Origin of the sequence: Burkholderia sp. Bp8986 (genome assembly GCF_003854225.1) — a bacterium.
GTDB lineage: Bacteria > Pseudomonadota > Gammaproteobacteria > Burkholderiales > Burkholderiaceae > Burkholderia.
In genome coordinates this window covers 1-57,671 of sequence record NZ_QTQM01000031.1, presented here as the reverse complement: position 1 = coordinate 57,671, position 57,671 = coordinate 1, and the positions used below count along the sequence as shown (strand labels likewise).

Sequence of the window (57,671 nt, the reverse complement as noted above, 5' to 3'; positions counted from 1 at the left end):
GGACGACAACGGCCAGATCATCGAGACGCATTCGGTGTCGGCCGGCCTCGACTATCCGGGCGTCGGCCCCGAGCACGCATGGCTGAAGGACAGCGGCCGCGCGCAGTACGTGCCGATCACCGACGACGAGGCGCTGAAGGCGTTCCACGACTGCTGCCGGATCGAGGGGATCATCCCCGCGCTCGAGTCGAGCCACGCGATCGCGTACGGCGTGAAGCTCGCGCCGACGTTGCCGAAGGACAAGATCCTGCTCGTCAACCTGTCGGGCCGCGGCGACAAGGACATGCACACGGTCGCCGAGCGATCGGGCATCGCGCTCTGACCCCGACCGATGCGTGACCTGATCGAACAACCGGGCGGCGGCGCCGCGAGCGAAGCGGAGGCGGTGCAGCCTGCCGTCGCCGTGCCGCGCGCACGGCCGTCCGGGATCGAGCTGCACAACCGCGATTTCATGACCGAAGCCGCGCGCCTGCCGGATGCGTCGATCGACCTGATCGTCGCCGATCCGCCGTACGGGCTCGGCAAGGACTACGGCAACGACTCGGACAAGCGTTCGGGCGACGATTTCCTCGCGTGGACGCGCGAGTGGCTCGAGCTCGCGATTCCGAAGCTCAAGCCGAGCGGGTCGATGTACATCTTCTGCACGTGGCAGTACGCGCCGGAAATCTTCAGCTTCCTGAAGACGAAGCTCACGATGGTCAACGAGATCATCTGGGACCGGCGCGTGCCGAGCATGGGCGGCACGACGCGCCGTTTCACGTCGGTGCACGACAACATCGGCTTTTTCGCGGTTTCCAAAGCGTATTACTTCGATCTCGATCCGGTCCGCATCCCGTACGACGCCGACACGAAGAAGGCCCGCTCGCGCAAGCTGTTCGAAGGCAGCAAGTGGCTGGAGATGGGCTACAACCCGAAGGACGTCTGGTCGGTCTCGCGCCTGCATCGGCAGCACGCGGAGCGCGTCGATCATCCGACCCAGAAGCCGCTGGAAATCATCGAGCGGATGGTGCTCGCAAGCTGCCCGCCGGGCGGCCGCGTGCTCGATCCGTTCATGGGCAGCGGCACGACCGCGGTGGCCTGCGCACGGCAGGGGCGCGACTTCGTCGGCTACGAGATCAACGAAAGTTATTGCGCGATCGCGCATGAGCGCGTGAGCGCGCTCGTCGCGCCGGCGTGCGCGTGAGTCGCGCCGCCGAGTCGCCGATCGCATCAAGGAAAATTGCCATGTCCTCCCGTATCCAGCAGACCTTCGCCGCACTCGCCGAACAAGGCCGCAAGGGCCTGATCCCGTTCATCACGGCCGGCGACCCCGATCCCGCGAAGACCGTCGAATTCATGCACGCGCTCGCCGAAGGCGGCGCCGACGTGATCGAGCTCGGCGTGCCGTTCTCGGACCCGATGGCCGACGGCCCCGTGATCCAGCGCTCGTCGGAACGCGCGCTCGCGCGCGGCGTCACGCTGAAGAGCGTGCTCGCCGACGTGAAGCGCTTCCGCGAGACCGACCAGAAAACCCCCGTCGTGCTGATGGGCTATGCGAACCCGATCGAGCGGATGGGCGTCGACGCGTTCGCGGCCGAAGCGCAGGCGGCCGGCGTCGACGGCGTGCTCGTCGTCGACTATCCGCCCGAGGAAGCGGGCGTGTTCGCCGAGAAAATGCGTGCCGCGCAGATCGATCCGATCTTCCTGCTCGCGCCGACGTCGACCGACGAACGCATCGCCGACGTGGGCAAGATCGCGAGCGGCTACGTGTACTACGTGTCGCTCAAGGGCGTGACCGGCGCCGGAAATCTGGATGTTTCGAGCATTGCGGGTAAAATCCCGGCCATCAAGTCGCGCGTGCCGGTTCCGGTGGGCGTCGGCTTCGGCATCCGCGACGCCGAAACGGCGCGCGCGGTGGCCGAAGTGTCGGACGCCGTCGTGATCGGCAGCCGCCTGGTGCAGCTGCTCGAGAGCGCCGCGCCGGAGGGCGCCGCCGCCGCGCTGAAGACTTTCATCGCCGAGCTGCGCGCCGCCCTGGACGGCGCCGGCAACACGGCGCGATAAACACAACACAGGAAGCGGGAACGGGCCGGTCGGCCCGCCCCGCCACGGAACAGGAAACCATACGATGAGCTGGCTCGACAAACTGTTGCCGCCGAAGATCAAGCAGACCGACCCGAAAAGCCGCAAGGGCATTCCGGAAGGCCTGTGGGTCAAGTGCCCGTCCTGCGAGGCCGTGCTGTACCGCAACGACGTGGACGCGAACCTGCACGTGTGCCCGAAGTGCGATCACCACATGCGCATCGGCGCGCGCGAGCGCCTCGACGGGCTGCTGGATCCGGAAGGCCGCTATGAAATCGGCCAGGAAATCGTGCCGGTCGACTCGCTGAAGTTCAAGGACAGCCGCAAGTACCCCGATCGTCTGAAGGAAGCGATGGACGAGACGGGCGAGACCGACGCGATGGTCGTGATGGGCGGTGCGATCCACACGCTGCCCGTCGTCGCGGCCTGCTTCGAGTTCTCGTTCATGGGCGGCTCGATGGGCTCGGTCGTCGGCGAGCGCTTCGCGCGCGGCGCGCAGAACGCGCTGGAGCAGCAGGTGCCGTTCATCTGCTTTACCGCTTCGGGTGGCGCCCGGATGCAGGAAAGCCTGCTGTCGCTGATGCAGATGGCCAAGACCACCGCGATGCTGACCAAGCTGGCCGAAGCCAAGCTGCCGTTCATTTCGGTGCTGACCGACCCGACGATGGGCGGCGTGTCGGCGAGCTTCGCGTTCCTCGGCGACGTCGTGATCGCCGAGCCGAAGGCGCTGATCGGCTTCGCCGGCCCGCGCGTGATCGAGCAGACGGTTCGCGAAAAGCTGCCGGAAGGCTTCCAGCGCGCGGAATTCCTGCTGAAGACGGGCGCGATCGACATGATCGTCGACCGCCGCAAGATGCGCGACGAGATCGCGCAACTGCTCGCGCTGCTGCAGCGACAGCCGGCCGACGCGCTGGCCTGATTGGCGCGGCGTTGTGAACTGCGCGCGTCGCCCGGCTGAACCGCCGGGCGGCGCGTTTCGTTTTTTGGCGTAGTGGCGGTACCGATTCAGATTTGATCCGATGAGCACTTTTCCCACTCTCGACGCGTGGCTTTCGCATCTCGAACGCGCGCACCCGGTCGGCATCGACATGGGCCTCACCCGCATCGGGCAGGTCAAGGCGGCGCTGCAGCTCGAATTCACGTGCCCCGTGATCACGGTCGGCGGCACGAACGGCAAGGGTTCGACCTGCGCGTTCCTCGAGGCGATCCTCGTTCACGCGGGCTACAAGGTCGGCTGCCACACGTCGCCGCACCTGCTCGAATTCGGCGAGCGAGCGCGCGTGAACGGCCAGCAGGTCAGCGACGCCGAGCTGCTGCCGCACTTCGAAGCCGTCGAAGCGGCGCGCACGTCGCTGCCGGAGCCGGTGTCGCTCACGTACTTCGAATTCACGACGCTCGCGATCCTGCACCTGTTCGCGTCGCGCGGGCTCGATGCGGTGATCCTCGAAGTCGGCCTCGGCGGCCGGCTCGATGCGGTCAACATCATCGATACCGATTGCGCGATCGTCACGAGCATCGACATCGACCATACCGAATACCTCGGCGACACGCGCGAGAAGATCGCGTTCGAGAAGGCGGGGATCTTCCGCGCGGGCAAGCCGGCGATCTGCGGCGATCCCGCGGTGCCGAACACGCTGGTCGAGCATGCCGAAGCGATCGGCGCCGACCTGTGGCTGGTCGGCCGCGATTTTCGCTACGAAGCGCAGCCGGGCGCGGAGCGCCAGCAATGGAGCTACCTCGGCCGCGAGAAGCGCTATCCGGCGCTCGCTTACCCGGCGCTGCGCGGTGCGAACCAGCTGATCAATGCATCGGCCGCGCTGGCCGCGCTCGAGGCGCTGCGCCCGGTGCTGCCGGTGTCCGCGCAGGACATCCGGCTCGGGCTCGCGAACGTCGAGCTGCCGGGGCGCTTCCAGGTGCTGCCGGGCAAGCCGGCGATCGTGCTGGACGTCGCGCACAACCCGCATGCGGCGGCCGTGCTCGAGCAGAATCTGGGCAACATGGGCTTCTTCCCGTACACGTACGCGGTGTTCGGCGCGATGCACGATAAGGACATCGACGGCGTGCTGCGGCACCTGAAGGGCGAGATCGACCACTGGTGCGTGACCGACCTGCCGCTGCCGCGCGCGGCGAGCGCGGAGCAGCTCGAAGCCGCGCTGCGCAAGGCCGGCGTGGAGGACGGGGCCGATTCGAGCGTGACGCGCTTCGCGTCGCCCGCCGAAGCGTTTCGCGATGCACTAAAAAGAGCATCCGAGAATGATAGAATCGTGGTTTTCGGCAGTTTCCATACGGTGGCGGGTGTGATGGCCTACCGGAAATCGCAGCAACACTGACTGAAGGGCAGTTTCGGACTCAGCCATTCATGGGAATTTTCTCGTTCGGCAAGAAAGACGACGACGCGCCCCCGCGGCGCGGCGGTCGTACCGGGGCCTCCCGGAACGTGCGCACGGAGCGCACTGAACGCGTCGAGCGGCGCACGCGCCGCACCGAGCGTCCGGAATCGGACGCGCTGCTCCTCGATCCGACCCTTCCTGAAAAGCAACGCGCCCGCCGGCGCCTCGTCGGCGCGATCGCGCTCGTCGTCGCCGCGGTGATCGTGCTGCCGATGGTGCTCGATTCGCACCCGAAGCCGGTGACGGACGACATCGCGATCGACATTCCGAACCGGCCCGCACATCAGGCGGTCGCGCCGCGTGACGACGACGCGTCCGACGTGCAGGCGGGCGTCGCGCACGACGAGCCGCCGGCCTCCGACGCCGCGGTGGCGGCCGTTCCGGCCCCCGCGGAGAAGGACACGGCCAAGCCGGCCGCGAAGCCCGAACCCTCGACGACCACGGCGAGCGTGACGCCGCCGAAGCCCGCTGCGAAGCCGGCCGCGGCCGCACCCGCGCCGAAGCCGGCCGCGCCGAAGCCGGCGCCCGCGGCGGTCGCGAACGCCGACGCCGCGGCCGACAGCGGCGACGCATCGTCGCCGGCCTCGCCGGCCGGTGCGCGTTTCGCGGTGCAGCTCGGCTCGTTCAAGGACGACGCAACGGCCCGTTCGTGGGCCACCAAGTTGAAATCGGCGGGCGTGCCCGCATATGTCGAGCATCGCAAGCAGGCGGACGGCAGCACGGCTAGCCAGCTGCGTGCCGGACCGTTTGCGGATCGCGCGGCGGCGTCCGCCGCGATCGCGAAGGTGCGCGAAGCCGGACTCACGCAGTAACGTGCGATGCTGACGGCTTTCGACTACGCTGTATTGGCGGTGATCGCGTTGTCTGCGCTGCGTGGCGCGTGGCGCGGTTTCGTCTCCGAGATTTTCGGGCTGATCGGCTGGATCGCGGCGATCGCGATCGCCGCCCGCTATGTCGGACTGGTGGTGCCGTATATCCCGGCGAACTGGCCGGGCGGCGCGCTGACGCAGTGGGTGATCGCGTTCGCGCTGATCGTGATCGGCGTCGTGTTCGTCGCGGGTGTCGCGAACGCGCTGTTGTCGCGGATCGCGCAGGCGACGGGCCTCGGCGGGGTCGATCGCTCGCTGGGCATGATGTTCGGGCTCGTCCGCGGCTGCGTGCTGGTGGTGCTGCTGGTCGCGGCGGCCGGGCTGACCGAATTGCCCAAACAGGATTTCTGGCGCAATGCGCTATTGCGTCCTTTCGCCGAACAGGGCGTGCACGAGCTGAAGCAGCTCCTGCCCGACGGCATGGCCCAGTATGTACGCGTGTGACGACGCGGCCGGGCAGGACGGAACCGATTTTGTCATCTTGAAGGACATGCCATGTGCGGCATCGTAGGTGTTATCTCCCAAGCCCCCGTCAATCAGCTGATCTATGACAGCCTGCTGCTGCTGCAGCATCGCGGTCAGGACGCAGCGGGCATCGCGACGGCGGACGGCAGCAATTTCCACATGTACAAGGCTAACGGCATGGTGCGCGACGTGTTCCGCACGCGCAACATGCGCAGCCTGCCCGGCACCTTCGGCATCGGCCAGGTCCGCTATCCGACGGCCGGTTCGGCGTCGAGCGAAGCCGAGGCGCAGCCGTTCTACGTGAACGCGCCGTTCGGGATCATCCTCGCGCACAACGGCAACCTGACGAACTGGGAACAGCTGAAGGACGAGATGTTCCGGATCGACCGCCGGCACATCAATACCAATTCCGACAGCGAAGTGCTGCTCAACGTGTTCGCGCACGAGCTGCAGCTGTCGACGACGGGCCTCGAACTCGATCCGGCCGCGCTGTTCAAGGCGGTCGAGGGCGTGCATCGCCGCCTGCAGGGCTCGTACGCGATCGTGTCGCTGATCGCCGGATACGGCCTGGTCGCGTTCCGCGATCCGTTCGGCATCCGCCCGCTCTGCATCGGCAAGCTCGAGACGGAGCACGGCACCGAATGGATGGTCGCGTCGGAGTCGGTGGCGGTCGAAGGCATCGGCTTCGAATTCGTGCGCGACGTGCAGCCGGGCGAAGCGATCTTCATCGACAAGGCCGGCAACTTCCACAGCCAGCAGTGCGCGGAGAACCCGACGCTGAATCCGTGCATGTTCGAATACGTGTATCTTGCGCGTCCGGATTCGTGCCTCGACGGCGTGCCCGTCTACAACGTGCGCCTGCGCATGGGCGACTACCTTGCCGAGAAGATCAAGCGCGAGCTGCCGAACGTGCCGATCGACGTCGTGATGCCGATTCCCGATTCGTCGCGTCCGGCTGCGATGCAGGTCGCCGCGAAGCTCGGCGTCGAGTATCGCGAAGGCTTCTTCAAGAACCGCTACGTCGGCCGTACCTTCATCATGCCGGGCCAGGCCGTGCGCAAGAAGTCGGTGCGCCAGAAGCTCAATGCGATGAGCATCGAGTTCAAGGACAAGCACGTGCTGATCGTCGACGACTCGATCGTGCGCGGCACGACCTCGCACGAAATCGTGCAGATGGCGCGCGATGCGGGCGCGAAGTCGGTGATCTTCGCGTCGGCGGCGCCGCCCGTGAAGTTCCCGAACGTGTACGGCATCGACATGCCGACGCGCGGCGAGCTGGTTGCACACGGCCGCACCGACGAGGAAGTCGCGAAGATCATCGGTGCCGACCACCTGATCTATCAGGACGTCGACGACCTGCGCCGCGCGGTGCGCGACATCAACCCGAAGCTCGAGGGCTTCGAGGCGTCGTGCTTCGACGGCAACTACATCACCGGCGCCGTGACGCCCGAGTACCTCGACGCGATCGAGCGCGCCCGTCTCGCACCGGCGTCGCAGGCCGATCGCGACACGGCAGGCGACACCGCGCGTTCGCAGATGAACCTGCAGCTGTCGGTCGAGTGATACCGGCGCACGCTTCGGATGAAGCGTGATAGGATGTGGCCTTGCGTCGATTTGATTCAGCTTGCGGACGCGGGGCGACTTCCCAAAACAGCTAAAGCGAAGGCCGGCGGCAGCCGGCCCGAGTCGATCGCTGTCGTACCGCACCGAAGCCCGCTGATGCCGACGCATAGCGGGCTTTTTGTTTTGGCCTGATTTTTGTGGCTGGGCGCGCGCCCCGATGCACGACCCTCGGCGCGACCCCTCGAATACGGATAACGGAACATGGACGACTCCCTCAACTTCGACACGCTCGCCGTGCGCGCGGGCACGCTGCGCAGCAGCGACTTCAACGAGCACTCGGAAGCGCTGTTCCTCACGTCGAGCTTCTGCTTCACGAGCGCGGCCGAGGCAGCCGAGCGCTTCGCGAATTCGGAAGACTATTTCACCTATTCGCGCTTCACGAACCCGACCGTCACCATGTTCCAGGATCGTCTCGCCGCGCTCGAAGGCGGCGAGGCCTGCATCGCGACGGCGTCGGGCATGGCCGCGATCATGTCGGTCGTGATGTCCGCGCTGCAGGCGGGCGATCACCTCGTCAGCTCGCGCAGCCTGTTCGGCTCGACGCTCGGGATGTTCTCGCAGATCTTCAGCAAGTTCGGCATCACGACGACCTTCGTCGATCCGACCGACCTGAACGCCTGGCAGGAAGCGGTGCGGCCCGAGACGAAGATGTTCTTCCTCGAAACGCCGTCGAACCCGCTGACCGAACTCGCCGACATCGAGGCGATCGGCAAGATCGCGAAGGCCGCGAACGCGCTGTTCGTCGTCGACAACTGTTTCTGCAGCCCGGTGCTGCAGCAGCCGCTGAAGCTCGGCGCGGACGTCGTGATGCACTCGGCGACGAAGTTCCTCGACGGCCAGGGCCGCGTGCTCGGCGGCGCGCTGGTCGGCTCGAAGGAGTTCATCATGGGCAAGGTGTTCCCGTTCGTGCGCAGCGCGGGCCCGACGCTGTCGGCGTTCAACGCGTGGGTGCTGCTGAAGGGGATGGAGACGCTGTCGTTGCGCGTCGAGAAGCAGTCGGCGAACGCGCTGGAAATCGCGCGCTGGCTCGATTCGCATCCTGCGGTCAAGCGCGTGTTCTATCCGGGGCTCGAATCGCATCCGCAGCATGAGCTGGCGAAGCGCCAGCAGAAGGCGGGCGGCGCGATCGTATCGTTCGAGCTGAAGGGCGACACGCCGGAGCAGCAGCGCGCGAACGCGTGGCGCGTGATCGACAGCACGAAGCTGGTCTCGATCACCGGCAACCTCGGCGACACGCGCACGACGATCACGCATCCGGCGACGACGACACACGCGCGCATCACGCCGGAAGCGCGTGCGGCCGCGGGGATCACCGAAGGGCTGATCCGCCTCGCGGTCGGCCTGGAAAACGCGGGCGACCTGCGCAACGATCTCGCGCGCGGCCTCGAGGGCTGAGCGCGGCGACGCCGGTTTCAGGGCCGGCATGACGACGGGCCGCTCAGACAGGGCGGCCCGTTTTCTTTTCAGTCGGCGACGAACGCGTGTTGCGTTGCCGGAATCAGCCGGCCCGCGCGTCGCGCATCGCGTCCATCATCCAGCGCAAGGTTTCGTCGAGCGGCGTCACGGGCAGCTCGCCCACCGCGCGCCGCAGCTTGTCGCGCGACCCGCTCAGGCTCTTTACTTCGTTATGCCGAACGAAGCGCGGATCGATCGTCACGTCGATCACGTAACCGGCGATTCGCGACAGCATCGCCAGCACTTCCTTCAGCGAATACGCGCGCTCCGAGCAGATGTTGAACGTCTCGCCGGCCGGCGCGGCTTCGAGCAGCTTCAGATAGGCGGCCGTCACGTCGCGCACGTCGGAGAAATCGCGGCTCACGTCGAGATTGCCGAGCGAGATGCGCGGCGCGTTGCGCGCATAGTGCGATACCAGCTTCGGCAGCAGATAGGCATCGTCCTGGCCGACGCCCGTGTAATTGAACGGCCGTGCGATCACGATCGGCAGGCGGTCGGCCCACAGCTTCGCCGCGTATTCCATAGCGAGCTTGCTGACCGCGTAGTCGTTCGCGGGCGCGGGCGCGACGCTTTCGTCGAGCACGCCGGCCGTCGAATTGCCGTAGATGTTCGCGCTGCTGGCGAGCAGCACCGCCGACGGGCGGCGGTCGAGGCCCGCGAGCGCGGCCAGCAGGTTGCGCGTGCCGACGATGTTGACCGCGTAGGTCTGCGACGGCTCGTCCTGCGCGACGTGCGCGCGCGCGGCGAGGTGCACGACCGCATCGGGCCGCGCATCGGCGAGCGCTGCACGGGTCGCGTCCGCATCGAGCAGGTCGACCGGCAGCAGCGTGCAGTGGGCGAGCGCCGGATCGTCGGGCCGCGCCGCGCCGGGCGCCACGGTGCCCCACACGTCGTAGCCGGCCGCAGCGAGCCGCTGCGCCATGTAGCGGCCGGTGAAGCCCGCCAGGCCCGTGACGAACGCCCGGCGCGACGGGCGCCTGGCTTCAGTACGTGTCATGGTGCCGGTTCCGCGTCAGGTCCGCTTCGACCATCATCTGGCAGAGCTGTTCGAGCGTCGTCTCCGGCGCCCAGCCCAGCTTGGCTTTCGCTTTGTCGGCGGAGCCGATCAGCAGGTCGACTTCGGCAGGGCGGTAGAACTTCGGATTCACTTCGACGAGCACGTCGCCGTTCGACGCGTCGAGGCCGCGTTCCTGCTCGCCCTTGCCGGTCCATTCGATCTGATAGCCGGCGGCCGCGAACGCCATCTGCACGAAGTCGCGCACGGTCTCGGTGCGGTTGGTCGCGAGCACGTAGGTGTCGGGCTCGTCGGCCTGCAGCATCCGCCACATCCCTTCGACGTATTCGAGCGCGAAGCCCCAGTCGCGCTTCGCGTCGAGGTTGCCGAGCTCGAGCCGGGTCGCCTTGCCGAGCTTGATCTTCGCGACGGTGTCGGTGATCTTGCGCGTGACGAACTCGCGGCCGCGCAGCGGCGATTCGTGGTTGAACAGGATGCCGCTGCAGCCGAACAGGCCGTAGGACTCGCGGTAGTTCACGGTCATCCAGTGCGCGTACAGCTTCGCGACGCCGTACGGGCTGCGCGGGTAGAACGCGGTGGTTTCCGTCTGCGGGATCGCCTGCACCTTGCCGAACATCTCGGACGTCGACGCCTGGTAGAAGCGCGTCTTCGGGCTCACCACGCGGATCGCCTCGAGCAGGTTCAGCGGGCCGACGGCCGTGACCTCGGCGGTCGTCGCCGGCTGGTCGAACGACACGCCGACGAAGCTCTGCGCGGCCAGGTTGTACAGCTCGTCGGGCTGCGTGCGTTCGAGCAGCCGCAGGCTGGAGCCGGCATCCGTCAGGTCGTGCTCGACGAGCGACAGGTTCGGGTGCGTGTCGACGCCGAGCTCGGCGATGCGCCAGAAGTTGACCGAACTGGTGCGGCGGTAGGTGCCCGTGACTTCGTAGCCCTTGTCGAGCAGCAGCTTGGTCAGGTAGGCGCCGTCCTGCCCGGTGATCCCCGTGATGATGGCCTTCTTGCGAGTTTGGCTCATGGCAATGTCCTGGTCGAAACGATGGATTGAGAAAGTCAGGCGGTCGTGCGCGCGGCGGCGGGTATCGTGCTGCGCGCGGGGCCGCGGGTCAGGCGCCGCTCGAAGCCGTACCAGCTCACGGTGGCGTACACGAGCGTGATGGCCAGCGCGAGCGCGGCCGTGACGAAGCGGTTCAGGTGCAGCGGCCACAGCGCGTACAGCACGCTCAGGTGAATCAGGTAGACGGTGTAGCTGACGGTGCCGACGTACACGAGCAGCGGGTTCGTCAGCACGCGCTGCACGACGCCGCGTCCGCGCAGCGCGATCACGACGATCGACGTGCACAGCAGCAGCGAGATGCTGTAGAGCGCGGCGTTCGACAGCGGCGTGTTCGCGGCGCGGAAACGCGGGAACGACAGGTGCAGCCAGCCGAGGATCGCGAGCGACACGAGCGCGCCGACGATCGCGAGCGGATAGAACGGCTCCAGCGCGCGCCGGTCGCGGCGCAGCACGATCGCGAGCAGCGCGCCAGCGGCGAGCAGGTCCATCCGGAACGGCGTCAGGTAGTAGATCGGCCAGAACGAATCGAACCACGGCGTCGCGATCGCGCGCAGCACGGGCGCCGCGACGATCAGCGCGGCGGCGATCCACAGCAGCGCGCGCTCCGAACACCACAGCACGACGAACGGCCAGAAGATGTAGAACTGCTCCTCGACGGCGAGCGACCACAGCACGTTCAGGCTGTCGTGGCCGATGCTGCCGAGCGACAGCCCGATGTTGGTCGAGAAGAACGCGAACCACGGCCAGTGCGGCAGCCAGCTCGCGCCGAACAGCAGCGTCGACACGACCAGCAGCAACACGTACGGCGGCAGGATCCGGCGCACGCGGCGCGCGTAGAAGTGGCTGAAGTACGACTGTCCGCGCGCCTTGCGCTCGAGCAGGATGCCGGTGATCAGCAGGCCGCTCAGCACGAAGAACAGGTCGACGCCCATCCACAGCGGCGCCTTCAGCGCGTGTTGCAGGAACACGGCGCCGACGGCGATCGCGCGCAGCCCGTCGAGCTGCACGATGCGGCCGTGTTGCGGCGGGGCGAGGTCGGCGGTGCGCGAGATGCCCGTCATCGCGCCGCTCCTTCGCGACGCGCGGCCGATGCCGACGCGCGCCGCGTATTCGATGCGTGAACGTAATGCATGCGTTTAAAGGAAATATTGATTCGAAATCGATTCTAGGGAAAAGAAATCGGCAAAAAAACGCATGTCATTTATTCGGCTGAAAACATTCAAATGCCGGTCGTTTCAATCACGAGATGAAAGATTTGCAGGCCAGGTAGCCCGTCGGACGGGCCGGAGCGGAATTTTCTACGGATCGTCGCGTGAAAGGCGGTCGTTATTTCCGCTTCGCCGGGGCTATTCCGCACGATTCCGGTTCAATATTTCAGGCGGAAACATCCCCAAATATTTCCAAATTTCTTGTGATTATTTTTGCTTGTAACCTGCATCGCGACGTTTGAAACCCACACGCGACAGGTCATCCAGGCAGACAGCACGCCACGGCGCCGGTCGCTTTTGCATCGAGTCTGGAGAGCGCATTGCGACGTCTGATTCTGGTTGGCATGACGGTATGCGCGGCGCTGTCCGCGAGCGCCGCACCGGCTGAAACCGTGTTGCCCGCGACCACGTCGTGGATCGGCAACACGTTCGGCTATGGCGACGGCAGCTGGACGCAGATCGACATTCGCGCGATCGCGGTGACGCCCGACGGCAAGGTGTATACGAACGCGCCGTGGGACGAGAGCGGCGCCGAGGCGAGCGTCTACCAGGACGGGAAGATGCTCGGCTTCGCCGGCGGCACGCATGGCTGGGGCAACCTCGGCGGCAACGCGGTCGCGGTGAACGGCAAGTATGCGTACGTCGCGATCGGCGTCGGCAACGAGCGCGGCCATCTGCAGTCGCCCGGCATCTGGCCGGACAAGGGCAAGCAGTGGTACGGCATTTCGCGGCGCACGATCGGCGACATGAAGCAGCCCGCGCCGTTCCGCGCGGCGCCGCAGGTCGCGCCCGGCGGGCGCGCCGATGCCGGCCGTGCGCGAATGGCCGCGAGCTTCATGGTGATGAACGAAGTGGCGGCACCCGCGCGGTCGGAGGTCGGTGAGCTGAAGGCGGAAGTGGGCGGCCTCGCGGCCGACGACAAGACGTTGTTCGCGACGAATCCTTCGCATGACGAAGTCGACGTGTACGACGCCGAAACGATGCAGAAGAAGGGCACGTGGAGTGCGCACGAGCCGGGCCGCATCGCGCTCGCCGGCGACGGCACGCTGTGGCTGCTCACCGATACGCTCAACGGGCCCGCGCACCTCGTGCACGTGCGCGCGGACGGCCGCAAGCTCGACGACGCGCCCGCGCTGCCCGAGGGGACCGATGCGGTGGACGTGGCGGTCGACGCGAAAGGGCGCGTGCTGGTCGCGGACAACGGCCCGCGCCAGCAGGTGCTGATTTTCTCGAAAGGCGGCAACGGCTATGCGCCGTCCGGCACGCTCGGCGAGCGCGGCGGGATCTTCGCGGGCCCGGTGCCGGGTCGCCCCGGGCCGCAACGTTTCAACGGGCTGACGGGCGTGGGCGTCGATCGCGCGGGCAACGTGTACGTGTCGATGAACGGCATCGGGCCGCGCCACGACACGATCGGTGCGGGGCTCGGCGCGGTGCTCGAGAGCTACACGCCGGACGGCAAGCTGCGCTGGCAGGTGCAGGGGCTGCTGTTCGTCGACGGTGCGTGGCTCGATCCCGCACGGCCGAACAGCGTGTACACGGGCAACAAGCGCTTCGAGCTCGACCTGTCGAAGCCGCACGGCCAGGACTGGAAATACGCCGGCTTCCTGTCGAACCGCTTCAAGTATCCGGACGATCCCGTGTTCCACACGGACCAGTACCCCGGCATGCCGTTCGCGCGGCGCATCGACGGGCGCACGTTCCTGTACCTGACCGACATGTACGCCGATCACCTGAAGATCTACCGCTTCGACGCGAAGCGCGACGGCGAGGTCGCGATTCCGTCGGGCCTGATCGCGGGCCGTGCGCGGCCGGTCGACAAGGTGCCGAACAAGCCGCCGGGCGGCGACTGGATCTGGCGCGACGCGAACGGCAACGGCCGGCTCGACGAGGACGAGTTCACGACCAACACGACCGGCAAGGTGAAGGCGGGCGGCTGGGGCTGGTGGGTCGACACGAAGGGCGACATCTGGCGCACGAGCGACGTGCGCGGGATTCATCGCTTCGGCTACGGCGGCGTCGACAAGGCCGGCAACCCGATCTATTCGTACGACAAGGTCACGACCTATCCGATGCCGCAGCCGTTCACGCAGCTGCGCCGCGCGATCTACGAGCCGCAGACGGACACGCTGTACGTGACGGGCTACACGGCCGACGCGCCGCCGCAGCCCGGCATCAACAAGGAAGTCGGCCGCGTGCTGGTGCGCTTCGACAAGTGGTCGAGCGGCTCGCCGGTGGTGCGCTATACGGTCGCGCTGCCGTGGCAGCTCGACGCGAAGCCGATCCTCGACCTGATCGGGATCACGGTCGAGGGCCGCTACATCTTCACGGTGGAGCCGGTCGGGAAGATCCACGTGTACGACAAGGAAACCGGCAAGGAGGTCGGCGTGATGAGCCCGGGCGCCGAGGTCGGCAAGGCGTCGGGCTGGGTCGACGTGCCGTTCGGCATCAGCGCGTTCCGGCGCGAGAACGGCGAATACCTGGTGTTCGTCGAGGAAGACGCGCGCGGCAAGGTGCTGATGTATCGCTGGAAACCGTGACGGGCGGCGCACCGTCGTTGCAGTCGCCGTCACACAAGGCAGAAGCATGGACAAAGGCATACTCAAGAACGTTTCGATCAACTTCATCGGGCTGATCCTGCCGACCTTCGTGTCGCTGGTGACGGTGCCCGCCTATATCCACGCGCTGGGCGTCGAGCGCTACGGCGTCGTCAGCCTCGTGTGGACGCTGATCGGTTATTTCGGGATCCTCGATCTCGGGATGAGCATGGCCGCGCAGAACCACATCTCCAAGGCGCTCGCGAGCGGCGACGCCGACGAAAGCGCGCGCGTGTTCTGGAGCGCGTTCTGGCTGAATCTCGGCACCGGCATCGTCGGCGGGCTGCTGATCTATTTCGGCGCGTTCATCTACACCGAGTACTTCACGAAGGTGTCGGCGGCGATGCAGCACGAGGTGTATCTCGCGCTGCCGTGGCTCGCGCTCGCGATTCCGCTCGCGAACGTGTCGTGGGTGTTCGCCGGCGCGATCAACGGCGCCGAACGGTTCGGCGTGTTCAACACGAACCAGACGATCGGCACCTTCCTGTTCCAGCTGCTGCCGCTCGGCGCCGCGTGGTGGATTGCGCCGAACCTGCAGACGGTGCTCGCCGCCGCGGTCGTCGCGCGGCTGATCGCGGCGGTGATGCTCGGTCACGCGAGCATCAAGGTGCTCGGGATCCGGCGCATCGACCCGCCGCAGTGGGGCACCGCGAAAGGGCTGTTCAACTTCGGCGGCTGGATGCTGATCGCGAGCATGGCGAGCATGATCGCCGACACGCTCGATCGCGTGATGCTCGGCGCCGGCATGGGCGCGAAGTTCGTCACCTACTACACGGTTCCGCAGAACCTCGTCACGCGGCTGAACATGCTGCCGAACGCGCTGGTGCGCACGCTGTTCCCGCGCCTGTCGGCGGTCGGCCGCGATCACGCGGACACGCTCGCGCGCCAGTCGCTCGAATTCCTGAACGGCGTGTTCACGCCGGTCGGCATCGTCGCGATCTTCGCGCTCGCGCCGTTCCTCACGCTGTGGGTCGGCGCCGATCTCGCCGCGCATTCGGCGCCGGTCGGGCGCGTGCTGGTGATCAGCGTGTGGCTCGTCGGCCAGGCGAGCGTCACGCGGATCCTGATCCAGTCGCAGGTCAACCCGGCGCGGGCCGCGTTCGCAGGGCTCATCGAGATGCCGTTCTTCGTCGGCGGCCTGTGGTTCGGTATTCATCACTTCGGGCTGATCGGCGCGGCGGTGGTCGTCGCGACCCGCGCGCTGGTCGACTACGGCGTGCTGCTTTACCTGTCGGCGATCCGGATGCGCGCGATCGTGCTCGACATGCTCGCGCATCTCGCCTTCCTGCTCGCGAGCCTGTTTCTCGCGCAAGCGTGGTCGGGGCTCGGCGAGTCGATCGGCCTCTGCGCGGTCGTGCTGGTGCTGAACCTGGCGTGGTCGTTCACGATGACGCCGGCCTTGCGCGCGCTGGTGCGTGACTTGTTCGTCCGTCTCAATGCGAGGAAAACCGTATGAATCGCGATCTGGCGGAACACGCCATCCTGAACCTCGCCACGGCCGATGCCGCCGCGGCCGAAGCCGGCGACGCCGCTACGCTGCGCCGGGGCAAACCGGCCGGGCAGGCGAGCGCACGCGATGCGTCGCGCCCGCTGCGCGTGGCGATCGTCCACGACTGGCTCGTCACGTACGCCGGCGCCGAGCGCGTGCTCGAACAGATCGTCGCGTGCTTTCCCGACGCGGACCTGTTCAGCCTCGTCGATTTTCTCGACGACCGCGCGTTCGTGCGCGGCAAGCCGGTGACGACCTCGTTCATCCAGAAGCTGCCGTTCGCACGCACCAAGTACCGCAGCTACCTGCCGCTGATGCCGCTCGCGATCGAGCAGCTCGACGTGTCGGACTACGACCTCGTGATCTCCAGCAGCCACGCGGTCGCGAAGGGCGTGCTGACCGGGCCGGACCAGATGCACATCAGCTACGTGCATTCGCCGATCCGCTACGCGTGGGACCTGCAGCACCAGTATCTGGAACAGTCGAACCTGACGCACGGGCCGAAGTCGCTGCTCGCGCGGATGATCCTGCATTACATCCGCAACTGGGACACGCGCACCGCGAACGCGGTGGACGGCTTCGTCGCGAATTCCGCGTTCATCGCGCGCCGCATCCGCAAGGTGTATCACCGCGACGCGGCGGTGATCTTCCCGCCGGTCGACGTGGACGGCTTCTCGCTGAACGAGGTGAAGGACGATTTCTACCTGACCGCGTCGCGGATGGTGCCGTACAAGAAGATCGACCTGATCGTCGAAGCGTTCTCGCGCACGCCGGAGCGCAAGCTCGTCGTGATCGGCGACGGCCCGGAGATGCAGAAGATCCGCGCGAAGGCCGGCCCCAACGTCGAGATCATGGGCTACCAGCCGTTCGCGGTGCTGCACGACCGGATGCGGCGCGCGAAGGCGTTCGTGTTCGCGGCCGAGGAAGATTTCGGGATTTCGGTGGTCGAGGCGCAGGCGTGCGGCACGCCCGTGATCGCGTACGGCAAGGGCGGCGCGCTCGAGACCGTGCTCGAGCCGCGCTCGCACGCGCAGCCGACCGGGCTGTTCTTCGACGAACAGACGCCGCATGCGATCGTCGCGGCGGTCGACGATTTCGAGCGCGCACCGCAGCGCTTCACGGCGCACGCGTGCCGCGCGAATGCGGAGCGCTTTTCGGCGGACACCTTTCGGCGGCGCTTTCTCGATTACGTGGAGACGGCGCTGCCCGGCTCGACCGCGCAGCGCGGCACGGCCGTCGCGCCGATGCCGGCCGCGCGCGGCCCGGCGACGCTCGTGCTGGATCAGAGCGGCGTTCTCGGCGGTGCGGAGCTGTCGCTGCTGGAGATCATGAAGCACATGCGCGCGAACGCCGATGTGCTGCTGTTCGACGACGGCCCGTTCCGCGCGGCGCTCGACGAGATCGGCGCGCGCGTCGACGTGCTCGACCAGGGCGCGCTCGCCGGGGTGCGCAAGCAGGGCGGCGTGTCGGCCGGCGCGTTGAAGCAGCTGGTCGCGCTCGTACGCGACGTCGCACGGCGCGCGCGCCGCGCCGAGGTGATCTACGCGAACACGCAGCGCGCGATGGTGGTCGCCGCGCTGGCCGGGCGGCTCGCGCGCAAGCCGGTGGTCTGGCACCTGCGCGACATCGTCAGCGGCGACCATTTCGGCAGCAAGCAGCTGATGGCGATCAAGTACTGCGCGCGGTTCGGCGTCACGCGCGTGATCGCGAACTCCGACGCGTCCGCGCAGGCATTTCGTGCGCTGACGGGCTTCACGCCGCAGCACGTCGACGTCGTGTTCAACGGCATTTCGGCCGAACCGTTCGACGCGCTGGACCATGCGAGCCAGGCCGCGCTGCGCGCGCGCTTCGGGCTGCCCGAGCACGCATGGCTGGTCGGCTCGTTCAGCCGCCTCGCGCACTGGAAGGGGCAGCACCTGCTGCTGGAGGCCGCGGCTCGCCATCCCGGCATGCACGTGGTGCTGGTCGGCGCGCCGCTGTTCGGCGAGGACGAATACGCGGCGCAGCTGCACGAGATCGTCGCGCGTCACGGGATGGACGACCGTGTCCATTTCCTCGGCTTCCAGCGCGACGTGGCCGCGTGCATGAAGGCGGTCGACGTGGTCGCGCATACGTCGATCACGCCGGAGCCGTTCGGGCGCGTGATCGTCGAGGGCATGCTCGCGCGGCGGCCGGTGGTCGCGGCCCGCGCGGGCGGGGTCGTCGAGATCATCGAGGACGGCGAAAACGGGCTGCTCTGCGAGCCGGGCAACGCGGCCGCGCTGGCCGACGCGCTGGGCAGGCTGCAGCGCGACGCCGCGCTGCGCGAGCGGCTCGTCGTGAGCGGGCGGGCGACCGCGGTGCGCCGGTTCGGCACCGAAACCTATGTGGCGCGGGTCGAGAAGATCCTCGCGGATACGGCGAAGGCCGCGAAGGCCGCGAAGGCGAAGAAGCGGTAGGTGGCGGCTTGCGGCGGCATGTGAAGCGTGTCGTCGTGAACCGGCGGAACCGGGCCCCCATGCGGCGTTGCGCTGCATGGGGGCTTTGCGCTTTGAGCGCTGTCGCGCACCGGGCACGCCGCACGTGACGAATCCGTAATCTGCGCAAGCCGAGCGATTGCGTAAGCGCGAGCGGCGCAATGCGGGGCCGGCCCGGGTCGCGGGATGCGGGCTGCAACGACGATGCGCTCGGGCGGCGGAGCGATGCGTTGCAGCGGGCGTGAATCCGGCCGCCGCCCGGTTCGGAATCGCTGCGCGGGACGCCAGGAGCGGCGCCGTGCGGTCCTGCCGCGGATCGCGTGAGGGGTCGGGCGACGCGACCGCCGTGCAGCCGCCCAGGCGGCGCATGACGCCGCGGCTTGCGTACTTCGGTACGTCGTGCCCGCCGCGTCGCGACGCGCAAATGCATCCTCGCGCCGTCCTGCCCGTAGAAAAGCCCTCGCCCAGCCTGACGCCGGGCGGGGGCCGGGCGGGGGCCGCGAGCGCGCCAACGGCGCCGTTCAGGCGGCCCGTTCGGGGGCCGGTGCGACGACGCGGGCGGTGCGGGTCGGCTTCAGGCTGGCCGCCCACATCATCGCCGGGCGTTCGAACAGCCGGTAGAACACGTAGGCGACCGGAATCGCGGCGGCCATGAACGCGATCGACGGCCAGATCGACAGTTGCAGTTCGGAGTGGAACAGCACCGAGCCGAGGCAGACGAACAGCGGCAGATGGATCAGGTACAGCGAGTAGCTGAAGTCGCCGAACCAGCCGAGCACGCGCAGCAGCGGCGTCGGGCGCGGCGGGCAGGCGAGCGCGCGGTACAGGAAGCACGCGAAGCCGGCCGCCCACAGCTGGAACGCGCCGTACTGGCCGAAATGGAACGCGCCGCAGCCCGCGGCCAGCAGCACGGCCGCCGCGAGGTACCACGCGCGCGACGGCACGGCGGCCGTGCCGCGCACCGGCTGCGCGCGCACGTCGGCGATCCACGCGCCGACGGTCCAGGACAGCCAGTACGACGTGAAGAACTGCAGGTCGTGCCGTTCGAGCAGCCACGCCGACGCGACGTTGACGAGCGCGACGGCCGCGACGATGGCCGGCATGCCGATGCGCCGGCGCAGCGCGAACAGGAGCGGGTAGATCGCGTAGAACTGCACTTCGAGCGACAGCGTCCACAGCGCGCCGTTCGACCCGTACGTGTAGCCGGCGACGCCTTGCAGCGAGAACAGGTTCACGAGGAACGCAGTGATGCCGACGTCGCGGATCTTGTGGCTGACCGGCGCGATCTGCAGGCTGACCGCGTCCATCGCGAGCGTGAACAGCAGCGCGGCGAGCAGCACCGGGTAGATGCGCGCGAAGCGGCGCGCCCAGAAGTTCGGCGCGTCGAGCCGGTACGCGGGGTTGGCCGCGAGCTTGAGCGCTGCATTGCGGTGGATGCAGTAGCCGCTGATCACGAAGAAGATCGGCACGCCGGCGGAGCCCCATGCGAACGGGAAGGTCAGGTAGCCGGCGATCGCGCTCGGGTTCAGCGCATGACCGTAAGCGTGATGGAAGCTCTGCATGCCGACCCAGACGACCTGGCGGCAGTGGAAATAGGCGACGAGCAGCGCCGCGAACCCGCGCATCGCGTCGATCACGTGTTCCTTGTGGTCGGCGACGGGCGGCGCAGTCAAAGACGATCCGCTGAAAGCTTGCATGCGATTCGATTCCTTGCGACGGATGAAGGGGATGGTCCAATCGTAATGCGCAAGAATTCGCTCGAATGAATAAAAAAATCGCGTCGGGAAATAGTGGTATTTCAGATGGTGGTGTTATTCCGGTCTGAAAGCGGTTTCGCCGCCGCCACAATTATTTGCCGATTTTTTTCTGATAGTTTGAAGCTCCAGTTGATTGATGCAAGGAGCGGCAAGATGGACATGCATTGGATCGCGAGCGCGGCAGTACTGCTGGTCATGGCCGTGCTGTCGGCGTACCGCGAGGCGCTGAAGAACGAGCCGATTCGCCCGGGTCTCGAGCGGGGCGGCGTCCCGTATATCGAGGAATTCGAATCGTAAGAATTTGTATCCGGAAAATCGGTAATTTGTTTCTGTATCGGCGCCGGGTTCGGCAATATCGACCGGATTTGCAGATTATCTCTTTTCCGGAAACATGGGCAATCGGTTCATATCGAAAATGAGTGGAGTGGAATTGGCCGTGCCGCCGGTTCTCGATATGCCGTTCGGAAAACAATCGCGCCGGGTCGTCCAGCGACGCGGCGCAGTCAACGCAATCAGGATGCGAACATGTTGAAAGTCACCAAGGCCGTGTTCCCCGTCGCCGGTCTCGGCACGCGGTTCCTCCCGGCAACGAAGGCGAGCCCGAAGGAAATGCTGCCCGTCGTCGACAAGCCGCTGATCCAGTACGCGGTCGAGGAAGCGATCAACGCCGGTATCACCGAGATGATCTTCGTGACCGGGCGCAGCAAGCGCGCGATCGAGGATCACTTCGACAAGTCGTACGAGATCGAGGCCGAACTCGAGGCGCGCGGCAAGGAAAAGCTGCTCGAACTCGTGCGCGGCATCAAGCCGAGCCACGTGAACTGCTTCTACGTGCGCCAGCCGGAAGCACTCGGCCTCGGCCATGCGGTGCTGTGCGCGGAGAAGCTCGTGCACGGCGAGCCGTTCGCGGTGATTCTCGCCGACGACCTGCTGCATGGCGAACAGCCGGTGCTCAAGCAGCTCGTCGACGTGTTCGATCACTATCACAGCTCGGTGATCGGGGTCGAGACGATTCCGCGCGAGGACAGCCGCTCGTACGGCGTCATCGAAGGCCGCGAGTGGGAAGAGGACATCATCAAGCTGTCGGGCATCATCGAGAAGCCGGCGCCGGAAGACGCGCCGTCGAACCTCGGCGTGGTCGGCCGCTACGTGTTCATGCCGACGATCTTCGATCACCTGCGCAAGCTCAAGCCGGGCGCGGGCGGCGAACTGCAGCTCACCGACGCCGTCCAGTCGCTGCTCGCGAACGAACAGGTGCTCGCGTATCGCTACTACGGCACGCGTTTCGATTGCGGCAGCAAGATCGGCTACCTCAAGGCGACCGTCGAACTCGCGCTCCAGCATCCGGAAGTGAGCCGCGAATTCGAGGCGTACCTGCGTACCTGCCTGCCCGCGCTGGCTGCTGTCGCATAAGCAGCCGCGCTGCTCCGCTGTTTCAGGTGGTGGTTGTTCCGTTGGCCCCGGCGGCCTTGTGCGCCGGGGCTTTTTTGCGTGCATTCGCCGCGCAGGCGTGGGGCGGCGGCTGATCCGCGGTGCTGAATCCGGGCTGCGTCGAACGGGTGCGTGCGCGACGATTCCGGTGCGCCGCTCAGCGCGGCGACGTGCCCGGCCGTGCGACGAAGTACCGGGCCAGCATCGCGGCGATCGGCTTCTTGAAGTCGAGCAGGCGTTTTTCCAGATAGCGCCACGACAGATGCGCGAGCAGCACGGCGAGTGCGAACTGCAGCAGTTCCGGCAGCACGTCCCGGGCGATTGCGGGCATCGGCACGCGCGCGAACAGCGTGGGCATCTCGCCGAGACGTGCCGGAATCAGGTTGTGGAACAGGTAGAAGCCGTAGCTGATCGTGCCGAGATAGACGAGCGGCGCCCAGTCGAGCAGTGCCACGGCCGGGTGGTCGGGTTCGGTGACGATCCACAGCATCAGCGCGCCGAGCGACGCGGACAGGCCGAGATCCGTGAGCCCCGTGACGACGTCCGGTAGCGTCGTGAGCGCGGGCAGCGCGAGGAAGAACGCGACGCCGGCGGCGCCGAGCCAGCCGGGCGGAATGCGGCGGACGACGTCCTGGCCGCGATCGGCGAGCGCCATTGCGCCGACGCCGCCCAGCGCGATCAGCGCGAAATTCCACGGGGAAAACGCGTAGATCAGCACCGGCGATGCGTCGAGCGCGTAGAGCGCGAGATGCGCGAGCGCGCACAGCGCGACGGCCGCGACGCCGAGCGCGACGTGGCGCGCGGCCGGCACCGCGAGCAGCGTGAGCGGCGCGATCAGATAGAACTGCTGCTCGACCGCGAGGCTCCAGAAGTGCGACGTGGAGCCTGGCCAGCCGTCCTTGACGACGCCGATCCAGTAGTTCGACAGGAACGTGGCGTGCCACGCGAGCCCGAGATTGACGCCGCGCTGGTAGAACAGCGCGTGCGCGATCGCGAGCGCGGCGAGCAGCAGGTAGTAGACGGGAAAGATCCGCAGCGCGCGCTTCGCGAGGAACAGCGCCAGCGCATGGCGGCGCGTCATCGTGCCGCTCTCGATTGCCTGACGGTTGCGATGCAGTTCGCCGACGATCAGGAATCCGCTGATGAAGAAGAACGTCCACACACCGAGCTTGCCCACGTCGACAGCGAGGACGTGGCCCTTGTGGGACAGGAAAACGAGGATGACGGCGAGGGCTCGCAGGCCGTCGAGTCCTTTGACGTATCTGACTTCGCGCATGAAGGCATCCGGGGCACTGAGCGAGGTCAGTATAGGCGCGCAAATATCGAACGTAATTCGCGTTCGGACGCGTTTCGACGTATACGTGAAGGCGTTTTTCGTTGCTCGAGCGTCGGCGAAGTCGGTCGCGCGCAACAAAACCTGCGGGAAACCCCGCGAAAACGCATAAAAGTACTGCACGAAGCGTCACCGCGCTTGTAGAATCCGGCGTTGAAGCGCGCGCGTTGCACGCTTCGTGTATCCAACGACCACACCTGGTAGGAGAAACATGGCGACTTCCGCAAAAAAGGTGGCCAAGAAGGCTGCCGCACCGGCCACCAAGAAAGTGGCTGCCAAAAAGGCTGCGCCCGCGAAGAAAGTAGTGGCCAAGAAGGCTGTCGCGAAGGCAGCACCGGCCGCTCCGACGCCGCTGAAGGACAAGTTCACGAAGGCATCGCTCGCAACGCACATCGCTGAGCGTGCAGCTGTCGAAGTGAAGGCGGTCAAGGCAGTGCTCGTCGCGCTCGAGAACGTCGTGCTGGGCTCGGTCCACAAGAAGGGCGCAGGCGAGTTCACGCTGCCGGGTCTGCTGAAGATCACGGCGCAAGTCGTGCCGGCGAAGAAGAAGCGCTTCGGCAAGGATCCGTTCACGGGCGAAGAGCGCTGGTTCCCGGCAAAGCCGGCCAGCGTGCGCGTGAAGGCACGTGCGCTGAAGAAGCTGAAGGACGCGGCTGCGTAATGCCGCGTAACGGTCGCCGATTGCAGGTCGGCGGCCGTTGCGATGTCCGACGATCCCCGTACGCGAAAGCGTACGGGGATTTTTATTGCGCCGCGCAAATCGCGCGGCCGCGTCGGCATCGCACAGCGCGGATACGGCATGACGTGACGCGCATCCGGTGTCGCGGGCCGCTTGCGCGGATGGCCGGATCGTCGTGTTCGTGCCGGCGCGCGGTCTTGTATCGCTGCGCATTGCGCGGGTGTCGCGCGAGTCTCGCGTGATGAACGCAGCGATCGTTCGCGTCGGGATCGCCGACCAGGCGACTGCCGCGTGTGCGGCGATCGAGCGCCATCCCGGCGCGATGCCGCAGGCGATGCATCCGTTCGGATTCGGCTCGGCACGCGACGGCGGGCCGACACCGCGCAGCGACATCGACCTGCGGGTGACGGTCGCCGCGTTCGCGCGCTACGCGCGGTGGATCGTCGAAGCGATGCTGTCGACGTAGCGGTGCGCGCGCGACCGCTTCCTGCGATTGCGTCGCGGCGCGATGCAATCCGGTGGACGACCGCGGTCGTGCGCGAACCGCGCGCGCTGCACATGCGTGCTGCTGCCCGCGCGAAGGGCACGCAGCGTCCGTGACTTCGTCAGCCCGCCGTGCCGGCGTATGCGGCCTTCAGCGCGGCGACGTCGAACTTCGTCATCTGCATCATGGCAGCGGCCACGCGCGCCGCCTTGACCTCGTCGCGGTCGGCCATCATCGGAATCAATGCGTCGGGCACGATCTGCCACGAGACGCCGAAGCGGTCACGCAGCCAGCCGCAGCCGTCGGCCGTGCCGCCGTTGTCGAGCAGCGCGCTCCAGTAGCGGTCGAGTTCCGCCTGGTCGGCGCAACTGATCATCAGCGAGATCGCATGGTTGAACGTCTCGGTGCGCGGGTGGCTCATCGCGATGAACGGCTGCCCGAACAGCTCGAACTCGACCATCCGGGTGCCGCTGGTGCCGGCGACCGCCGTGACGCGCACGACGCGCGAGTCCGGAAAAATGCCCGCATAGAAGGCCGCGGCTTCTTCGGCTTCCGTCGAGTACCAGAGGAACGGCGTGATCTTCTGAATCGTCATAGAGCGTCTCCTGTCGGGTGTGTCGGTGAGGAACGGGGCAATCTGCGTGCCGCCATCGATACGACGGACGAAGGCCGTCGAAATCGACACGTCGAAGCATAGTGCTTTGCGTCGCGGTATCGAAATCGGCAGGGTGGACACACATGCGTCCGTTGCGACGCCGGATCCTCCAGGCGCGCGTCAGGAGGAATATGGGAGCGCGGTGGCAGCCAGCGCGGCATGCGCCTGACCGGCCGTATGCCACGGTCCGACCGTGCAGGGTATCCGGATGCCTCCGGACACGCTTCCGGCGCGCGACAGGCGGCCCAGGCGCCGCTCCCGGCCGTTTGCCGTACCCACGGTGCCGGCCACGATCGCCGCTCGCCACGGCGGCGCCGGCAACGGACGAAAAAAAACCAGCCACGGCCGAAACCGGTGACTGGTTTTGCAGTTCGGCGGCACGGCGTCGGAGACGCCATGCACACCGGAAACGTACTTCTTAGAACTTGTGGCGAATGCCGAGTGCGACCAGTTCGGCCGAGCTCTTGCCAGCGAAGCCGTACGAAGCAATCGACGCTTGCGCGCTTTGCGTCGTCGTCGCGTTCACGCGCTGGGTGCCGCTCGCGTGCTGGTATGCGCCGACCAGGTAGATGTCCGTGCGCTTCGACAGCGAGTAGTCCGCGCCGATACCGACCTGGTGGTACTTCGCGTCCGTATCGCCGCTCGCCTTCGTGTACGAGTAGCCGAGGCCCAGCAGCAGCGGCGGCGTGACCTGGTACGTCACGAACGCGCGGCCCGTGTTGTACTTTTCGGTCGAGCCGAAGCCCGAGAATGCGTCCGGCTTGTACTGTGCGTTGCTGTAGCCGAGGCCGAACGTCACCGGGCCGAGTGCGTACTGGCCTGCGACTTGTGCGATCGCGATCGACTTCGCCGTTGCGTAACCCGAGTTGATCGGGCCGTCGATGATGTTGTCCGAGGTCGTCGAACCCCAGCCGCCGCGTGCAATCGCCGTCGTCGGCGACGGGTTGGCTGCGTAGAAGTAGCCTGCTGCAACGCCGACCGGGCCGTTGTTGTAGGCAGCTGCGACCGACCACGTCTGGCCTGCGCCCGTCTTGCCTGCGACGCCGCCGAGGGCGTACATGCCTTCGACCTGGAAGCCTGCCCAGACCGGCGACGTGTACTTGATTGCGTTGCTGACGCGCAGCGAGTTGTCGTTGTTGTCGACGTCGCCCGGCGTTGCCATCACGCTGCCGAAGTAGTTGTCAGCCGTGACTGCCTGGACCAGGTCGACCAGCGGGTCGTACTGGCGGCCGAGCGTCAGCGTACCGTACTGGGCGCTCTCGAGGCCGACGTATGCCTGACGACCGAACATGCGACCGCCCTGGTTCAGGTGGCCCGTGCCCGGATCAAAACCGTTTTCCAACTGGAAGATCGCCTTCAGGCCACCGCCGAGGTCTTCAGCACCTTTCAGGCCCCAACGGCTGCCTTGCAGGTTGCCCGACAGCATTTGCCACGAGTTGTTGGCTTGGCCGTCGTTGCCGTGGACCCATGCGATCGACGTATCGATCACGCCGTACAGCGTCACGCTCGACTGAGCGTGAGCAGCGCCAGCGGCGCCCAGCAGGGCGAGCGAGAGGGTCGAGAGTGCGAGTTTCTTCATCGTTGAGTATCTCCACGCAAATGATTCGTCATTCATTATTTGTTGCGGATTGGAGAATAGCTCAGTGCCATCCCTGCAAGAAAGCTTAAAAAATAAAGTGTCTCGAAAAGGTAACAGCGAGAAAAAGTCTATATATATCAAGCACATCAAGGACTGTTCCTCTTTTTGAAATAGTTGACAATTGCTGCGCCGCGATTGTTGCAGCGGTTGGTGTGTTCGGCGGCGGAGGGGCGGGTTTGGCCGGTTGGCGCACGGAAATTGACGCGTGCAAACGTTTGCTGTTGCAGGCTGCATCGCGCGCTGATGCAAAGAGCGCATCAACGCGCGGCGGCCGGGTGGGTTGCGCAAGCGAAGGCAGTCGCGTAGGGCGACGATGCGGCGCGCGCGACGCGCGGCCGCGCGGGAAAAAATACGTGGGGATTCAGTTGCCGCCTGAGCGATCGGCGGTGCGATCCGTCGGCGCGGCCGCGGCCGGGACGTTGCCGTTGCGGCGATGCGCATCGCCGCGCGCGGCCGCGAATTCCGCGCCGAGCAGCAGCACGGCCGCCGAGAAGTACAGCCACATCAGCAGGACCGCGAACGATCCGGCCGCGCCGAACGCACTGGCCGTGCCCGCGTGCGCGAGATACAGCGCGAACAGCTTCTTGCCGCCGGAGAACAGGATCGCGGACACGATCCCGCCGATCGTCGCGTCGTGCCATGCGACGCGCGCATCGGGCAGGAACTTCATCAGCGCGGCGAACGCGCCCGCGAGCACCGCGATGCCGACGAAGAACTGCAACAGGTTGGTGATCGCGACATACGGTGAATCGCCGAGCAGCCAGGTGCCGATGAACGTGATCGCGGTATCGAGCACGAGCGACACGATCAGCAGGAACGCGACGCCGAGCACGAGCCCGAACGAAATGAGCCGCACGCGCACGAGCCCGAGCATGCTCGACCAGCGGCTTTCCGTACTCGGCCAGATCACGGAAAGCGCGGTGTTCAGCGACGCGAACGTCGCCGACGCGCCGATCGCGAGCGCGGCGAACGAGATCAGCGTCGCGATGCCGCCGCGCTGGCCCGCGCGATGCGCGTTCTGCACGATCGTCTGGATGCTGGCCGCCGCATCGTCGCCGATCAACTGGTGGGCCTGCTCGAACACCTGGCCGCGCGCGGCGTCGTCGCCGTAGAACCAGCCGGCCACGGCGATCACCATCACGAGCGTCGGCGCGAGCGAGAACGCCGAGAAGAACGCGATGCTCGCGGCCATCGCCGAGCAGCGGTCGGAAGAGAAGCGCCTGAACGCGTTGAGTGCCCAGTTGGCCTGTTGTTGCGCGAGGCGGGTCGCCTCGGACGTGATCTGTCGTTTCATGACGGTTCGGTTGTGCGTTGAACGCAGGACATCGGTGGATCGGCAAATCGGTATTGATCCGACGAATCGATCATAGTTGCCTGAACTGTCTATAATTCCTTTCAGTTTCACCCCACCCCACAAAAACGCCGAGACCATCATGCTACAAATGTCCCGGCGCCAGTTCCTGAAGGTGACGGCCACGTCGCTTGCCGGATCGAGTCTTGCCCTGCTGGGCTTTTCTCCGACGGAAGCGCTCGCCGAGGTCCGACAGTACAAGCTGGCGCGCACAGTCGAAACGCGCAACACCTGTCCTTATTGTTCAGTGGGTTGCGGCATCCTGATGTACAGCCTCGGTGACGGCGCGAAGAATGCGCAGCCGAGCATCATCCATATCGAAGGCGATCCCGACCATCCCGTCAATCGCGGCACGCTGTGCCCGAAGGGTGCGAGCCTGATCGATTTCATCCACAGCCCGAACCGCCTGACGCACCCCGAGTATCGTGCGCCCGGCTCGGACAAGTGGGAACCCATCTCTTGGAACGACGCGCTCGACCGGATCGCGAAGCTGATGAAGGCCGACCGCGACGCGAACTTCGTCGAGACGGCGGAAGACGGCGCGAAGGTCAACCGCTGGCTGACCACCGGCATGCTGGCCGCATCGGCGGGCAGTAACGAAGTCGGTTACCTCACGCACAAGACCATCCGCAGTCTGGGGATGCTCGCATTCGACAATCAGGCGCGTGTCTGACATGGCCCGACGGTGGCAGGTCTTGCCCCGACGTTTGGCCGTGGAGCGATGACGAACCATTGGGTCGACATCAAGAACGCGGACGTGATTCTCGTGATGGGCGGCAATGCAGCCGAGGCCCATCCGTGCGGTTTCAAGTGGGTGACGGAGGCGAAGGCGCACCGCAAGGCGCGGCTGATCGTCGTCGACCCGCGCTTCACGCGTACGGCCTCGGTGGCCGACTACTACGCGCCGATCCGCACCGGCACCGACATCGTCTTCCTGGGCGGTGTGATCAACTATCTGCTGACGAACGACAAGATCCAGCATGAGTACGTGAAGAACTACACGGACTTCTCGTTCATCGTGCGCGAGGATTTCGCGTTCAACGACGGCATCTATTCCGGCTACGACGCCGAGAAGCACGCGTATCCGGACAAATCGAGCTGGGACTACGAGCGGGGCGACGACGGCTTCGCGAAGGTCGACCCGACGCTGCAGCATCCGCGCTGCGTCTACAACCTGCTGAAGCAGCACTACGCGCGCTATACGCCGGACATGGTCCAGCAGACCTGCGGCACGCCGAAGGAGAAATTCCTGAAGGTGTGCGAGATGCTCGCGACGACGGCCGTGCCAGGCCGCGCCGGCACGATCCTGTACGCGCTCGGCTGGACGCACCATTCGGTCGGCGCGCAGATGATCCGCACCGGCGCGATGGTGCAGCTGCTGCTCGGCAACATCGGCATCGCCGGCGGCGGGATGAACGCGCTGCGCGGCCACTCGAACATCCAGGGCTTGACCGACCTCGGGCTGATGTCGAACCTGCTGCCGGGCTACATGACGCTGCCGATGCAGGCCGAGCAGGATTTCGACGCCTACATCAAGAAGCGCGTGCAGCTGCCACTGCGGCCGAACCAGCTGAGCTACTGGAAGAACTACAAGGCGTTCCACGTCAGCTTCATGAAGTCGTGGTGGGGCGACGCCGCGACCGCCGAGAACAACTGGGCCTACGACTACCTGCCGAAGCTCGACAAGCAGTACGACCTGCTGCAGGCGATCGAGCTGATGAATGCCGGCAAGATGAACGGCTACATCTGCCAGGGCTTCAACCCGCTCGCGGCGGCGCCGTCGAAGGTGAAGACGGCGGCCGGCCTCGCGAAGCTGAAGTGGCTCGTGATCATGGATCCGCTCGCGACCGAGACGTCCGAGTTCTGGAAGCATCACGGCGACTACAACGACGTCGATGCGTCGAAGATCCAGACCGAGGTGTTCCGGCTGCCGACCACGTGCTTCGCGGAGGAAAACGGCTCGCTCGTCAGTTCGAGCCGCGTGCTGCAATGGCACTGGAAGGGCGCGGAGCCGCCGGGCGACGCGAAGAGCGACCTCGAGATCATGGCGGGGCTGTTCCTGCGCATGCGCAAGATGTACCAGACGGACGGCGGCAAGTATCCGGACCCGATCGTGAACCTGACCTGGCCGTACGCGAACCCGGAAAGCCCGACGCCCGAAGAGCTCGCGATGGAGTTCAACGGCCGTGCGCTCGCCGACCTGCCCGACCCGAAGGATCCGGCCAAGACGCTCGTGAAGAAGGGCGAGCAGCTCGCCGCGTTCGCGCAGCTGAAGGACGACGGCACGACCGCGAGCGGCTGCTGGATCTTCTGCGGCGCCTGGACGCAGGCCGGCAACCAGATGGGGCGGCGCGACAACTCGGACCCGACCGGCATCGGCCAGACGCTGAACTGGGCGTGGGCCTGGCCGGCCAACCGGCGGATCCTGTACAACCGCGCATCGTGCGACGTCGCCGGCAAGCCGTTCGACCCGACCCGCAAGCTGATCGGCTGGAACGGCAGCGCGTGGAAGGGCCCCGACATTCCAGACTTCAAGGCGGACGAACCGCCCGAGAACGGGATGGGGCCGTTCATCATGAACCCGGAAGGCGTCGCGCGCTTCTTCGCCCGCGCGGGGATGAACGAAGGTCCGTTCCCCGAGCACTACGAGCCGTTCGAGACGCCGCTCGCGGCGAACCCGCTGCACCCTGACAACCCGCAGGCGCTGAACAACCCGGCTGCCCGCGTGTTCCCGGACGACCGCGCGTCGTTCGGCAAGGCATCGGAGTTCCCGCACGTCGCGACGACGTACCGGCTGACCGAGCATTTCCACTACTGGACCAAGCATGCGCGGCTGAACTCGATCATCCAGCCCGAGCAATTCGTCGAGATCGGCGAAGACCTCGCGAAGGAAGTCGGCGTCGCGCACGGCGATCGCGTGAAGGTGTCGTCCAAGCGCGGCTACATCGTCGCGGTCGCGCTCGTCACGAAGCGGATCAAGCCGCTGACGATCGAGGGCAAGAAGGTCCAGACGGTCGGCGTCCCGTTGCACTGGGGCTTCAAGGGTCTGACGAAGCCCGGCTATCTCGCCAATACCCTGACTCCGTCCGTAGGCGACGGCAACTCGTACACACCGGAATTCAAGTCGTTCCTGGTGAAGGTCGAAAAGGCGTAAGGGGGAAGAGATGGCATTGCAATCGCTGGATATCAAGCGCGTCTCGGCCACCACGACGCCGCCGCCCACGGCGCGCGAACCGGTGACCGGGAGCGTCGCGAAGCTGATCGACGTATCGAAGTGCATCGGCTGCAAGGCATGCCAGACGGCATGCATGGAGTGGAACGACCTGCGCGACGAAGTCGGCACCAACGTCGGCGTGTACGACAACCCGGCCGACCTGTCGGAGCACTCGTGGACGGTGATGCGGTTCGCCGAATACGAGAACCCGGCGGGCGACCTCGAGTGGCTGATCCGCAAGGACGGCTGCATGCACTGCGAGGATCCGGGCTGCCTGAAGGCGTGTCCGTCGCCGGGCGCGATCGTGCAGTACAACAACGGGATCGTCGATTTCCACGAGGAGAACTGCATCGGTTGCGGCTATTGCGTGACCGGCTGCCCGTTCAACGTGCCGCGGATCTCGAAGAAGGATCATCGCGCGTACAAGTGCACGCTCTGTTCCGACCGCGTCGCGGTCGGCCAGGAACCGGCCTGCGTGAAGACCTGCCCGACCGGCGCGATCGTGTTCGGCACCAAGGAGGACATGAAGCAGCACGCGGCCGAGCGGATCGAGGACCTGAAGGAGCGCGGCTTCGAGCATGCGGGGCTGTACGACCCGCAGGGCGTCGGCGGCACGCACGTGATGTACGTGCTGCACCACGCCGACAAACCGTCGCTGTACCACGGGCTGCCCGACAATCCGTCGATCAGCCCGATGGTGAGGCTGTGGAAGGGCATCGCGAAGCCGCTCGCGGTCGCCGGCCTCGCGCTGACCGCGCTGGCCGGGTTCTTCCACTACACCCGGGTCGGTCCGAACGAGGTCAGCGAGGAAGAGGAAGCCGCCGCCCGCGACGAGGCGCGACGCATCAAGGAGGACGCAAAATGAAGCACGACGACCCCAACCTGATCGTCCGCTACACGCCGAACGAGCGCACGAACCACTGGATCACCGCGATCACGTTCGTGCTGCTCGCGCTGTCCGGGCTCGCGCTGTTCCATCCGTCGATGTTCTGGCTCACCGCGCTGTTCGGCGGCGGCCAGTGGACGCGGATCCTGCATCCGTTCGTCGGTCTCGTGATGTTCGTGTCGTTCGCGATTCTCGTGGTGCGCTTCTGGCATCACAACACGCTCGACGCGGACGACCGCCAATGGCTGAAGCAGATCGGCGACGTGCTGACCAACCAGGAAGACAGGCTGCCGCCCGTCGGGCGCTATAACGCCGGACAGAAGCTGCTATTCTTCACGTTGGTGGCGTGCCTGCTGCTGCTCCTGCTGTCGGGGATCGTGATCTGGCGGCGCTACTTCTCGTTCTACTTCCCGATCGGGGTGATCCGCGCGGCGGCCGTCGTGCATGCCGTGGCGGCCTTCGTGCTGATCGCGAGCATCATCGTGCACATTTACGCGGCGTTGTGGGTGAAGGGCTCGATCGGGGCGATGGTGCGCGGCACCGTCACGCTGGGCTGGGCCCGCAAGCATCACCCGAAGTGGTTCCGTGAAAGCGTGAAATAACGCACTGGAGCGGGGCGGCTCGCCGATCGCGGCGGGCCGTTCCGTCAGCCGTCGGAATCGCCTGAAGCGCCGACCTGTCGGCGCTTGTTTATTTGGAAGACATTTTCGTGACACAACGCATTCTCGAACCGACCGAGATTTCGGCGCTCGATCACTCGGCCATTCCGCGCTTTCGCCTGCCGGAGCGCGGCACCGCGTTCGCCGCGCGTGCCGCCCGGCTGCGCAAGCTTGCCGACCTGAACCCGATCAGCGGCTACCTGCGGCTGATGGCGACCGTTGCCGACGCGCAGCACGCGACGCTGCAGGCGCTGGAACTGCCGCTGCCGTCGCCCGAAGCGATCGCACGCGCGCAACAGCATTCGATGCCCCTCGTGCCGGCGCTCGACGGCGAGCGCAACCCGCAGTGGCGGGCCGTGCTGTACGAACTGCTCGACCGCGTCGAAAGCGCCGGGCTCGTCAATCCGTCGCTCGCGAAGCTGCTCGACCGGCTGCGCCTGATGGCGCCCGCCGAACTCGACGCGCAGGCCGACGCGATCCTCGCGTTGCGCTTCGCCGAAGTCGACCCGGCCACCGCGCCGTTCCTGATGGCCGCGCTGCAGGTCGTCTGGACCGATCTCGCGAGCCGCGTGGCACCGGCCGACGTCCCGTATCTCGACCAGCCGGGGCTGTGCCCCGTGTGCGGCACGCATCCGGTCGCGAGCGTCGTGCGCGTCGGCGGCCAGTACCAGGGCTACCGTTTCCTGCAGTGCGGCCTGTGCACGACCGAGTGGCACATGGTGCGCACGAAATGTTCGCACTGCGACTCGACCAAGGGCATCGCTTACCACGGGATCGAAGGCGGCAGCGAAGCCGTCAAGGCCGAGTCCTGTGACGAATGCAAGACCTATCGCAAGATCGGCTACCAGGAGAAGGACTACGAGTTCGAGCCGCTGGCGGACGATCTCGCGAGCCTCACGCTCGACCTGCTGATGAACGAAGCCGGCTACCAGCGCAGTTCGCCGAACCCGCTGCTGTGGCCGGACATGTCGCGCGAAGCGGAATGACGGTACGGAGCCGGGGCGCGCGCGAGCGCCTGCGCCGGCTGCCTGCCGCGCATGGAATTGGAGCCACCATTACGTGACCGAACCGGGTTTGAATGAACTGAATGCCGTCCTCGCACGCGTGCCGTCGGTGGAGCGCGTGCTGACGTCGGCGCCGCTGCAGCCGCTGCTCGCCGACTATGGACGTACGCGCGTGCTGAACGCGGTGCGCGCCGAACTCGAACGCTGGCGCACCGCCGCGCAGCAGGATCCGCCGGCGGCCGGGCCGCTCGACGAGCCGCGCATCGCGGCGGCCGTCGCCCGCACGCTGGCCGAGCAGAGCGCGGGCACCGTGCGCGCGGTGTTCAACCTGACCGGCACCGTGCTGCACACGAATCTCGGGCGCGCGCTGTTGCCCGACGACGCGGTGCGCGCGGTGGTCGACGCGCTCACGCAGCCCGTCAACCTCGAATTCGACCTCGCCACGGGCCGCCGCGGCGACCGCGACGACCTGATCGACGATCTGCTGTGCGAACTGACCGGCGCGGAAGCCGCGACCGTCGTCAACAACAATGCCGCGGCCGTGTTGCTCGTGTTGTCGGCGCTTGCGCCGAAACGCGAAGTGATCGTGTCGCGCGGCGAACTGGTCGAGATCGGCGGCGCGTTCCGCATTCCCGACATCATGAGCCGTGCGGGTGCGAAACTGCGCGAGGTCGGCACCACCAACCGCACCCATCTGCGCGACTACGCGGACGCGATCGGTCCGCGCACGGCGATCCTGATGAAGGTGCACTGCAGCAACTACGCGATCAGCGGCTTCACCAAGGAGGTGACGCTGGCCGAACTCGCGCCGCTCGCGCGCGAGCACGGCCTGCCGGTGGCGGTCGACCTCGGCAGCGGCACGCTCGCCGATCTGTCGCAATGGGGCCTGCCGCACGAGACGACCGTGCAGGAAACCGTCGCGGCCGGCGCGAACCTCGTCACGTTCAGCGGCGACAAGCTGCTCGGCGGGCCGCAGGCCGGGCTGATCGTCGGCGATCGCGCGCTCGTCGCGAAGATCAAGAAACATCCGCTCAAGCGCGCGCTGCGCGTCGGCAAGCTGACGCTCGCCGCGCTCGAGCCCGTGCTGCGGCTGTACCAGGCGCCGGAATTCCTGCGTGAGCGGCTCACGACGCTGCGTCTGCTGACGCGGCCGCAGCGCGAGATCGCCGAGGCCGCCGAGCGCGTGCGTCCGGCGTTGCAGGCCGCGCTCGGCGGCGGCTTCGACGTGCAGGTCGAGCCGATGTTCAGCCAGATCGGCAGCGGCGCGCTGCCGGTCGACCAGTTGCCGAGCGCCGGGCTCGTCGTGCGCACGCCGGACGGCAAGCGCGGCGGCCGTGCGCTCGCGCAGCTCGAGAAACGGTTGCGCGAATGGCCGCGCCCGGTGATCGGCCGCATCGCCGACAATGCGCTGCGGCTCGACCTGCGCTGCCTCGAAGCGGCGGACGAAGCGGCATTCGTCGCGCAATGCGTGCAGGCCGCGGGGCCGGCTGCGTGATCGTCGGTACCGCGGGACATATCGATCACGGCAAGACGACGCTCGTGCGCGCGCTGACCGGCGTCGACACCGACCGCTTGAAGGAAGAGAAGGCGCGCGGCATCTCGATCGAGCTCGGCTATGCGTATACGCCGCTCGAGAACGGCGACGTGCTCGGCCTGATCGACGTGCCGGGCCACGAGAAGCTGATTCATACGATGGCGGCCGGTGCGAGCGGGATCGACTTCGCGCTGCTCGTGATCGCCGCGGACGACGGCGTGATGCCGCAGACCCGCGAGCACCTCGCGATCCTGCAACTGCTCGGCGTCGCGCATGGTGCTGTCGCGCTGACGAAGTGCGATCGGGTCGACGCCGCGCGCCTGTCGGCGGTGCGCGACGAGATCGCCACGTGGCTGCACGGCTCGGCGCTCGATGGCGCGCCGATCTTCGAAACTTGCGCGACGCGCGACGACGATCCGGGCGTCGCCGCATTGAAGCGTCATCTCGCCGATGCGGCACTCGCATGGCGTGCGCGCCGCGACGACGGCCTGTTCCGGCTCGCGGTCGATCGCGTGTTCACGCTCGCCGGGCAGGGGACCATCGTGACGGGCACCGCGTTCGCGGGCCGCGTGGCGACCGGCGACACGCTCGCGGTCGTGCGCACCGGCAGTGCTGCGCGCGTGCGCAGCATCCATGCGCAGAACCGGCCGGTCGACGCGGGCCGCGCGGGCGAGCGCTGCGCGCTGAACCTGGCTGGCGTCGACCGTGCGGACGTCGAGCGTGGCGATACCGTCGCGGATGCGCGGCTCGTCGCGACGTCGCCGCGTCTCGACGTCGAACTGACGCTGCTGGCCGATGCGGGGCTCACGCTGACGCACTGGGCGCCGCTGCACGTGCATCTCGGCACGCTGCATCGCGTCGCGCACGTCGCGCTGCTCGACGGCGATACGCTCGCGGCGGGCCAGATGATGCGCGTGCAACTGGTGTTCGACGAACCCGTGTTCGCGCTGCCGGGCGATCGCTTCATCGTCCGCAATCCGCAGGCGACGCGCACCGTCGGCGGCGGTCGCGTGCTCGATCCGTTCGGTCCCGCACGCAAGCGTCGCACGCCTGCGCGCCGCGCATGGCTCGACGCACTGGCGGCGTGGCTCGACGAAGGGCGGCTCGATGCGCTGCTCGCGCAGGCGCCGCTCGGGATCGCAAGCGCGATGCTCACGCACCTGACGGGCTTCGCGCCCGACGTGCTGGCGTTGCCGGACGACGCGCTGGCGATCGGCCAGCGCGAGCGCGCGTCGAACGACGGCACGGTGATCGCGCGAGTGCATTGGGACGCGCTGCAGGCGCGGGCGATCGATACGCTGCGCGCGTATCACGAACGCGTGCCGGACGAGCAGGGGCTCGATGCGGCGCGCCTGCGGCGGATGGCGGCGCCGCTCGTCGGCGATGCGCTGTGGCGTGCGTTGGTCGATGCGCTGGTGGACGGCGGTGAGGTGGGGCGAAGCGGGCCGTGGCTGCATCTGCCGTCGCATTCGGTGAGTTTCGATGCGCGCGAGGAAGCGCTGGCGCGGCAACTGCTGCCGCTGATTCATGCGGGGCGCTTCGATCCGCCGTGGGTCCGCGATCTGGCGCGCGACACGGGCGCGCAGGAGGAGGCCGTGCGCACGCTGCTGCGCAAGCTCGCGCGGCGCGGCGACGTGCATCAGGTCGTGCGCGACCTGTTCTATCACGCGGATGTCGTGCGCGAGCTGGCCGGGCTGGTCGCGCATCTCGCGCCGACGCGCGGCGGCGGGCTCGACGCGGCGACGTTTCGCGACGCGACGGGGCTCGGCCGCAAGCGCGCGATCCAGATTCTCGAGTTCTTCGATCGGGTTGGGTATACTCGCTTCCACCGCGATCTTCACTTCCTGCGGCCTGACAGCGGTTGGGTGGGTGTACAGGCGTAGGCGCTCGTCGTTCTTTGGTTTTTTTCCCCACGGAAGGCATTCGTATCCGGTGGTACGGCCGGGCTTCAAACCCGGTTGGGGGTGTCAGACACTCCCGGGTCGGTTCGACTCCGGCTGCCTTCCGCCACGGCTCTGCACAATCTCCCCATGAAACATGGGTAGCGGGTTGGGTTTTGTGGGTAGGAAAGGAGGACAACATGGCGGGACGACACTTGCATCGGCTTAGCGCACTGCGCGTCGCGAAGGTGGCCGATCCAGGCCATTACGCAGACGGCGGTGGCCTCTACCTGCAGATCGCCGATAGCGGCGCACGCTCATGGGTGTTTCGCTTCACGATCGATGGGCGCGTGCGCGAAATGGGCCTCGGACCGCTGTCGCGGGTTTCGCTTGGGGAAGCCCGGAAGCTGGTCAGCGGATATCGCGAGATGGTCGAAAACCATATCGATCCCATCCTCGCACGGCGTGAAGAGCAGCGTCGCCACCGGCTCGATATCTCGACCGATGCCAATGTGACGTTCCGTGACGCGGCTGAATCGTTCATCCGTGCGCGTGAGCCGGAATGGCGAAACCGCAAGCATGTCCAGCAATGGGGCAACACACTGGAGACGTACGCCTATCCCATCATCGGCGATGTGCGTGTGCGCGACATCGACACCGCGATGATTCTCCGCCGTATCCGGTACGACAGTGTTTGAGGTGGACCAGCATAAGGAGGGCGAAAAGATGGGCAACGTCAAGGAAAAGCTATTAACCGACGACGAAGGGACGCCGCGTCGCCGGTCCTCGAAGCGCAGTACGCGAAAACAGGATGCACCAGATGTGCCGGCCGCGGATGGCGCGTCCGGTTCGGCACCACCATCGACGGATTCTTCCGCTGCTGTATCGCCGGCTGTTGCCCCTCCGGTTGCCGATCCGCCGAGGTTTGCATCGTCGCGACCGCCGGTAGGCGAACCGCTGTTCGAGGTGGGCGACGTTCCGAACGAGGTCAGGGCGTTGGCTGAACACCGGTTCGGTTCGCCGCTCAGGATGGCCACGCCGCGCGAGAACGGCGGACTCTATCGCGGCGAAGTATTCAACACGGAACACTATCTGGTACAGGAGGTCGCGACGCGTAGTGTCGTGTTCCACCGCAAGGATCAGATGACGTTTGTGTCCGAGCGGCTGAAATGGATGGACGAACACGCGCGGCTGAACGGGGCCGAGTTACAGGTAGGTTACGACGGCGGCCAACCGAAGGTCTATCCATGGGACCGGGCCCGCGACCTGCTCGAACGCATGGTCGGTTCGCTGAAGAAATCCGCCCGCGAGCTGAATTACAGCCCCAATCTTGAGGGGATGCTCGATCAGTTGCAGGCGAGATCCTGGGCACGCATCCGGGAGGCGCGGGCCGCCGCGCTCGAAAAGTCGCGGGAACAGGAGGCGTCCCGCGAAACTGGGTCGAGGCCCGACCGATAAGGCTCGTCAGCATAGCGCGCACGTGCAATGCCGATCTTGAAAATGCGAGGTGGTGACATGGCCCAGAGAATTGCCGCCGATGAAGCCGATCCAGTTATCAACATGATTGAACAGGATTTAACGGGCGATAGTGTAGGTCCAGCTGCGGTGGACGAACGTCATGAGAGGCTGAATCTGGCCGCGAAAGAAGCAGTATCGGCTCGACGCCGACGGGACTTCGACGCTGCCCTGGCTAGATTGCGAGAGAAGGCGATCCGCGATGATGCCACCGTCGCCCAGCATGCCGAGACTCTGTCGCCGAACGGGATACCGGACGAGACGGATCGAGTCAGTGCGCCGCTCGACCAACCGCCTGAACGAGTACGCAAGCGCTACGTGCGCACCGGCAACCAGTATTTCCTGAAGGACGCGCCGTATCAGCTGGCATTTGAAGATCTGGGGCCGTATCTCGTTACCGAGCACAACCGCCCGGACGTAGTCGAGTCCATGATCGACATGGCGCATGCGAAGTCGTGGCGGCGCATTCGAGTGTCCGGGCACGAGGTATTTCGCCGCGAGGCGTGGCTGCAAGGCACGCTGCTCGGCATCGAGGTGAGCGGCTACGAACCAAAAGCGGCTGATCTGGCGCGTCTGGCGGATGCGCGGCAGGCGCGGCTGGACAATCGCATTGAGGTAGCGGCGCACGCCGGATCACCGCCTGTTGCGGACGCACCGGGTCGCCTAGATGATCGAACGATGGTTTCATCCGCGCCTCGCGTCGACGCAAGGATGGCCGTAAACCCATCTCCTTCATTTGCACCACGCCGTCCGGCCGCTTCTGAATCGGCTATTCCCGAGGGAAACCAGAACGCAGCACACGACGAGATCGATGGTCCACGGCGCTACGTCGGGGAACTGCGTGAGCATGGTGGCGCACCATACCAACACAATCCGGCGCGCAGCGGCTCGTATTACGTCGTGTTTCGCGACGAGACTGGAATCGATCAGGTGGTGTGGGGTGTCGATCTCGAGCGCGCGGTGCGTGAAGCGAATGCTCAAATCGGGCAGCAGGTGATGCTCGAGAATCTCGGCAAACGCCTCGTCACGGTTCGAGTGCCGAATTTGAATGACGAAGGACGGGTGATTGGCGAAGACGAGAAAGACGTTTACCGCAATACGTGGCAGGTGGAAGTCGCGCAGCGGGGGCGTGATGTTTCTGTCGCGCGGCAATCAGAAAATCCGCCGGGCGAAGAAGCCCAATCTGCGGATTCACACGTTGCCCCGGTTGGGGAGCCAGAGCCTCAAGGACGTTATGGCGCGCTCGATTCAGAAAATGAACGGGAGCTTCATCTGGCCGTGCTGACGGCAGCTATGCGCGAGCAGGGTTTTAGCCAGCGGTCCATTGCTCTGGTACAGAAGCGTGCGGAGCGCATGTTGGTTGCGTTCCAGCGCGAGGGCATCCCGGTACCGACGCCGAAGGTGTTTGATCCGAACGCGCCATCGGACCGGAATCGTCGCAAGCATCGGACCTCCGAACGCACGCCTACCCGAGAGATCGAGCGAATGCCTGGCGAACCGTCACCACCATCACCATCTCGCTGAGGTGAATCGTGGTCGGCCGCGAGCGTCTGTGCGTCGAGCTCGGTGCACTCAGGTCACACTGGGAAGACTGGTGTGCGCGCCGCGGTTTGACCGCAGGCGAGGGCGTGCGCCAGCTGGTTGCAACCGCTATCCGTGAAGATGCGGCCGGGGAACCTGGCACGACCACGTGTGGCTTACCTCGGCCGGTGGTCGGGGAGCCGCGCACGCGTATCGAAATCCGACTGACTATTGCAGAACGGAGTGCTGTCGAACGACATGCGATGGCAATGGGCCTGCGCGGTAATCGCTGGATCGTGTCACTAATTCGTGCGCAATTGACCCGAGAGCCGCAGTTGGGCGAGCCCGAATTGCATGCCCTATCCGTATCAAATCGGCAGCTTGCCGAGATCGGCCGTCTGTTGGGCCAACTTGCACGGGCCGACGAGGCAGAGCCGGCCCGTCGGGAGTTGAGGTCCGAATGGGTAGGGTTGCGAAGGCGCGTTGATGAACACCTGCGTACGGCGGCTGTCATCATTCGCGCGAATCTTGACCGATGGAGCCGCTGACATGCCATATCCGAGGATCTACATCGATGCGATGCTCGTGAACTGGGGTGACCGCCTGTTTCAGGAGCCACTACGACATGCGCGTGCCGCGCGGCTCTCACATGTGGATATTCGCGACGCCGCCGTCCTCATGCGCGCTCGGGTCGCCCGCACGCTCAGGCGTACCCCGGAGGTCATGGTCAAGATCACCAACAAGGCGGGGAGTGCGCAAGGCATGGGAGCCGTACGTCGGCATTTGCGCTATATCTCCCGTAACGGCCGGATCGAACTGGAAGATCAGAACGGCAACCGTATTGAAGGCAAGGATGCGCTGAGCGATCTCGTAAAGACATGGCAACTGGGCGGCTGGGGCATCCCGGAGGCCAGTACGCGGCGTGAAACTTTCAACATCCTGCTGTCGATGCCGCCCGGAACGGATCGAAAAGCCGTGCGTGATGCGGCGCGCGATTTCGCGGCACTTGAGTTCGGCGACGGGCGTGCGTACGTTTTCGCTGCACACGACGACGAAGCGCATCCGCATGTTCATCTGAGTGTCCAGGTACGTGGCCCTAACGGGCGCCGCCTGAATCCGCGCCACATGGACCTGCAGCGATGGCGCGAGCGTTTTGCAGAGCAACTGCGGGAGTATGGCGTCGAGGCAAATGCGACGCATCGGCGTGCGCGCGGCATAACGCAACGCTATCCGAAGCAGGCTGTCATTCATACGGTCGCACGCGGCGAAACGCCGAGGTACTGGAGACCGTTCCCGACTGATGCTCAGCGCGATGCACGATGGGTCGCACAGGGCGGCGTATTCACCGCGTGGCGGGAGATGGCCTACGCGATGGCAAGGTCGCGCGTGCGCGAGGATCGCTTGACGGCCGTTGAAATGGCGTACTTCGTGGGGGCCATGCCGGTGCAACGAGAGCGGCCAGTGGTAGGGCGCAATCCGGATAATGGACGCGAGCAGCCTACCAGGCTGGGACCGGATTCAGATCGTTTAGACGACGCGACTCGGGATATGGAGCGTTGATGTTTGTGCGTGGGGTGACAGCGATCATGCTGCGATACCCGATCCTAAGTGTAGGAAAATCCAGAGCACGATCAGTTGCGTGGTGTCTTTTATTCAACCTGGACCGAGGTCTTCTGGAGTCGTGGAACCAAGGGATGATCCGTTGAGCCTGTTCTGACGGTGATTCGACCGGTTGTGAGGATATTGCTCATGGTCAGATGCATCGGCGCTGCTGTCCTGAGGCACCTGTTTATTCGCGATCAGCAAACCATGCCGGTCCGGCCTTGAAGGTCGCAAAGAGTAGAAACAGCAACGCGATCGCGAGAAGCGGTATGCCGTAGAGTGCCACCGGGAAAAACAACATGAGCTGCAGCACTGATCCGCAGAAGCCGTGTGCCGCGCCCGTACCCCGAATGTTTTCGTAGATCAACCGGATCACTACCGCAAGCCCCGTTGCCATGAGTACGAGGCCGCTCCACGTCGGTTCATGACGCAGCAGGGCGGCGCCCCATCCGAAATATCCCCAACACACGAGATTGATGCCGATCGCGGCGAGCCAAAAGCCACGTACCGTGAAAAAACTGTAGCCGTACTGGCGTCGAACGTGATGGCTGAAGAGCTGAATACCCTTCGAAATGGCAATGATTGTGCCAAATTCGATCGCGAGTTTAAGAAATCCCACGGAATGTTCCTCCAGAGCTGGTCCCGGTGGTGCCTCGTTGGTCGACATGAAGGCGCAGCGAAATGCGGCGTGCTGACTGCCACTCCTTCAAATATAGACGTCCGTTCCGTGAACGCAACAATATCGTTATCCAGATTATTGAAAATTTGCGTTCATGGTGATGACATTCAAAATTTCCCAGTGCCTGGTGCTGCGTGCTCACGCTGCAGGTGCTGAATTCGAAAGTGATGTGGTTGGTGGAAAGAGAATGTCTTGTTGCGGTGAAGCGCAATGGCGCCCAAAACCGGCGCAAGCCTATCCTGCCATACCTCGATTTTCATGTTGTTTTCGGTGTCGAGCGTGACTTCCGTGCGCGCGATGTGCAAGCCATGTGCAACAGGAATTCGCATCCGCGTAATCGCAGTGCGTTGGGCGTTTAACGACGTCGAGCAAAAAGACGCGTGGCCGGTGCTTGGCCGATTGGACCCGAGCGCATCAGATGTAGAGACGTGGAGAGTTGGCGTGAGCGCGCGTTGAGTGGAGAGTGCGCTCGACTCATCGCACCGTGTTGTGTAGGCAATACTCGTGTGCGATCCGCAGTCGCATGGCTGTCAAGGTCTGCGCAGAGCGGACGCACGTGTATGGCACCGGCGTAGCAATGGCAGGGCAAGACGGGTGAGTATCGTGTTCGCGCGTTAGTGACATCGAACGCGTTCCGGTTGTCCTTCAGTGTGAACCGACAAGCATACGATGTTCACTGCGATTCGCGCCCGTGCGCGCGAATGAGAACGCGGGCGAAATTCCGTGTGAATCGAGGAAACCTCTGGTGCGGGCAGAAAAAATATTTTTTGTTCCGCCATATTCCTCTGCATTCCGATGTATTCCGTCCTCATCGAAAACTACATGAAACGGGTGTTGACGGCGCGTAAACGCGTGCGCAAGATGCAGTGAAGGTCGTGCGTCGGAGTGAGTCATGTCGGTTGCTAGGAGTTTCACGCGAGGGCAGTGGGAAGCACTCGGACGCAGGCTGGATGCGCTACCGGAAAAAGCGAGAGACGAGCAACCAGTCAAGGTGGGAGACGGCGTCGAATCCATACGGACACAGATCGTGGCGGCGCGGGAGAAGGGATATACGTTGCATGAACTAATAGAACAGGCCGCGCAGGAAGGCATCGACGTGAATCTCAATTCCCTGAGATATGCGATGCGCCGCGCGGACGGAAAGGGAAGAATTCGACCGGGCAGACGGGACGCGGTACGAGAGCAGGTGACGGCGCCTGCTCGGGGAAGGAAGTCAGCGCGAGCCGATGCTCCACGCGATAACCCGCAACGCACTGGACTGCAGCAGAAGGGGGACAAGGGGGTCATCAAGCCGGGGCAACAGGTACAGGGCTTCCTCGGGTTTCCGATCAGCCCGGATACCGAGAACTTGTAGAGGTCTCGCATGGCAACGGAAAATCCCCCCATCTACATGGTCGGTGGCGGCAAGGGCGGTGTCGGCAAGAGCTTCGTGACGCTGGCGCTGGTCGATTACCTCCGATGGACGGATGTCAATGTCGTGCTGGTGGAGACAGACACGTCCAATCCCGATGTCATGAAAGCGGTCCACGACGAAATCGAATGCGGGTCATGTGATCTGGACGACGCCAGCGGCTGGATCGACTTCGTCAATTTTTGCGATATGCACCGGGACGCGACCGTTGTCGTCAACACAGCAGCGCGAAGCCAGACGGGTGTCGCGCAGTACGGCGGGACGCTCGCCAGCACGCTCGATGAGCTGGCCCGGCGTCTCGTCGTGTTGTGGGTCATCAACCGGCAGCGCGATAGCCTCGAATTGCTTCTGAAGTTCGGTGCGACGTTCCCGAATGCGGTCACGCATGTCGTGCGCAACGGCTATTTCGGGCCACCGGAAAAATTCACCCTGTATCGGGACTCGCAATTGCGCAAGGCCGTCGAGGCACAAGGCCAGTCGCTGGATTTTCCCGATCTTGCGGATCGCGTCGCGGACGAACTGCGTAGCCAGCGCCTGTCGGTACACAGGGCGGCGGAAACGATGCATATGGGTGAACGGGCGGAACTGCTGCGCTGGCGCGCAGTGTGCAGCACGATGTTCGCCAAGGTGACGGCTCATGCGTAACAGGCGGGCGAGATCGCCTGATGCGCTCGCCCGACTGTTTTTCGAGGTCACGGGTGAATTGCCCGATGATGCCAGTCTCCTGCGAATGCGGCGGGTTTCCGGTGCGCTGAGCTTGCGGGACAACGATGCGCTGTGGTCGATGATCGTCGTGCTCGAATACTACGCTCGGCTTTACGAGGCAATGCCCGACCGTATCCGCAGGGCCGGGGACGGCAGTTTCGAGGCAGTGCGTCAGGAAGCCGAGGAGGCGACCGATGCCTTGATGCGCCAGCATCGCGATGCGCTCGCGCGCTGCAAGGCGACGATCCAGTTGGCCGAGGGCATGATCCGGGAACACGAAGCGAGGTATCAGGTTGCGCTTGCGGTGCTCAATGAGGGATCGATAGCCGCGCTCGCGAACGGGATGGCGAACCGGGTCGCGAAGATTGCCGGTAACCGCCTTGTCGGTGCAGCGGCGGTGGCGGCGCGGGACCAGCGGGAGCGGATGGACGAGGCGGCGAGCCTGTTTGAGCGGGCGATAGCGGAAGCCTTGAAACGGGTGCAGACGGGTATCGAAGTGACTGAACGGCGTTTGATTCGGGCGCTGAGCCGCTTATTGGTCGTCGCGGCTGGTCTGCTTGTGATGTTGGTCGCTGCCGCATTTTGGGTGGGCGAACACGCCCGATAAACGGTATTCCCCACCTGCGCGCGAGCACAGGCGGGGAGTGGGCCATCACGCGATGTGTTGCAGCGTTTCGGCATTCGCTATGCTGGCGGCGGTTGGGAAGGGCCACGCCGGGCGGTGTTCGTTCGCCGGCGCAGTGTCAGCTGCAGCGCTAGCTTCCTGCGCGTCGGCTTCGTCTGCACTGGCTACCTGCGGGTTTTCCGCTTCATCTTCGTCAGCCTCATCGTCCAAATCGTTCATCACGCCGAGGGCACGGATTGGCGGAATTTCCCGATCGGTGAGGATTTCCGGGAGCCATGCGGCCTTTGCCAGCCGCAGTTCGGCAGCGGCGGCGGCATCGCCCTTTTTCATCTTGCTGAAGTCAAGGGCAATCTTGGGAGAAACTGCCTGCATGGCTACGTCCACGATTCGAGCCTTGCTGACGTGGTTGAAATACGAGGCGCGGGTCGGCGTCCAGTATCGAGTCATGTCGAGTTGCAGCGCGTTGGTCAGAGCATTGATGGCGTGCGGGCCTTCCGTACCGGTCGCACCGTCGAGCAGGGTGCCGGTGCAGAAGGCGAGCAGGTCGAACAGCGTCGTGCCGGGATCCTGCTCGATCAGCCACGGCAGCAAGTCGGCCTGATTTCGGGGGAGGGCCGCGAGCCACTGTTGGCGCTGCGCGTCGATGATGCCCCATGCGGTGCTGTCGGACAGATCGTCGGCGGCCTTCAGCAGCGCATCGTGGTTGCTGGTGGCATTGAGTTCCAGATAGTCCCGGCTTGGCCCGACACCGTACCGCTCGGGGAAGGCGATCGGCGCGAGCCGGAACAGCAGCGCGGCGAGGGCGACGGACGGTTGCGTGATCAGTTCCGCGTGAATGGCGGCGGTGCGGTGGGCACTCAGGCGCTGGCAGAGCTTCGCGCTGTGAACCGGCTTGGGCTTCCGGGTCGCCTCCTTGGGTGTGGCGACGGCCTGCTCGATTGTCGCAGTACCCGCGCCGCGCCCGGCATCGCTGTCACGGCGTACCAGCCCGCGCTCGATGATCAGGTTGCCTTGCGGGTCGAGGATGACGAGCGCACCGGCTTCTGCCATCTGTTGTGCGTCCCATGCTTGCGTGCGTATTTCAAGCGCCTGAATCGAGGCGGTGACTGCGTTCAGTTCGACCTCGATCCGTTCGCCTTCCTCATAGGCGTTTTCATCGTCCTCCGAAAGTGCGTCGTACTGTTCCGTGAGTTCATCTTGTCGCGCCGTCAGGGCATCCATTTCCCGCTGCTCGTCCTCGGTATATGGGCGGTCGAGCGGATCGAGCCTGCCGTAGTGGTTCAGTTCGAGCGCGTCTCGTTCGATGCGTGTTTCGGTCCAGTTCCACCCTTCGGCACGGACTTTCTCGGCCACGGCTTCGAGTTTTTCGCCCGCGAGTCGCTGCAACAGTTCCGCGTCGGCGATGAATCCGGCGTTTTCAACGTCGCTGAAAAGGTCGCGTCGGACATACCCGCCCGCCGCCTCGTAAGAAGTGAGGCCGACGAAGTGCACCAGACGGCTGCAGCTCGCATCAATTTCGGCCCGCGTGATCGCCTGACGGAGATATTGCGGGGCACGCTGCCAGTCGTTCGGCGCATCGAACCAGACGCGCTCCTGCGTTTCATGGTCGTCGGCCAATGCGAGCGCGGCCAACTGGTCAAGGGTAATGCCGTCTTCGCGCAGCAGGGCGAGCAGCTTGGGCGACACGTTCGCGAGTTTCATGCGCCGTTTGACCGTGAGAGGCGAAGCGGAAAACAGCGCAGCGATGTAATCGACGCTGCGGCCTTCTTCGGCCAGCATCCGGTACGAGCGCAGCACGTCGAACGGGTCGAGTCCTTCACGCTCGCTGTTCTCGATCAGTGAAATCGCGAGGGCTTCGCCTTCGCTGACGATCCGCACGGGCACCGGATAGTCGGCGGCGATGTGCTTCTGCTCGAATAGCAGGTCAAGCGCGGCTTCGCGGCGCTGGCCCGCGCAGACACCATACCGGAGTTGCTTGCCGCGTGATCCCTTCATTTCGTGGACAACGAGATTTTGCAGCAGGCCCTTCGCACGGATATTGGCGGCGAGGCCGGGAATGCCGGAAAGGGTTTTTGTGCGCACGTTGAGCGGCGAGCGCCGCAGGCTGGAATACGGCACGGTCACGATGGGCTGCTCGTTGCCGAAGCTAGTTTCGAGCAAGGAAGCTGCATCGGCGGTGCCCACGTCGGTGGTTTCGGTTTGCATGATTGACTCCCGAGGATTGAGAAGAAAGGTCCGGGTCGCGTCTTTTCCGAAACCTGTCAGGACAAGACCTGGATAGGAGTCCTGAAAGGAATGGTTGGAATAGGGCGACGCGACATCGCCCTATGGCGCTTACGCCTTCATTTGGCGCATGGCGTCGGCCAGCATCCAGAGGGCACGATTGAGCTTCACGTTCTGGTCGATACCGGTGATGGGGCGTGTGGACATCGCGCGCCCGGTACGCGAGCGGCCATGCAGCCCGCCTTTGGTGAGGTTTTCCTGCACGCGGTTAAACACCGTCCAGAGGTCGTCGCGGCGATCCTCGAAACGGCGCGGAGCGAGCAACTGGCTTTCAGTGATCGGGGCCGGTGCCTCGGCATCGGTCGGGTCGTAGCGCAGCGCGAGCGCGGAGCGGGCGAGCGCGTGCTGTTCGTCGCGGTCGAGCGTCACGTCGCGCATACCTTCTTTTTGTTCGCGAATCAGGTCGAAGTCGTCGAGCACGTCGAACGCGCCATTAATGACGTTCTGAACGATGTTCCCTTTGTGCGGCACGCGAATATCGGCAATGTTGTCGCCCGCCACCATGCCGTTCTGGCAGACAAAGCGCAGCACGCCAGCGAGCATCTGGTAGCTGCTCGTGCCATCGTGCGAGTTCAGCAGCACGATTTCGTTGGCTTCGTCGCCGTTGATCTGATCCGTGTGGCGAAGGCGAAGCATGTGCTTCGTGTATTCGCGCTTGCCCTGATCGCGCACGCGGGTCTGGCAGATCATGAACGGCTGGAAGCCTTCGTTGCGCAGACCTCGAAGCACGTCGATGGTGGGAATGTAGGTGTAGCGTTCCGAACGGCTTTCGTGCTTGCCGTCCGCGAAGATGGACGGGGCAACGCGGCGAATCTGGTCGTCCGACAGGGGCGAGTCGGCACGCAGCATCGGGGAGCCGTAACGGAAAGAAGAGGCGAGTTGCATGACTATCTCCACAGCAAAAAGGTTGAAGGACGGGCCGTGGGATGGCCTTGCCGCTTACGCGGGAACCCCTTCCCGGTGGAACTCGGGGTTGGCCTTTGCTTTTGCCTGACACCCTGTTTCCTGCCCGTGCGACCCAAGGAGCCGGGGGCGGGGCGGTGTCAAGGAAAGAGGCGAGGGATGGTGCGGGCAACACGGTCCCTCGCCCCTTGATGCCGCCCCGCCCTCGGCTACGGTCGCGGGACAGGGCAGGAAACAGGGTGTCAGGCGGATGCCAAGGCGCGAGTTCGACGGTAAAGAATTCCGAAGCACTGGTTATTCACAGTTTTTGCAGGCAACGCTGTGAATAACTGCCAGGGCAGGAATGTGAGTGATTGAGAGGTATCGGATTTCGCTTTGGACCTTGCGGTAGACACGAAACGAGTCAGGATTCGGGCATTCGATGGATCTTAGGTAGCTCTCGCTCAGGAACCACAGAGGTGTCAGGAGGAAGCCATTCCGTATACTGTTGGCGACGTAAGGACAAAGGGGCGGGTATGGCGCTTCAGTGGATCGAGTATCTGAAGCAGAGCGGCTGGATGGATCTGCTGAAAGTTGGCGGTGTCGCGGGCACTGTGAGCTCGGTCGTCACGCTGGGCTGGAATGAGTTTCGGGAGGCCAGAGCCAGCAGGCGCGAAGCGCGGCATGTGGCATTGACAGTGGCGCTTTCGCTAGAGAGCTATGCACGGGATGCCCGGCTGATGATGCATCGTGCTGACTGGGCCAGGCAGGAGGCTGCCCGTCTGCAGAAATATGATCCGCTCCGGAGCGTTGCGCTGTCGGAATTCGCGTTCCCGGAGCCGATCGACTGGAAATGGCTGAAACACCGGGTCGCCTCACAGCTCCGGGAATTCCCGGCCGCTTTGCATTCGACCCGTCAATCCTTGTCCGGGGAGTGGGAGTACGGTGATCCGCTGGACTGGTGTGCGGAAGTGGAATTCGAGTGTGCGAAGGCCGCAATGCGGGCATTGGGGCTATCTCACTTGACGCGCACAAAGCATGGCGTTGCGCCATGGAAGCCCGCCGCGCTGGATGCCGACCTGGAAAGGGAACTCACGCAGTTTATCGCGGAGCAGGGCGCGAAGCGTGAGGCTTTTCGGGAGAAGCAACGGCAGGCGATAGCCCATCTAACTGTCGAGGAGACCGTTCCTACGAGCGGTGATGGTGGGTGCCGGCGGCGAAAACCCTGATAAGACGTAGGTTTGCAGCGGATATTTCGATCCCGCTCACCTCTACATGCGGCGACGACCCCTAGGCCGGCAATCAGATCGCGAGGTCTTGCGCAACATCCACGATAAGGGCGTCCTTGACCTGCCCATATGGAACCGCTCGACCCTCGTCAAATCCCACCATGCGCTCCATAATGATTCTACGAAGCATTTCGATGTAAGGGCGACGCGCTTCCTCAGATAACGTCACAATGGCCTCGAGAAATTGATCGGAAAAGTAGATCGAAACGCTTCGCGACCACTTGGTGCGCTCTTCAGGTTGTCCGTGCAAAGGCCAAAGTACAAAGAAGTTGCGCGGGTTAAGTGAGTGAAACTCAACGCCCTCGGGGAACATAGAGCGGATCTCGTCCGCGATCAGCTGTTTTGCCGCGAGATGAACGTTGCCGGGGCTATTCATGGCGGTCTCCTTTCGGTTGTCTGCATCAAGCTCGGCGGAGAAATCCTAACACGACGACGAAGCGCATGACCCACGGCGCGGGCGGCAGGTCCAAAAAAATCTGGGTCGCCTACCTTGGTACCCGTGAACGACCTTAGAATTTGTGTCGTCTATCCATCAAGAGGTGTTATCCATGTCCGGTTCGTCCATCAATCCGACGCCTCGTACGCCCGGCCAACTTGCTTTGGAACTTCACCGGACGCGAACCTCGACACTAGAGATTGAGGTGTCCGACGATGAGGTTGAGGACATTTCCACGTCCTCGGTCAGCAACGCTTACAGGATTGAAGGAAACACGTTGGTGTTCGCTTCATTGGACGAGAGGAATCGTTTGACTGCGACGGAGGTATCCAAAGATCTCGCCGACGACGGTGTGACTGGGTATCTTGTCGCTGCGGAGAGCTTGATGCAGGATGAATTGCTGCATCCTGTGCATGCTGCCGCACGCCTTGTCGTTCTTTGCAGTGTGAATCGAGATGTCCTGCTGGATGCGGTGGCGGTTATCCAGTCGACCGGGGAGAGAAGGCCACTCGGTCTGGCGATGATGATTGGTGAAGCGCTGGCTGATCTGCGAGCCATTTCCGCGAATTCATTGTCTGCCTTTTGTACTGCACTGCAACGGTCTTACGATGGCAGCATGATTGCCACTCCGTTTTTTGAGAAGCTCGTTGCGATGCTGATAGCAAGGAATGAACTCCGCGCCGAAGTTCTTGATATTTGTGCGCTGGCTCCGAATTCGACCAGTTCCGACCTGTACCGCGCGGCGCTGTTTGCGATGGGGGCCGACGATATTCAGTCAGTGTTTCATAGAGTGTCCGCCGGCGTACGTGGTGATAACGTGGTTACGCGCGACGTATGCATGTGGATGCTCGGACGTTTATGCGCCAGACGAAATCTAACCGACGAACAGGTTCGCGCGATCGAGGAAAGTCTCGAACCGTACCTTGTCGACGCGGGCACGGATTTGCATACCGCAGCTTGTCAAAACGTCGTATTCGGCCTTCCCGAATATCAATTGTGTCGCGATACCTGGAGACGGCTGATTGATGCTCGGGATATAACGGCCATCAAATCGCTTGCATCGGGACTGTTCGCAATCTCCCGCTCTATGGAGCCTCTGGTAGCTATCCTTCCTCTGGTAGACGATTGTCTCTCGCTGGGTATCGAGGACAGCGACGAACTCGGAAGCGTTGATCATGTTCTCTGTCTGCTCCTCGGCGCCTCCGCTATCGAGCAGGTAGTCGGCTGGTTCACCAGATGGATTCGCGAACAGGGTAGCGGCGTGTTTGGTGACTCTGATTTCGCGAAGCTCTTTCCGCAAACGGTCCATTGGTTGATAGGAGAGCCCGGCGCTTTCGGAAGGCTCATAACGAACTGGCTCCTTGATGACGACCGCAATCCGGCCGCCGCGGCCGGAGGGTTGCTTTCGCACGCGGTAGTGCATGGCAAACCGGGGGTGTCTCTTGACATGTCCACAGTTGACCTGCTCGACGCACCAGGGCTGGTTTTCCTTTGCCGGCGCATTCTCGGATTTGTGCTCCAGGAACGACAACTTCTATCGCTTACTTTATCGTTTCTCCGAACCTCCAACGCGAAGGAACGGACATTCGATCTTGTCAAGCAAGCGCTGATAAGCGAAATCGGTTACGACTATCCGGAGCCGACGCTAGAGGCTTTGGCAACATACCGGGAAACTTGTGCTGATTTGAGCGAGGCAGAATTGCTCGATGAGGTCCTGCGCGCAATAAAGGCGAGCGAGGAGGCACTCTCCGCTCTTCCTGTTGCGAACGAACTGATGCCACCGGTTCGCCTTTCACGTGATTTCGCGCTCGCTCGAGCCAAAGCAATGGAGCGCGCGATGAGGGAAGCACGTAAGGAGTCGGTTTGGGCGCAAATTGTCCACACGGTGCCTGTGAAAGGCGGCACAGGCTTCTTCAGGATGGTCGATGGTGCTTACCCTGCCGTTACGAAGATGACGACGCAAAGCATGAGGGCGGCCTTACCGCGCAGGGATGTGCTTGACCCTGTCGGGCAGGCCCACCGACGCTTATTCCTTCAAACCGCACGGCGGGAGAGCAAATGAGGCTCATTATTTCCAGCTTTCTGCGTACGTTGCGGGAGCGTGACGAATTCGACAGGCTGCTTCCGGACCTTCTTTCCGCGATGGGGTATGTGCCTGTAGCGCGACCGCAGACCGGGGTGCGGCAATACGGCGTTGACCTACCAGTCGTGGGGAAGAACCCGGTGGACGGGGTGGAAGAGCTGGTGCTGCTGACCATCAAGCAGGGCGACCTGGGACGGCAGGATTGGGATGGTAGCGCTCAGGCCGTCCGGCAGAGTCTGGATGAGATTATCGAGGTTTACCTTCCCAGAGATTTGGAGCCTGCGCATCAACTGCTACGTAAGCGAATCATTCTGGCGACGACTGGTGACCTGAAACAGGACACGCAACGCAACTGGACTGCGTACATTGAAAAGCGCGCAAAAGAGGCTCAGTTTGAGTTTTGGGGCGGCGATAAGGTCGCCGACCTGATTGAGCGCCATATGCTCGATGAGCACGTATTCGTCGAGGACGACCGGACCAATCTTAGAAAGGCACTGGCATTTGCCGGTGAGCAGGAATATAGCCTTGCAGACCTGGAGCGGTTGTTGCGGCGCCAGCTCGGGCTTGATAAATCTGGTGAACTTGATGGGACCGTCAAGGATGGCAAGCCGCTTGTGAAAGCGATCACCCGGCTGAATCTCGCTTTGCACATGTTTGCAAAGGCTGCGCAGGATGCTGGGGACACGAAACAGGCTCTTGTGGCAGCGGAGCTTTTCATGCTGAAGACCTGGCATCGGATTCAGTCATCCTCTGACCCAAGTCATCGGCAGGTGCAGGAATCCTTCGTGCGGCTATCGGAAACCTATTCAGACGTCGCCATGACATACGTCGGAAAGATGGCGCCGTACATGATGATCCGGGACGGCATGTCTGGATACACACGCGAAAGCGCTGAATACGGAGTGGTGCTCCTTGAGCACGTCGGGTTGATGGCGACGACTGGATTGGCAATACTCTGCCTTACAGACGACCCCGAACACAAATCTGCCTGCGGCATCGCTGATCTGCTGGCAGCGATGTTAGCGAATATGCCAGCGACCGCTTCGCCCAGGCTCGACCGAAACGCAATCGACGTGTCCCTTGCGCTTCTGTTGCTGACGATGACGGATCGGCATGCTGCCGCCCTGGGCTGGCTTTCGGAACTGTGCGGCCGCCTGCTTTTCTCATTCAGACGGCGACTCGATTTTCCAATCAGCACCGACTCCTTCGATGATCTGGTTGAGTTTAAGGGGGGCCAGCACGACGAGCTCATCGCGTCCGTGATGGGGGCGTCCTGGATGTCTGCGTATCTGCTTCTATGGTGTGTCGCTCTTGGTATGGAGCAAGAATATGCCCACGCGGTAGAGGTGTTGCGAAGAGAGGTTCCTCAGGTGGTGCCGCAGGTCTGGCATCCAGATGCCGATTCAGAAAAACGGATGTTCTATGGCCCGGTACACACGACGACTGGAAACACGGAGATCATGGAGTTTCCGCCCTCGGCGGAGGCACTTCGTGAGCGCATCGACAAGTTTCTGGACCACGACCCGATAACCAGCGTTAGTGAGGACGGCCAGTCGGGGTTTCATCCGATGGAGATCATCGCATACCGACACCATCGAACGCCGTTCCCTGTGAAGATCATATATGCCTTGTCCGAGTTTGGACACGAAGAGGTTGCCAAAAATCCACCGGAGAATCCAAAGGCCTCGCTCGGCGGGTGAGAGAATTCCTGCTTGCCTCAGGGCTGGCGTCGCGCGGAGCCGAGGTCAGCACTGTTGAAGCGAGGAATCGTCGCTATGGAAATGGTCCGACGGGCGCAGAAATGATCTGAGTTAGACGACGAAAACGACAATGACAATTCAACGAATCCAGAAGCTACAGGGCTACCGTATCTTTCGCGACTTTCGTTGGGAGGGGATTCCTGACTTCGGAAGATACAACCTGATTTATGGTTGGAACGGGGCGGGCAAGACATCGATATCGACCTTATTCCGTTCGCTGCAACAGAAAACGGTGCCTGATTCGGGCGTTGTCGAGTTCGTGATCGATGGAAATGTGGTAACCGGTTCGGATTTCACTTCCGCTAAGTTGCCGGCCATCCGTGTCTTCAATCGCGACTTCGTGAACCGAAGCGTCTTCGAAATGCCTGGGCAATCACTGCCTCCTGTTTTCTACATTGGAGAAGACAGTGCAGAAAAGCAGAAGCGAATTGCCGAGCTCCAGACCAAGCGCGATGAACTAAGTGCGCAACTGTCGGCAAACGAGAAGAAGAAGAAGGCCGGGACTGATGAACTGAATGCTTTTTGTACCAATCAGGCCAGGAGTATCCGCAACCTGCTTTTGGGTGATCCACGTTACAACAACTACGAGGCCCCTAGATTCAAGGAGCTGATGCAAAGGCTGAAATCGGCTGTGGAGGCACCGGCACAATTGGAGGTCTCTGAAAGACAGCGCCTTGAGGAAGCGTTGGCGGGAAAGCCTATGCCAGCTTTACCGGTCCCGTCATTCGCGAGCATCAAACTTGGCGAGCTTACGAGCGCGATCGGTACCGAGTTGGGGAAGACGGTAGTGGCGAGCACTATCCAGGAACTGGTCGATGCTCCAGACGTCGCAAGCTGGGTCGAGGGGGGCATGCGACTCCACGAACACGGGGAAACGCATTGTCACTTCTGCAAGCAGCAACTCGACTCCGCCCGGGTCGCCGCGCTCGAAGCGCACTTCAATGACCATTTCAAGGCGCAGCAACAGCGTCTGAGCGCGCTTCTGTCTTCTGTTGAATCACTTCGCGAAAAAGCCCGCACCCGAGAAATTCCAGAGCGGGCGGCACTGTATCCGCATCTTCGCGACGAATTCGAGCGGGTCGTTGGGAACCTGAACGCACAGTCGCTGCTCATTGAGATGTTCCTGGACCGGCTGAAGGAAGCAGTACTGGCAAAGACGGCTGACCCATTTTCCAGGCTCGAAATCAAGAACTATGTGAGCGCAGTTGACTTTGAAAGCGACTCCGCATTGGTCAAGCTGGCGGAGATTGTTATCAACGGACTGAATGTGATGGGCATTGCAGTGGGGATGGCGGGTGCAGATGCGATCATTCGCCTTGTTGAGTCGCACAACGAGTACACGGAAAATTTCCAGAAGTCCGCGTCGGCCGCTCGCGCCCAACTCGAAATTGACGAAGGTGTGAAGGTTTTTCCGGAATGGTCTATCCGCGAAAAGATGGTTACAGATCTGACCACTTCAAACGACGATGTACGAAAAAAGATTGGGCCCATTGGTGACGATATTGCGAATCTGAAGCGGGAGATCAGGCAGCACCTGAAACCAGCGGAGGAGCTCAATCGCGAAATGGCGGCCTATCTCGGGCGGGACGAACTGCGTTTCGAAACGAAGGATACCGGGTACACCATCATGCGGGGGAGCAACCCTGCTATGCATCTGAGTGATGGAGAACGAACGGCAATCGCATTCATGTACTTTCTCAAGACGCTGCGCGACGCCGATTTCGACATAAAGAACGGCGTCGTTGTAATCGATGATCCCGTGTCGAGCCTCGATGCGAATTCCCTGTATTGCGCATTTGGGTACATGAAGGACCGGACGAGGGATGCGAAGCAGATATTTGTTCTAACGCACAACTTTGGATTTTTCCGGCAGGTTAAGAACTGGTTCAACTACGCCGGGGGCTTGCGGGACCGTCCGTACGACCCTGCGAAATCGAAGAACGCGCACTTTTACATGCTCGCCATGCGGATTCATGACGGTCAGAGGAGTGCGTACCTGAGAACGTTGGATCCATTGCTACACGAATACGAGTCGGAATACCACTACCTGTTCCGGTGCGTGAAGGCCGGCGCAGAATCCGCGGCGCCGAAGAGCCTCGCCGACGTGTACGGCCTTCCAAACATCGCCCGCAGGCTGCTGGAGTCGTTCCTCGCGTTTCGGGTCCCGGGGCGAGCGGGGAACCTAGCTCAGCAACTGGAGGCGCTGGAGGGTGATCCTGCAGCGAAAGCCCGAGTCATCCGGTTCCTGCACACGCATTCTCATATGGAGCAGATATCGGAACCTGAGCATGACCTTTCCGTGCTTTCGGAGGCGCCTGCCGTGCTCACCGATTTGCTGGCATTGCTGCAGGCCAACGACAAGCAGCATTACGACGCCATGATGGCCATCGTTTAACGCCGGTGGTGGCAAGGGGCAGAATATGACAGAAACGAGTGCCATGCCGACGCCCGGCGCAGAGCTCCCTCCCGAAATGATGGCAGTTCGGGAGGCTGTCCTTGCAGAGATGGAGGATCTCGTGCCTGCTGGACCTCCGGTGTCTCACGACGAGGTGAAACGGTTTTTTCTTTCATCGTGGACCGAGGCCGGACGCGATTTGCCACCGTACTATCTTGTCTATTTTCTGTTGATCGATCTTCTAGGATTTCCACATCTCGGACAATGGGAGAAGGTCGATTGGGCAATACCGGTGCGTTTGCGTGGAAAGCTGTATGGAGTCGAGCATCGTAAGATGGGGATCGGCATCTTCGCTCCGAATCCCGACCCGTCTGCGACACGCAGCACGAAGCCTGATGAGGAGGCAGAAAAGGATGCCAGCGAGATGTGCCGGTTGCTGAAGCGAGCGGTGACCACCGCCGAACCGTACTTCGAATGGCGCGCCAGGACTGCCGCGAAAGGACCATATATCAGCGTCGTGAACAGGAGTGCTGCGCTGTTCGAACGATATCGCTTCTTCCGTCGACAATTCGAGGCGTTGAGCTCGGAGGCATTACTTCGGCGAGACGAAACGACCACGCCGGGGGACGGGCAGAGCGGCCACAAGTTGCGATTTTCGCATATGTTTCCGGGCGTAAGATTGAGGGAGGAAGCGGAGTGGAGCGCGCAGGCCGCCATAGAAGCGTTCTTCAGTTGGACGGAGCACGTATTCATCCACCTAGCCATTCTGCTGGGCAGAGTCGAAAACGGAGAGGAGGTGGCGAAGCTGGCGGAGGCAGACTGGAAGACGAAATTCAGGGCGGCGCTGGATATCGACGAGCCGGAAACGAAGGTCCACTACGATAGCCTTCTTACCCTCCGGACTCAGATCCGCAATTTTATGGCGCACGGTTCGTTCGGAAAGCGTGGAGAGGCGTTCAGTTTTCATTCAGGAGCGGGGGCAGTTCCGGTCCTGCTGACCAGGAATCCGAGGCATCGCTATTCTTTGACCGGAGGGCCAGAGTTTGATGAGAAGAGTGCCCTGCAGGAGATTGAATTGTTCATCGCACACCTGTGGTCCGGCACACGAGAGCCTGCCCGTGAGTGCATGGAGAGCGAGCTACCTACCGTTCTCACGTACGCAACTGACGGTACCTACGCTAGAGTGATGCGATCTGTCGGCTCAATGAGGAAGTTCGTTGAACGTATGCGATCCGTTAACGACGTCCTTGTCTAGAAATCGCTTCACTCTGATGCTACGTGTCCACGTGGACAGCTGGTA

General features: G+C 64.2%; 45 protein-coding genes, 1 tRNA gene and 1 pseudogene (1 of these 47 running past the window's edge). 35 read left to right on the top strand and 12 right to left on the bottom strand.

The window, feature by feature from the left end; all coding sequences use genetic code 11:
- From trpB to DID99_RS24770, 9 genes are all read left to right on the top strand, one after another.
- Positions 1-322: the final stretch of a tryptophan synthase subunit beta gene (gene trpB / locus DID99_RS24815; protein WP_044843817.1), read on the top strand. Its footprint begins 872 nt before the window's first position; only the last 322 of its 1,194 coding nucleotides appear in the window; its start codon lies off the left edge, out of view; its stop codon occupies positions 320-322.
- 9 nt (positions 323-331) lie between these two features.
- On the top strand, positions 332-1,183 hold the full coding sequence (locus DID99_RS24810; RefSeq protein WP_124486388.1) for a site-specific DNA-methyltransferase: 852 nt from the start codon (positions 332-334) through the stop codon (positions 1,181-1,183).
- Between the two features lie 41 nt (positions 1,184-1,224).
- Positions 1,225-2,043 (top strand): tryptophan synthase subunit alpha, encoded by an 819-nt coding sequence (trpA, locus tag DID99_RS24805; protein WP_044843819.1) that lies wholly within the window; start codon positions 1,225-1,227, stop codon positions 2,041-2,043.
- 64 nt (positions 2,044-2,107) lie between these two features.
- Positions 2,108-2,980, top strand: a complete 873-nt coding sequence (accD, locus tag DID99_RS24800; RefSeq protein ID WP_044843820.1) for an acetyl-CoA carboxylase, carboxyltransferase subunit beta — start codon at positions 2,108-2,110, stop codon at positions 2,978-2,980.
- Between the two features lie 100 nt (positions 2,981-3,080).
- On the top strand, positions 3,081-4,391 hold the full coding sequence (gene folC, locus DID99_RS24795; RefSeq protein ID WP_124667677.1) for a bifunctional tetrahydrofolate synthase/dihydrofolate synthase: 1,311 nt from the start codon (positions 3,081-3,083) through the stop codon (positions 4,389-4,391).
- A gap of 29 nt (positions 4,392-4,420) precedes the next feature.
- On the top strand, positions 4,421-5,263 hold the full coding sequence (locus DID99_RS24790) for an SPOR domain-containing protein (protein WP_124521346.1): 843 nt from the start codon (positions 4,421-4,423) through the stop codon (positions 5,261-5,263).
- A 6-nt stretch (positions 5,264-5,269) separates the two neighbouring features.
- A complete protein-coding gene (locus tag DID99_RS24785) occupies positions 5,270-5,764 on the top strand; it encodes a CvpA family protein (protein ID WP_044843823.1) in 495 nt (164 codons plus the stop codon).
- A 51-nt stretch (positions 5,765-5,815) separates the two neighbouring features.
- Positions 5,816-7,348, top strand: coding sequence for an amidophosphoribosyltransferase (purF, locus tag DID99_RS24780; RefSeq protein ID WP_044843824.1), 1,533 nt, complete (start codon positions 5,816-5,818; stop codon positions 7,346-7,348).
- Between the two features lie 261 nt (positions 7,349-7,609).
- Entirely contained in the window at positions 7,610-8,803 is a 1,194-nt protein-coding gene (locus tag DID99_RS24770) for an O-succinylhomoserine sulfhydrylase (RefSeq protein WP_044843825.1), read from the top strand.
- Positions 8,804-8,906: 103 nt separating this feature from the next.
- On the opposite strand, the gene DID99_RS24765 is transcribed toward DID99_RS24770, so the two are convergent.
- The 3 genes from DID99_RS24765 to DID99_RS24755 are packed head-to-tail and all read right to left on the bottom strand — an operon-like array spanning position 8,907 to position 11,993.
- Positions 8,907-9,860 (bottom strand): NAD-dependent epimerase/dehydratase family protein, encoded by a 954-nt coding sequence (locus DID99_RS24765; RefSeq protein ID WP_124521895.1) that lies wholly within the window; start codon positions 9,858-9,860, stop codon positions 8,907-8,909.
- Positions 9,847-10,893 carry a GDP-mannose 4,6-dehydratase gene (gene gmd / locus DID99_RS24760; protein ID WP_124667675.1) on the bottom strand — a complete coding sequence of 349 codons (1,047 nt, stop codon included), beginning with the start codon at positions 10,891-10,893 and terminating at the stop codon, positions 9,847-9,849. The genes DID99_RS24765 and gmd overlap by 14 nt, the downstream gene beginning before the upstream one ends.
- A gap of 35 nt (positions 10,894-10,928) precedes the next feature.
- Positions 10,929-11,993, bottom strand: coding sequence for an acyltransferase (locus DID99_RS24755; protein WP_124667674.1), 1,065 nt, complete (start codon positions 11,991-11,993; stop codon positions 10,929-10,931).
- A 491-nt stretch (positions 11,994-12,484) separates the two neighbouring features.
- Between DID99_RS24755 and DID99_RS24750 the strand changes: the two genes are divergently transcribed.
- From DID99_RS24750 to DID99_RS24740, 3 genes are read left to right on the top strand one after another with little or no spacing between them, the layout of a single operon-like run.
- A complete protein-coding gene (locus DID99_RS24750) occupies positions 12,485-14,677 on the top strand; it encodes a hypothetical protein (protein ID WP_185733816.1) in 2,193 nt (730 codons plus the stop codon).
- A gap of 46 nt (positions 14,678-14,723) precedes the next feature.
- Positions 14,724-16,190, top strand: a complete 1,467-nt coding sequence (locus DID99_RS24745; protein ID WP_124667672.1) for a flippase — start codon at positions 14,724-14,726, stop codon at positions 16,188-16,190.
- The gene (locus DID99_RS24740) at positions 16,187-18,661 is read left to right on the top strand and encodes a glycosyltransferase family 4 protein (protein WP_124667671.1); all 2,475 of its coding nucleotides are present in this window, start codon (positions 16,187-16,189) and stop codon (positions 18,659-18,661) included. Before DID99_RS24745 ends, DID99_RS24740 begins: the two co-directional genes overlap by 4 nt.
- Before the next feature lie 539 nt (positions 18,662-19,200).
- Here the strand turns inward: DID99_RS24740 and DID99_RS24735 are convergent.
- Positions 19,201-20,376, bottom strand: a complete 1,176-nt coding sequence (locus DID99_RS24735; RefSeq protein WP_124667670.1) for an acyltransferase — start codon at positions 20,374-20,376, stop codon at positions 19,201-19,203.
- Positions 20,377-20,589: 213 nt separating this feature from the next.
- Between DID99_RS24735 and DID99_RS37390 the strand changes: the two genes are divergently transcribed.
- Together DID99_RS37390 and galU are read left to right on the top strand one after the other, a co-directional pair.
- Positions 20,590-20,733 (top strand): hypothetical protein, encoded by a 144-nt coding sequence (locus DID99_RS37390; protein WP_006479318.1) that lies wholly within the window; start codon positions 20,590-20,592, stop codon positions 20,731-20,733.
- Positions 20,734-20,961: 228 nt separating this feature from the next.
- Complete coding sequence (gene galU / locus DID99_RS24730) at positions 20,962-21,849, top strand: UTP--glucose-1-phosphate uridylyltransferase GalU (protein WP_124486375.1); 888 nt, start codon at positions 20,962-20,964, stop codon at positions 21,847-21,849.
- Positions 21,850-22,024: 175 nt separating this feature from the next.
- Here the strand turns inward: galU and DID99_RS24725 are convergent, their stop codons facing one another.
- On the bottom strand, positions 22,025-23,143 hold the full coding sequence (locus DID99_RS24725) for an acyltransferase (protein ID WP_044843834.1): 1,119 nt from the start codon (positions 23,141-23,143) through the stop codon (positions 22,025-22,027).
- 268 nt (positions 23,144-23,411) lie between these two features.
- On the opposite strand from DID99_RS24725, the gene DID99_RS24715 reads away from it, so the two are divergent.
- Positions 23,412-23,861 (top strand): HU family DNA-binding protein, encoded by a 450-nt coding sequence (locus tag DID99_RS24715; RefSeq protein ID WP_011548077.1) that lies wholly within the window; start codon positions 23,412-23,414, stop codon positions 23,859-23,861.
- Positions 23,862-24,120: 259 nt separating this feature from the next.
- Positions 24,121-24,345, top strand: coding sequence for a hypothetical protein (locus DID99_RS24710; RefSeq protein WP_185733815.1), 225 nt, complete (start codon positions 24,121-24,123; stop codon positions 24,343-24,345).
- A 139-nt stretch (positions 24,346-24,484) separates the two neighbouring features.
- Here the strand turns inward: DID99_RS24710 and DID99_RS24705 are convergent, their stop codons facing one another.
- The 3 genes from DID99_RS24705 to DID99_RS24695 form a co-directional block, all read right to left on the bottom strand.
- Positions 24,485-24,958, bottom strand: a complete 474-nt coding sequence (locus tag DID99_RS24705) for a VOC family protein (protein ID WP_044843835.1) — start codon at positions 24,956-24,958, stop codon at positions 24,485-24,487.
- A gap of 478 nt (positions 24,959-25,436) precedes the next feature.
- On the bottom strand, positions 25,437-26,597 hold the full coding sequence (locus DID99_RS24700; RefSeq protein ID WP_124667669.1) for a porin: 1,161 nt from the start codon (positions 26,595-26,597) through the stop codon (positions 25,437-25,439).
- Between the two features lie 421 nt (positions 26,598-27,018).
- Positions 27,019-27,951, bottom strand: coding sequence for a YihY/virulence factor BrkB family protein (locus tag DID99_RS24695; protein WP_124521365.1), 933 nt, complete (start codon positions 27,949-27,951; stop codon positions 27,019-27,021).
- A 139-nt stretch (positions 27,952-28,090) separates the two neighbouring features.
- On the opposite strand from DID99_RS24695, the gene fdnG reads away from it, so the two are divergent.
- The 11 genes and pseudogenes from fdnG to DID99_RS24630 all read left to right on the top strand — a co-directional run bounded on the left by fdnG (position 28,091) and on the right by DID99_RS24630 (position 41,781).
- Positions 28,091-31,162 carry a formate dehydrogenase-N subunit alpha gene (gene fdnG, locus DID99_RS24685; RefSeq protein WP_148094681.1) on the top strand — a complete coding sequence of 1,024 codons (3,072 nt, stop codon included), beginning with the start codon at positions 28,091-28,093 and terminating at the stop codon, positions 31,160-31,162.
- Positions 31,163-31,172: 10 nt separating this feature from the next.
- Positions 31,173-32,087, top strand: a complete 915-nt coding sequence (fdxH, locus tag DID99_RS24680) for a formate dehydrogenase subunit beta (RefSeq protein ID WP_124521880.1) — start codon at positions 31,173-31,175, stop codon at positions 32,085-32,087.
- The gene (locus tag DID99_RS24675) at positions 32,084-32,710 is read left to right on the top strand and encodes a formate dehydrogenase subunit gamma (RefSeq protein WP_124486369.1); all 627 of its coding nucleotides are present in this window, start codon (positions 32,084-32,086) and stop codon (positions 32,708-32,710) included. Before fdxH ends, DID99_RS24675 begins: the two co-directional genes overlap by 4 nt.
- Before the next feature lie 107 nt (positions 32,711-32,817).
- The gene (gene fdhE / locus DID99_RS24670) at positions 32,818-33,753 is read left to right on the top strand and encodes a formate dehydrogenase accessory protein FdhE (protein ID WP_185733814.1); all 936 of its coding nucleotides are present in this window, start codon (positions 32,818-32,820) and stop codon (positions 33,751-33,753) included.
- Between the two features lie 73 nt (positions 33,754-33,826).
- Positions 33,827-35,266 carry an L-seryl-tRNA(Sec) selenium transferase gene (gene selA, locus DID99_RS24665; RefSeq protein WP_124521876.1) on the top strand — a complete coding sequence of 480 codons (1,440 nt, stop codon included), beginning with the start codon at positions 33,827-33,829 and terminating at the stop codon, positions 35,264-35,266.
- Positions 35,263-37,188, top strand: coding sequence for a selenocysteine-specific translation elongation factor (gene selB, locus DID99_RS24660; protein ID WP_124667667.1), 1,926 nt, complete (start codon positions 35,263-35,265; stop codon positions 37,186-37,188). Before selA ends, selB begins: the two co-directional genes overlap by 4 nt.
- A gap of 31 nt (positions 37,189-37,219) precedes the next feature.
- Positions 37,220-37,315: transfer RNA gene (locus DID99_RS24655), tRNA-Sec, on the top strand.
- Between the two features lie 70 nt (positions 37,316-37,385).
- Positions 37,386-37,883, top strand: coding sequence for an integrase arm-type DNA-binding domain-containing protein (locus DID99_RS24650; protein ID WP_260444705.1), 498 nt, complete (start codon positions 37,386-37,388; stop codon positions 37,881-37,883).
- Positions 37,876-38,643 (top strand): annotated as a pseudogene (locus DID99_RS24645) (DNA replication protein); the annotation flags it as partial. The gene DID99_RS24650 and the pseudogene DID99_RS24645, both read left to right, overlap by 8 nt.
- Positions 38,644-38,700: 57 nt before the next feature.
- A complete protein-coding gene (locus DID99_RS24640; RefSeq protein ID WP_124667666.1) occupies positions 38,701-40,224 on the top strand; it encodes an LPD7 domain-containing protein in 1,524 nt (507 codons plus the stop codon).
- A gap of 546 nt (positions 40,225-40,770) precedes the next feature.
- Entirely contained in the window at positions 40,771-41,781 is a 1,011-nt protein-coding gene (locus DID99_RS24630) for a relaxase/mobilization nuclease domain-containing protein (RefSeq protein ID WP_124570605.1), read from the top strand.
- A 229-nt stretch (positions 41,782-42,010) separates the two neighbouring features.
- Here the strand turns inward: DID99_RS24630 and DID99_RS24625 are convergent, their stop codons facing one another.
- A complete protein-coding gene (locus DID99_RS24625; protein ID WP_311767498.1) occupies positions 42,011-42,490 on the bottom strand; it encodes a hypothetical protein in 480 nt (159 codons plus the stop codon).
- Between the two features lie 146 nt (positions 42,491-42,636).
- Between DID99_RS24625 and DID99_RS24620 the strand changes: the two genes are divergently transcribed.
- The 3 genes from DID99_RS24620 (at position 42,637) to DID99_RS24605 (ending at position 45,225) form a co-directional block, all read left to right on the top strand.
- Positions 42,637-42,861 carry a hypothetical protein gene (locus DID99_RS24620; RefSeq protein ID WP_124570606.1) on the top strand — a complete coding sequence of 75 codons (225 nt, stop codon included), beginning with the start codon at positions 42,637-42,639 and terminating at the stop codon, positions 42,859-42,861.
- A gap of 1,004 nt (positions 42,862-43,865) precedes the next feature.
- Positions 43,866-44,558, top strand: a complete 693-nt coding sequence (locus DID99_RS24610; RefSeq protein ID WP_124570608.1) for a protein mobD — start codon at positions 43,866-43,868, stop codon at positions 44,556-44,558.
- Positions 44,551-45,225 carry a hypothetical protein gene (locus DID99_RS24605; protein ID WP_124570609.1) on the top strand — a complete coding sequence of 225 codons (675 nt, stop codon included), beginning with the start codon at positions 44,551-44,553 and terminating at the stop codon, positions 45,223-45,225. Before DID99_RS24610 ends, DID99_RS24605 begins: the two co-directional genes overlap by 8 nt.
- Before the next feature lie 45 nt (positions 45,226-45,270).
- Here DID99_RS24605 and DID99_RS24600 read toward each other — a convergent pair whose 3' ends face one another.
- Both DID99_RS24600 and DID99_RS24595 read right to left on the bottom strand, forming a co-directional pair.
- A complete protein-coding gene (locus DID99_RS24600) occupies positions 45,271-47,448 on the bottom strand; it encodes a ParB/RepB/Spo0J family partition protein (RefSeq protein WP_124667665.1) in 2,178 nt (725 codons plus the stop codon).
- Between the two features lie 129 nt (positions 47,449-47,577).
- Positions 47,578-48,411, bottom strand: coding sequence for a DUF932 domain-containing protein (locus tag DID99_RS24595; RefSeq protein WP_124570611.1), 834 nt, complete (start codon positions 48,409-48,411; stop codon positions 47,578-47,580).
- A gap of 533 nt (positions 48,412-48,944) precedes the next feature.
- Between DID99_RS24595 and DID99_RS24590 the strand changes: the two genes are divergently transcribed.
- Positions 48,945-49,637, top strand: a complete 693-nt coding sequence (locus DID99_RS24590; RefSeq protein ID WP_124667664.1) for a hypothetical protein — start codon at positions 48,945-48,947, stop codon at positions 49,635-49,637.
- Positions 49,638-49,710: 73 nt separating this feature from the next.
- Here the strand turns inward: DID99_RS24590 and DID99_RS24585 are convergent, their stop codons facing one another.
- A complete protein-coding gene (locus DID99_RS24585) occupies positions 49,711-50,073 on the bottom strand; it encodes a hypothetical protein (RefSeq protein ID WP_124667663.1) in 363 nt (120 codons plus the stop codon).
- A 172-nt stretch (positions 50,074-50,245) separates the two neighbouring features.
- Between DID99_RS24585 and DID99_RS24580 the strand changes: the two genes are divergently transcribed.
- The 4 genes from DID99_RS24580 (at position 50,246) to DID99_RS24565 (ending at position 57,626) form a co-directional block, all read left to right on the top strand.
- Complete coding sequence (locus DID99_RS24580) at positions 50,246-52,195, top strand: hypothetical protein (protein WP_124667662.1); 1,950 nt, start codon at positions 50,246-50,248, stop codon at positions 52,193-52,195.
- Positions 52,192-53,916 carry a hypothetical protein gene (locus DID99_RS24575; RefSeq protein WP_124667661.1) on the top strand — a complete coding sequence of 575 codons (1,725 nt, stop codon included), beginning with the start codon at positions 52,192-52,194 and terminating at the stop codon, positions 53,914-53,916. Before DID99_RS24580 ends, DID99_RS24575 begins: the two co-directional genes overlap by 4 nt.
- Positions 53,917-54,046: 130 nt before the next feature.
- Positions 54,047-56,371 carry an AAA family ATPase gene (locus DID99_RS24570; protein ID WP_124667660.1) on the top strand — a complete coding sequence of 775 codons (2,325 nt, stop codon included), beginning with the start codon at positions 54,047-54,049 and terminating at the stop codon, positions 56,369-56,371.
- A 43-nt stretch (positions 56,372-56,414) separates the two neighbouring features.
- The gene (locus DID99_RS24565; RefSeq protein WP_260444704.1) at positions 56,415-57,626 is read left to right on the top strand and encodes a hypothetical protein; all 1,212 of its coding nucleotides are present in this window, start codon (positions 56,415-56,417) and stop codon (positions 57,624-57,626) included.
- Positions 57,627-57,671 lie beyond the last annotated feature (45 nt).

Bases quoted from the DNA above. Each gene is read 5' to 3' on its own strand.
- DID99_RS24605 (WP_124570609.1), top strand. From the start codon at position 44,551: ATGCGTAACAGGCGGGCGAGATCGCCTGATGCGCTCGCCCGACTGTTT.
- DID99_RS24625 (WP_311767498.1), bottom strand. From the start codon at position 42,490: ATGTCGACCAACGAGGCACCACCGGGACCAGCTCTGGAGGAACATTCC.
- DID99_RS37390 (WP_006479318.1), top strand. From the start codon at position 20,590: ATGGACATGCATTGGATCGCGAGCGCGGCAGTACTGCTGGTCATGGCC.
- DID99_RS24610 (WP_124570608.1), top strand. From the start codon at position 43,866: ATGGCAACGGAAAATCCCCCCATCTACATGGTCGGTGGCGGCAAGGGC.
- DID99_RS24770 (WP_044843825.1), top strand. From the start codon at position 7,610: ATGGACGACTCCCTCAACTTCGACACGCTCGCCGTGCGCGCGGGCACG.
- purF (WP_044843824.1), top strand. From the start codon at position 5,816: ATGTGCGGCATCGTAGGTGTTATCTCCCAAGCCCCCGTCAATCAGCTG.
- trpA (WP_044843819.1), top strand. From the start codon at position 1,225: ATGTCCTCCCGTATCCAGCAGACCTTCGCCGCACTCGCCGAACAAGGC.
- DID99_RS24585 (WP_124667663.1), bottom strand. From the start codon at position 50,073: ATGAATAGCCCCGGCAACGTTCATCTCGCGGCAAAACAGCTGATCGCG.
- DID99_RS24595 (WP_124570611.1), bottom strand. From the start codon at position 48,411: ATGCAACTCGCCTCTTCTTTCCGTTACGGCTCCCCGATGCTGCGTGCC.
- DID99_RS24745 (WP_124667672.1), top strand. From the start codon at position 14,724: ATGGACAAAGGCATACTCAAGAACGTTTCGATCAACTTCATCGGGCTG.
- DID99_RS24570 (WP_124667660.1), top strand. From the start codon at position 54,047: ATGACAATTCAACGAATCCAGAAGCTACAGGGCTACCGTATCTTTCGC.
- gmd (WP_124667675.1), bottom strand. From the start codon at position 10,893: ATGAGCCAAACTCGCAAGAAGGCCATCATCACGGGGATCACCGGGCAG.
- DID99_RS24565 (WP_260444704.1), top strand. From the start codon at position 56,415: ATGCCGACGCCCGGCGCAGAGCTCCCTCCCGAAATGATGGCAGTTCGG.
- DID99_RS24650 (WP_260444705.1), top strand. From the start codon at position 37,386: ATGGCGGGACGACACTTGCATCGGCTTAGCGCACTGCGCGTCGCGAAG.
- DID99_RS24765 (WP_124521895.1), bottom strand. From the start codon at position 9,860: ATGACACGTACTGAAGCCAGGCGCCCGTCGCGCCGGGCGTTCGTCACG.
- DID99_RS24600 (WP_124667665.1), bottom strand. From the start codon at position 47,448: ATGCAAACCGAAACCACCGACGTGGGCACCGCCGATGCAGCTTCCTTG.
- galU (WP_124486375.1), top strand. From the start codon at position 20,962: ATGTTGAAAGTCACCAAGGCCGTGTTCCCCGTCGCCGGTCTCGGCACG.
- DID99_RS24640 (WP_124667666.1), top strand. From the start codon at position 38,701: ATGGCCCAGAGAATTGCCGCCGATGAAGCCGATCCAGTTATCAACATG.
- fdxH (WP_124521880.1), top strand. From the start codon at position 31,173: ATGGCATTGCAATCGCTGGATATCAAGCGCGTCTCGGCCACCACGACG.
- DID99_RS24695 (WP_124521365.1), bottom strand. From the start codon at position 27,951: ATGAAACGACAGATCACGTCCGAGGCGACCCGCCTCGCGCAACAACAG.
- DID99_RS24715 (WP_011548077.1), top strand. From the start codon at position 23,412: ATGGCGACTTCCGCAAAAAAGGTGGCCAAGAAGGCTGCCGCACCGGCC.
- DID99_RS24735 (WP_124667670.1), bottom strand. From the start codon at position 20,376: ATGCAAGCTTTCAGCGGATCGTCTTTGACTGCGCCGCCCGTCGCCGAC.
- DID99_RS24675 (WP_124486369.1), top strand. From the start codon at position 32,084: ATGAAGCACGACGACCCCAACCTGATCGTCCGCTACACGCCGAACGAG.
- DID99_RS24580 (WP_124667662.1), top strand. From the start codon at position 50,246: ATGTCCGGTTCGTCCATCAATCCGACGCCTCGTACGCCCGGCCAACTT.
- DID99_RS24575 (WP_124667661.1), top strand. From the start codon at position 52,192: ATGAGGCTCATTATTTCCAGCTTTCTGCGTACGTTGCGGGAGCGTGAC.
- DID99_RS24785 (WP_044843823.1), top strand. From the start codon at position 5,270: ATGCTGACGGCTTTCGACTACGCTGTATTGGCGGTGATCGCGTTGTCT.
- DID99_RS24725 (WP_044843834.1), bottom strand. From the start codon at position 23,143: ATGCGCGAAGTCAGATACGTCAAAGGACTCGACGGCCTGCGAGCCCTC.
- DID99_RS24630 (WP_124570605.1), top strand. From the start codon at position 40,771: ATGCCATATCCGAGGATCTACATCGATGCGATGCTCGTGAACTGGGGT.
- DID99_RS24700 (WP_124667669.1), bottom strand. From the start codon at position 26,597: ATGAAGAAACTCGCACTCTCGACCCTCTCGCTCGCCCTGCTGGGCGCC.
- accD (WP_044843820.1), top strand. From the start codon at position 2,108: ATGAGCTGGCTCGACAAACTGTTGCCGCCGAAGATCAAGCAGACCGAC.
- DID99_RS24590 (WP_124667664.1), top strand. From the start codon at position 48,945: ATGGCGCTTCAGTGGATCGAGTATCTGAAGCAGAGCGGCTGGATGGAT.
- DID99_RS24755 (WP_124667674.1), bottom strand. From the start codon at position 11,993: ATGACGGGCATCTCGCGCACCGCCGACCTCGCCCCGCCGCAACACGGC.
- DID99_RS24810 (WP_124486388.1), top strand. From the start codon at position 332: ATGCGTGACCTGATCGAACAACCGGGCGGCGGCGCCGCGAGCGAAGCG.
- DID99_RS24750 (WP_185733816.1), top strand. From the start codon at position 12,485: ATGACGGTATGCGCGGCGCTGTCCGCGAGCGCCGCACCGGCTGAAACC.
- DID99_RS24705 (WP_044843835.1), bottom strand. From the start codon at position 24,958: ATGACGATTCAGAAGATCACGCCGTTCCTCTGGTACTCGACGGAAGCC.
- DID99_RS24710 (WP_185733815.1), top strand. From the start codon at position 24,121: ATGAACGCAGCGATCGTTCGCGTCGGGATCGCCGACCAGGCGACTGCC.
- folC (WP_124667677.1), top strand. From the start codon at position 3,081: ATGAGCACTTTTCCCACTCTCGACGCGTGGCTTTCGCATCTCGAACGC.
- DID99_RS24740 (WP_124667671.1), top strand. From the start codon at position 16,187: ATGAATCGCGATCTGGCGGAACACGCCATCCTGAACCTCGCCACGGCC.
- DID99_RS24790 (WP_124521346.1), top strand. From the start codon at position 4,421: ATGGGAATTTTCTCGTTCGGCAAGAAAGACGACGACGCGCCCCCGCGG.